Origin of the sequence: Segatella paludivivens DSM 17968 = JCM 13650 (assembly GCF_000373185.1) — a bacterium.
GTDB lineage: Bacteria > Bacteroidota > Bacteroidia > Bacteroidales > Bacteroidaceae > Prevotella > Prevotella paludivivens.
Genome location: NZ_KB890643.1, coordinates 1 through 57,671, shown reverse-complemented (window position 1 = coordinate 57,671; position 57,671 = coordinate 1). Strand labels below are relative to the sequence as shown.

General features: G+C 37.3%; 45 protein-coding genes and 1 tRNA gene (1 of these 46 running past the window's edge). 24 read left to right on the top strand and 22 right to left on the bottom strand.

Going from position 1 to position 57,671, the window contains the following annotated elements:
- On the bottom strand, positions 1 to 30 hold the start of the coding sequence (gene aroQ / locus B045_RS0107340) for a type II 3-dehydroquinate dehydratase (protein ID WP_018463630.1). The gene continues 405 nt to the left of window position 1, outside the view; the window shows 30 of its 435 coding nt (coding positions 1–30); its start codon is at positions 28 to 30; its stop codon lies off the left edge, out of view.
- A 238-nt stretch (positions 31 to 268) separates the two neighbouring features.
- Between aroQ and xerA the strand changes: the two genes are divergently transcribed.
- Complete coding sequence (gene xerA, locus B045_RS0107335) at positions 269 to 1,192, top strand: site-specific tyrosine recombinase/integron integrase (RefSeq protein ID WP_018463629.1); 924 nt, start codon at positions 269 to 271, stop codon at positions 1,190 to 1,192.
- A gap of 17 nt (positions 1,193 to 1,209) precedes the next feature.
- Here xerA and B045_RS14420 read toward each other — a convergent pair whose 3' ends face one another.
- From B045_RS14420 to B045_RS0107280, 11 genes are all read right to left on the bottom strand, one after another.
- Complete coding sequence (locus tag B045_RS14420; RefSeq protein ID WP_018463628.1) at positions 1,210 to 3,072, bottom strand: DUF3857 domain-containing protein; 1,863 nt, start codon at positions 3,070 to 3,072, stop codon at positions 1,210 to 1,212.
- Complete coding sequence (locus B045_RS0107325) at positions 3,072 to 5,072, bottom strand: DUF3857 domain-containing protein (RefSeq protein ID WP_018463627.1); 2,001 nt, start codon at positions 5,070 to 5,072, stop codon at positions 3,072 to 3,074. Before B045_RS0107325 ends, B045_RS14420 begins: the two co-directional genes overlap by 1 nt.
- 87 nt (positions 5,073 to 5,159) lie before the next feature.
- The gene (locus B045_RS0107320) at positions 5,160 to 6,116 is read right to left on the bottom strand and encodes an aldo/keto reductase (RefSeq protein WP_018463626.1); all 957 of its coding nucleotides are present in this window, start codon (positions 6,114 to 6,116) and stop codon (positions 5,160 to 5,162) included.
- Between the two features lie 7 nt (positions 6,117 to 6,123).
- Positions 6,124 to 8,004: a 4-hydroxy-3-methylbut-2-en-1-yl diphosphate synthase gene (locus B045_RS0107315; RefSeq protein ID WP_018463625.1), complete on the bottom strand. Its 1,881-nt coding sequence runs from the start codon at positions 8,002 to 8,004 to the stop codon at positions 6,124 to 6,126.
- 44 nt (positions 8,005 to 8,048) lie between these two features.
- A complete protein-coding gene (gene purE / locus B045_RS0107310; RefSeq protein ID WP_025884056.1) occupies positions 8,049 to 8,558 on the bottom strand; it encodes a 5-(carboxyamino)imidazole ribonucleotide mutase in 510 nt (169 codons plus the stop codon).
- Between the two features lie 38 nt (positions 8,559 to 8,596).
- A complete protein-coding gene (locus tag B045_RS0107305; protein ID WP_018463623.1) occupies positions 8,597 to 9,214 on the bottom strand; it encodes a phosphatase PAP2 family protein in 618 nt (205 codons plus the stop codon).
- A 27-nt stretch (positions 9,215 to 9,241) separates the two neighbouring features.
- Positions 9,242 to 10,762, bottom strand: coding sequence for an RNA polymerase factor sigma-54 (gene rpoN / locus B045_RS0107300; RefSeq protein WP_018463622.1), 1,521 nt, complete (start codon positions 10,760 to 10,762; stop codon positions 9,242 to 9,244).
- 3 nt (positions 10,763 to 10,765) lie between these two features.
- A complete protein-coding gene (locus B045_RS0107295) occupies positions 10,766 to 11,440 on the bottom strand; it encodes a hypothetical protein (RefSeq protein ID WP_018463621.1) in 675 nt (224 codons plus the stop codon).
- Between the two features lie 86 nt (positions 11,441 to 11,526).
- Positions 11,527 to 13,065, bottom strand: coding sequence for a hypothetical protein (locus B045_RS0107290; RefSeq protein ID WP_154650126.1), 1,539 nt, complete (start codon positions 13,063 to 13,065; stop codon positions 11,527 to 11,529).
- Positions 13,066 to 13,087: 22 nt separating this feature from the next.
- Positions 13,088 to 14,167 carry an HlyD family secretion protein gene (locus B045_RS0107285; protein WP_025884054.1) on the bottom strand — a complete coding sequence of 360 codons (1,080 nt, stop codon included), beginning with the start codon at positions 14,165 to 14,167 and terminating at the stop codon, positions 13,088 to 13,090.
- Between the two features lie 26 nt (positions 14,168 to 14,193).
- The gene (locus B045_RS0107280; protein ID WP_018463618.1) at positions 14,194 to 15,504 is read right to left on the bottom strand and encodes a TolC family protein; all 1,311 of its coding nucleotides are present in this window, start codon (positions 15,502 to 15,504) and stop codon (positions 14,194 to 14,196) included.
- Positions 15,505 to 15,732: 228 nt separating this feature from the next.
- Between B045_RS0107280 and B045_RS0107275 the strand changes: the two genes are divergently transcribed.
- Positions 15,733 to 16,548 carry a helix-turn-helix domain-containing protein gene (locus B045_RS0107275; RefSeq protein WP_018463617.1) on the top strand — a complete coding sequence of 272 codons (816 nt, stop codon included), beginning with the start codon at positions 15,733 to 15,735 and terminating at the stop codon, positions 16,546 to 16,548.
- Positions 16,549 to 16,819: 271 nt separating this feature from the next.
- Here the strand turns inward: B045_RS0107275 and B045_RS0107270 are convergent, their stop codons facing one another.
- Entirely contained in the window at positions 16,820 to 17,755 is a 936-nt protein-coding gene (locus tag B045_RS0107270; protein WP_018463616.1) for a PfkB family carbohydrate kinase, read from the bottom strand.
- Positions 17,756 to 17,845: 90 nt separating this feature from the next.
- On the opposite strand from B045_RS0107270, the gene B045_RS0107265 reads away from it, so the two are divergent.
- A complete protein-coding gene (locus B045_RS0107265) occupies positions 17,846 to 19,075 on the top strand; it encodes a M16 family metallopeptidase (RefSeq protein ID WP_018463615.1) in 1,230 nt (409 codons plus the stop codon).
- 43 nt (positions 19,076 to 19,118) lie between these two features.
- Here B045_RS0107265 and B045_RS0107260 read toward each other — a convergent pair whose 3' ends face one another.
- From B045_RS0107260 to dapB, 7 genes are all read right to left on the bottom strand, one after another.
- Positions 19,119 to 20,066 carry a tetratricopeptide repeat protein gene (locus B045_RS0107260; RefSeq protein WP_018463614.1) on the bottom strand — a complete coding sequence of 316 codons (948 nt, stop codon included), beginning with the start codon at positions 20,064 to 20,066 and terminating at the stop codon, positions 19,119 to 19,121.
- Between the two features lie 407 nt (positions 20,067 to 20,473).
- Positions 20,474 to 22,348 (bottom strand): RagB/SusD family nutrient uptake outer membrane protein, encoded by a 1,875-nt coding sequence (locus B045_RS0107255; RefSeq protein WP_018463613.1) that lies wholly within the window; start codon positions 22,346 to 22,348, stop codon positions 20,474 to 20,476.
- A 27-nt stretch (positions 22,349 to 22,375) separates the two neighbouring features.
- A complete protein-coding gene (locus tag B045_RS0107250) occupies positions 22,376 to 25,612 on the bottom strand; it encodes a SusC/RagA family TonB-linked outer membrane protein (protein ID WP_018463612.1) in 3,237 nt (1,078 codons plus the stop codon).
- Positions 25,613 to 25,880: 268 nt separating this feature from the next.
- The gene (locus B045_RS0107245; protein WP_018463611.1) at positions 25,881 to 26,501 is read right to left on the bottom strand and encodes a WbqC family protein; all 621 of its coding nucleotides are present in this window, start codon (positions 26,499 to 26,501) and stop codon (positions 25,881 to 25,883) included.
- The gene (gene lepB / locus B045_RS0107240) at positions 26,498 to 26,914 is read right to left on the bottom strand and encodes a signal peptidase I (RefSeq protein ID WP_044067686.1); all 417 of its coding nucleotides are present in this window, start codon (positions 26,912 to 26,914) and stop codon (positions 26,498 to 26,500) included. The genes B045_RS0107245 and lepB (B045_RS0107240) overlap by 4 nt, the downstream gene beginning before the upstream one ends.
- A 23-nt stretch (positions 26,915 to 26,937) precedes the next feature.
- Positions 26,938 to 28,383, bottom strand: a complete 1,446-nt coding sequence (gene lepB / locus B045_RS0107235) for a signal peptidase I (protein WP_018463609.1) — start codon at positions 28,381 to 28,383, stop codon at positions 26,938 to 26,940.
- A gap of 5 nt (positions 28,384 to 28,388) precedes the next feature.
- The gene (gene dapB, locus B045_RS0107230; protein ID WP_018463608.1) at positions 28,389 to 29,144 is read right to left on the bottom strand and encodes a 4-hydroxy-tetrahydrodipicolinate reductase; all 756 of its coding nucleotides are present in this window, start codon (positions 29,142 to 29,144) and stop codon (positions 28,389 to 28,391) included.
- A 243-nt stretch (positions 29,145 to 29,387) separates the two neighbouring features.
- Here dapB and B045_RS0107225 point away from each other — a divergent pair, with 243 nt between their 5' ends.
- From B045_RS0107225 to B045_RS14415, 11 genes are all read left to right on the top strand, one after another.
- Positions 29,388 to 30,830: a calcineurin-like phosphoesterase C-terminal domain-containing protein gene (locus tag B045_RS0107225; protein ID WP_018463607.1), complete on the top strand. Its 1,443-nt coding sequence runs from the start codon at positions 29,388 to 29,390 to the stop codon at positions 30,828 to 30,830.
- A gap of 1,060 nt (positions 30,831 to 31,890) precedes the next feature.
- A complete protein-coding gene (locus tag B045_RS0107220) occupies positions 31,891 to 32,490 on the top strand; it encodes a porin family protein (protein ID WP_018463606.1) in 600 nt (199 codons plus the stop codon).
- Between the two features lie 174 nt (positions 32,491 to 32,664).
- On the top strand, positions 32,665 to 33,660 hold the full coding sequence (locus B045_RS0107215) for an NAD-dependent epimerase/dehydratase family protein (RefSeq protein ID WP_018463605.1): 996 nt from the start codon (positions 32,665 to 32,667) through the stop codon (positions 33,658 to 33,660).
- Positions 33,657 to 34,619, top strand: a complete 963-nt coding sequence (locus B045_RS0107210) for a phosphatase PAP2 family protein (RefSeq protein WP_018463604.1) — start codon at positions 33,657 to 33,659, stop codon at positions 34,617 to 34,619. The genes B045_RS0107215 and B045_RS0107210 overlap by 4 nt, the downstream gene beginning before the upstream one ends.
- Positions 34,620 to 34,694: 75 nt before the next feature.
- Positions 34,695 to 36,032 carry a tRNA (N6-isopentenyl adenosine(37)-C2)-methylthiotransferase MiaB gene (gene miaB, locus B045_RS0107205; protein WP_018463603.1) on the top strand — a complete coding sequence of 446 codons (1,338 nt, stop codon included), beginning with the start codon at positions 34,695 to 34,697 and terminating at the stop codon, positions 36,030 to 36,032.
- Positions 36,033 to 36,062: 30 nt separating this feature from the next.
- Entirely contained in the window at positions 36,063 to 37,928 is a 1,866-nt protein-coding gene (locus B045_RS0107200) for an ABC transporter ATP-binding protein (protein WP_018463602.1), read from the top strand.
- Entirely contained in the window at positions 37,928 to 38,863 is a 936-nt protein-coding gene (locus tag B045_RS0107195; protein ID WP_025884040.1) for a lysophospholipid acyltransferase family protein, read from the top strand. Before B045_RS0107200 ends, B045_RS0107195 begins: the two co-directional genes overlap by 1 nt.
- Before the next feature lie 43 nt (positions 38,864 to 38,906).
- Positions 38,907 to 39,656 carry a lipopolysaccharide kinase InaA family protein gene (locus tag B045_RS0107190; protein ID WP_018463600.1) on the top strand — a complete coding sequence of 250 codons (750 nt, stop codon included), beginning with the start codon at positions 38,907 to 38,909 and terminating at the stop codon, positions 39,654 to 39,656.
- A gap of 3 nt (positions 39,657 to 39,659) precedes the next feature.
- A complete protein-coding gene (locus B045_RS0107185; protein ID WP_018463599.1) occupies positions 39,660 to 40,697 on the top strand; it encodes a hypothetical protein in 1,038 nt (345 codons plus the stop codon).
- Positions 40,698 to 40,881: 184 nt separating this feature from the next.
- Positions 40,882 to 41,664 carry a glycosyltransferase family 2 protein gene (locus tag B045_RS0107180; protein ID WP_025884037.1) on the top strand — a complete coding sequence of 261 codons (783 nt, stop codon included), beginning with the start codon at positions 40,882 to 40,884 and terminating at the stop codon, positions 41,662 to 41,664.
- A gap of 2 nt (positions 41,665 to 41,666) precedes the next feature.
- Complete coding sequence (locus B045_RS14415) at positions 41,667 to 42,674, top strand: glycosyltransferase family 2 protein (protein ID WP_025884035.1); 1,008 nt, start codon at positions 41,667 to 41,669, stop codon at positions 42,672 to 42,674.
- 71 nt (positions 42,675 to 42,745) lie between these two features.
- Here the strand turns inward: B045_RS14415 and B045_RS0107170 are convergent, their stop codons facing one another.
- Positions 42,746 to 43,795: a CDP-glycerol glycerophosphotransferase family protein gene (locus B045_RS0107170; RefSeq protein ID WP_018463596.1), complete on the bottom strand. Its 1,050-nt coding sequence runs from the start codon at positions 43,793 to 43,795 to the stop codon at positions 42,746 to 42,748.
- 127 nt (positions 43,796 to 43,922) lie between these two features.
- Between B045_RS0107170 and B045_RS0107165 the strand changes: the two genes are divergently transcribed.
- The 9 genes from B045_RS0107165 (at position 43,923) to B045_RS0107125 (ending at position 53,947) form a co-directional block, all read left to right on the top strand.
- Positions 43,923 to 45,005 carry a pyridoxal-phosphate-dependent aminotransferase family protein gene (locus B045_RS0107165; protein WP_018463595.1) on the top strand — a complete coding sequence of 361 codons (1,083 nt, stop codon included), beginning with the start codon at positions 43,923 to 43,925 and terminating at the stop codon, positions 45,003 to 45,005.
- Between the two features lie 12 nt (positions 45,006 to 45,017).
- A complete protein-coding gene (locus tag B045_RS0107160) occupies positions 45,018 to 46,358 on the top strand; it encodes an adenylyltransferase/cytidyltransferase family protein (protein WP_018463594.1) in 1,341 nt (446 codons plus the stop codon).
- Between the two features lie 56 nt (positions 46,359 to 46,414).
- Entirely contained in the window at positions 46,415 to 46,876 is a 462-nt protein-coding gene (locus B045_RS0107155) for a peroxiredoxin (RefSeq protein WP_018463593.1), read from the top strand.
- Between the two features lie 192 nt (positions 46,877 to 47,068).
- Complete coding sequence (locus tag B045_RS0107150; protein ID WP_018463592.1) at positions 47,069 to 49,177, top strand: protein-disulfide reductase DsbD family protein; 2,109 nt, start codon at positions 47,069 to 47,071, stop codon at positions 49,175 to 49,177.
- Positions 49,164 to 50,456, top strand: a complete 1,293-nt coding sequence (locus tag B045_RS0107145) for an L-cysteine desulfidase family protein (RefSeq protein WP_018463591.1) — start codon at positions 49,164 to 49,166, stop codon at positions 50,454 to 50,456. The genes B045_RS0107150 and B045_RS0107145 overlap by 14 nt, the downstream gene beginning before the upstream one ends.
- 162 nt (positions 50,457 to 50,618) lie before the next feature.
- Positions 50,619 to 50,690, top strand: a tRNA-Arg gene (locus B045_RS0107140).
- A gap of 51 nt (positions 50,691 to 50,741) precedes the next feature.
- Positions 50,742 to 51,536 carry an ADP-ribosylglycohydrolase family protein gene (locus B045_RS0107135; RefSeq protein ID WP_018463590.1) on the top strand — a complete coding sequence of 265 codons (795 nt, stop codon included), beginning with the start codon at positions 50,742 to 50,744 and terminating at the stop codon, positions 51,534 to 51,536.
- A 98-nt stretch (positions 51,537 to 51,634) separates the two neighbouring features.
- Complete coding sequence (argS, locus tag B045_RS0107130) at positions 51,635 to 53,452, top strand: arginine--tRNA ligase (protein ID WP_018463589.1); 1,818 nt, start codon at positions 51,635 to 51,637, stop codon at positions 53,450 to 53,452.
- Positions 53,453 to 53,467: 15 nt separating this feature from the next.
- A complete protein-coding gene (locus tag B045_RS0107125) occupies positions 53,468 to 53,947 on the top strand; it encodes an RNase H family protein (protein ID WP_018463588.1) in 480 nt (159 codons plus the stop codon).
- A 43-nt stretch (positions 53,948 to 53,990) separates the two neighbouring features.
- Here the strand turns inward: B045_RS0107125 and ribD are convergent, their stop codons facing one another.
- On the bottom strand, positions 53,991 to 54,917 hold the full coding sequence (ribD, locus tag B045_RS0107120; protein WP_018463587.1) for a bifunctional diaminohydroxyphosphoribosylaminopyrimidine deaminase/5-amino-6-(5-phosphoribosylamino)uracil reductase RibD: 927 nt from the start codon (positions 54,915 to 54,917) through the stop codon (positions 53,991 to 53,993).
- Between the two features lie 248 nt (positions 54,918 to 55,165).
- Here ribD and B045_RS14410 point away from each other — a divergent pair.
- The coding region (locus tag B045_RS14410) for a TonB-dependent receptor (RefSeq protein WP_044067687.1) at positions 55,166 to 57,671 on the top strand (2,506 nt) is incomplete at its 3' end.

Here is a 57,671-nt window from a genome sequence, read left to right as displayed (position 1 = left end):
GTTTGGACCATTAATGATTTGAATCTTCATAATCTTAAGAATATATTGTTATATTTTGTATCTGCGCCAGCTTACACTATTCTACATTCGGTCAAGATAGACGGCGCCTCAACAATAAAAATAAAAATGCTTTTTATTTTGTATTGTGTTCGACTTGCACTACTCTGCCTGCGCCGAAGATAGGCTGCGTCTCAACAATAAAAATAAAAATACTTTTTATTTTGTATTGTGTTCGACTTGCACTATCTTTGCAAAAATAATAAAATAAATGGAAACAGACAAGAATTATTCCACTAATATTCTTAAGGCTTACCAGAGATATCTTAAATTGGAACGTAATTACTCAACTAATACAGTTGACGCTTATATACATGACATAAAAAGTCTGCTTGACTATTGTCTGGAGATAAGTAAAAACGTATTGCAGTTACAACTTGAAGATTTACAGAACTTTGCTGCCACTATTCACGAAAAGGGTATTGGTCCAACATCACAGGCAAGAATACTTAGCGGAGTAAGATCTTTCTATCGTTATCTACTTTTAGACGGATATATAGATACTGACCCATCAGAACTACTAGAGTCACCAAATCTAGGGAAACATCTACCAGAGGTGTTGTCTACTCCTGAAGTTGACAAGCTTGAGAACGTAATAGATCTCACAACTAAAGAAGGACAACGCAACAAAGCTATAATAGAAGTTTTGTTTTCATGTGGATTACGAGTTTCAGAACTTGTAAACTTAAAACTGTCTCAATTATTTCTTGATGAGGGATTCGTTCAGGTAATAGGCAAGGGGCGCAAAGAACGTCTTGTACCAATCTCTCAGCGCGCAATAAAGGAACTAAACCTATGGTTTTATGACCGAAAACAGCTAGATATCAAAACTGGCGAAGAAGATTACGTATTTCTTAATCGTCGAGGCAGTCATCTTACACGTACGATGATACTTATAATGATAAAAAAGGAAGCCGAGAAGGCTGGTATTAAAAAGACAATATCACCACATACCATGCGCCATAGCTTCGCAACTGCATTATTGAAAGGTGGTGCTGATCTTCGTGCCATACAGGCAATGCTAGGGCACGAAGATATAGGTACAACAGAAATATATACTCACATTGATATTACTACACTTAGGCAGGAAATTCTTGAACATCACCCACGAAACATCAGATCAAAGGAGAAATGATTTAGTTAGCAATATTTCTATATTTTCTTCAGCACTATCTTTTGGCTGTATAATGAAGCCAATAATTTCATAAAATCATATAGCTGAGAATATTTATCAGCACTAAACAGACCTTTGTTCATCAATAGTTTATAATTTACTTTTATGTCGTTATCTTTATGAGCAAGGGAGAAAGCTAATTTACCAAAAGGTGATTGGCATATAGTGTCACGTGGACATGCTTCAAGAGTAAAGCCTGCAGGGATATGTATTGTTATATTCTCTTCATCAATATATCCATAACTTTTGTATATATCATGTTTTCTAACATTGTTGGATTCCGGTATAGAAAAGCCTCTATGAGAAGGATTTAAAGGTACGAAGAGCCTGCTACCAGTGAGATTGGCATATCCATGACTTGAAATACATGCATCAATCTGAATTGAAGGAACAGAATAACTCTGCTTATGTAACGTGACATCCATGTTTGATATCTCTGCATCAGGAACTTTCATCGCATCATTAATGTATTCTTTACGTTCTTTGTCACCAGCCGAAACAAGCGCGAGTTTGTCCTCATATTGTCTCATATATGAACACTGAGACATATTAATCAGCGCCATTCTGCCAGGACCAAGAGTTATGTCAATATCACTATGCTGGATATTAGTTGTATCAGCATATTCTGGCAACCTGCATAATTTTCCACCTTCATCTGTCATCACTAAAGCATCGTGCCCGGCTATATCTGAATGAACATATCCAAGGGCTAAATCAGGAGCAGTGCATTCAATCCATATTGTATCTCCTTTTAAAGGAACTTGTAATATAGCATGATCAAATAGGTCTAGACTTGGGAAAGTCGGCAGCTGACGATCATATTTTGTACTTATTATAGCATAATTAGAGCGAATACCTGCTTCATTAAGCATGGCACGCATATAGTTTGACAGTCCTTTGCAATCACCGAAGCCATTATTATAAACATCAGAGGCGGCAATAGGTTGCATTCCACCAATTCCTAGTTGAATACTCACGTATCTAGTAGACTTTTCAAGTAACTGATATAAAAGAGCTATTTTAGACTTAGCATCCCTGCAAGTATCAGTTAGTTCATGTATTCGGGTTTTGGCCGTATTGTTAAAGAAATTCCTATCGGTCAACAATCCATTAAACCACAATCCCAAATCATGCCATGAAGCCATACTTCCCTTTGTACCCTTATATACAAAGTCAGCAGGCGCAAAAAGTATACGTGGCATGATTTGATATATAGGCTTTGAATATGATTCCTTATGTATAGCGTGCAAACTATCCATCGAAACATCAATAACAGTATTATTACCAAGAGTAGTTTTGTTTACTTTCCAATTAGTATTTATGCATTGATATCTACATGGATTGTCATTTGGTGTTATCAATTTATAGGATGCATGGTTTACCTCCACATCATAATCCGTCTGTGGAGCAAAAGAAGGAAGCGACACAAAACCATTTGACATTTCAACAGTCCAATCATAAGTTACTATTATTGGATATACAGGTGGCGTATATTGAAAATGCATCATATAGTCATCTGTTGCCATTTCATGAGAATACTCAGACTTAAGCAGGTCTCCTTTTTTAATCTTACGTAACACACGTCCTGTCTGGTCAGTGATCACTCCTGAAAAGCTTGATATACGCTCATCCTTGGAGCATTGGCAATCAAAGTTAACAGCATCGGCACCTTTTTCATTTATAACCTTGATCATACTATGCATGTTGCATGTTACAGATGACTTGTCATGGACTTGTACCTGAGTATTGTCCTCCAACACAATAACATTTGTCTGTGCATTGCAGAATTGCGAAAACATCAGTAATCCTGCAATTATGTATAATGCTATATTGTTTTTCATTACATTTTCTTTAATACCAACATATTTTTACTATACTCACATATCTTTGCATAAACATCCTTTACCATATTATAGTCTGTTACACCAAAAAAAGTATCGTTTATATCTAGTCTATACTGTACAAAAGAGGTTTTATCATCAACCAAACACTTTATATGGCATGATATCTCTTTATTAGGCGTTTCAATTCTTGCACCATTACACTTTTCTTCAACAACATATCCTTCAGGAATTGTCATGTGTACATTTAACAATATCGTTTGTTTGTATGGAAATTCAATTGGAAGTTTCCGCTCAGTTTCAGTAAATGGATTATCATTTATAGGAATGATTACAAGAGGATTGACATATATATGGTCTGCTGTTGCTTCACAATTCTTTGAAAACGAATAGTCTTCGCAAACAGAAGGCGAGAATGACGTTCTGTCACTAATACTATATTTGGTTATTTCAATACCTTCTTCCCGAGCCTTTTGGCTTACAAAAGTAGCACTGTCTTTTGCATGTTTAAAATCAACTCTTACCCTAGCGGCTAGATTATTAAGACTTGTACATCTAACCATACCCGTCAATACCCCCTGAGGATTAAGCTGCGCACTTATTCTAATATCTCTTTTGGCTTGTGCTATATTCTGCAAGTTAACCCATCTACAATTATTTTTTTCTATTATACGTGCCCTATTCGTTAGCAACTTAGCCGGTAAGACATTCAAGTATCCATCATCTATTGACGAATCAATAAATACCATCGTGGAATCATTGGTGTATGCACCTACAACAAAAGTATTAAGGAATTTCCTCGAAGGATAAGTAAGAGGTAATCTACCATTGTCACGTGTGCTCATAACGACAGGAGCAGCCTTAACACCAGCATCATTAAGCATGTTAATCAATACAAAATTAATATCAGCATTGTCACCACTACCATCTTTAAGAATGTTGCGAGAAGAACGTCCCCAAAAGCCATAATCACCATTCCATTTCAACTTCTTTTTCAATAATTGATATATTGCGACAATCTTTTCTGTATTGTCTTTTAGATTATAGATTTTAGCAGCCGTCATTTCATTCTTAAATGGATTAGATTTTTTCATTCGATGTCCAAAATCATCATCATCAAGCAAAGACTTATCAATATCTTTCCACTCATTGGCATAATTCTGAAAATAATTTCCTGGAAGATGAATACTGTTAAGCTCTGCCGTTACCTTATTACAATAATCCTTAGCATGCCAAACAAAGCCATCTTCTTTAATAGAAGGCATGTTGCATGCAGTGAACTTATATTCACATCCGTTACAGTTCAAACTTTCTCCATTATAATTAAAGGCACATCCAATAGGGTTTAATTTTTGCTCCATTTTATATATACTCGTGTTTTCCATGTTAAACTGAAAATACTCTGGAACAACCAAATGGTAATAGGAATACATTGTTGGGATTGAGGCTTGTGCATACCAATTTCTTATATTATAATAAAGAGGACTCACTATCTTGTATTGATATTCTATGACTGTACCAACCTTAACTTGGGGAACAGTAAACTTTATCAGCATGTCTTCCTTGTCAAGGCGTTCACGAAATACAAGTTTGTCATCCATCTTTGACTTTACTATTTTTCCGTCAGTCATATTAAAAGCCACAGCTTTCAATCCACTTATCTTTTCACTGTTCATAGGATTTTCTTGAAAGTCGACATAATTGATACTGACATTGGCATAGTCCTTTCCTTCTGGTTTCAGTATTTTAATACGCTCTTTTATGTCATAAACAACACAAAAGTCATTATCTCTAATTTCATAGTTTACATTATCTAATTTGCACAACACTACAGCAGGTGCATTAGGTTCAACAGAACAAGAAGTCATTTTCATTTCTTCAGTAGTTGGATTTCCAAAATCCAGATTTGGATTCTGCTGCGTTTGAGCAAGGATGCTTAGATTATTAAACCATAAAACGATTACACACGACGTGGCTATAATTCTAGTTTTAATATTCATGATTATAGATTTTATAAGTATAGATTATCTAAAGTAAACATACACATATACCATATTAAATATGGCATATGTGATATGATGGATTGGCTATTCAGCAGCCTTTAAGTTCTTTTCTAGCTGGCCAACAGAGCTGGCACCAACGATAACGCTTGTTACGCCACGTTGTTCTAAAATCCACGACAAAGCTTTCTCGGCAAGTGTCTTACCTTGTGCCGAAGCCTCAACGTTCCACGCTCTCAACTGAGCAATAAGTTCTGGTGTAAGCATATCACTCTTAAGGAATTTCCCTTGAGCCATTCTGCTATCTTCAGGAATACCATTGATATATCTGTCGGTAAGCAAGCCCTGAGCTAATGGCGAAAAGCCTATAAAGCCAATTCCATTATCATGGCAATAATCAAGAGTTCCACTTTCCTGTGGACCACGATTTAGCAAATTGAGTTTATCTTGAAATATCAGCAAAGGAACATCACGCTCCTTTAGATACTTGTCAGCAAACTTCAATGCTTCTAAAGGCCATCTGCTTATACCAACATACAAAGCCTTACCTTGTTTCACGATGTCAACAAGAGCCTGAAGAGTTTCCTCCAAAGGTGTATTGGGATCGTAACGATGGCTGTAGAACAAGTCTACATAATCAAGGTGCATGCGTTTCAGACTCTGCTCAATGCTAGCAAAAAGATATTTTCTTGATCCCCAGTTTCCGTAAGGACCTTCCCACATGTCATAACCAGCTTTACTGGAAATAAACAGTTCATCACGATAAGGTTTGAAACTGTCGTCCATGAGTCTTCCCATTGTTTCCTCAGCACTTCCGTATGGAGGACCGTAATTGTTTGCCAAATCAAAATGCGTTATTCCATGGTCAAAGGCATAGTGAGTAATGGCACGGCTACGCTCATAAGGGTCCACACCACCGAAATTATGCCAAAAACCGAGTGATATCTTAGGCAACATCACTCCACTTTTACCACAACGGCGATAGAACGTTTCTGAGCAATCATACCGATTTTCATCGGCTAGATATTTTTGTTTTAGTTCCATAGTCTTTCTATTTCTGTTTTTGATCGTTATTGATTAATGCTAAAAGATGTTCCACTGCTACTTCCTGTGGTATATTTTTCTCCACACACACCTGCTTGCGATACAATGAAACCTTATTTACTCCAGCACCGACATATCCGTAATCGGCATCAGCCATCTCACCAGGACCGTTTACGATACACCCCATGATACCTATTTTCAAGCCTTTCATGTGCTTTGTTGCCTCACGAATTTCAGCTATAGTTTCACGAAGATTATATAGAGTGCGACCACATCCTGGACAACTGATATATTCTGTTCTGCTAGTACGAAGGCGTGCTGCCTGAAGTATTCCGAAAGCTGTGTCAGTAATTACATCATTCGCAATATCACCATCATTCATCAGCCAAATACCGTCGGTAAGTCCGTCTATCATCAATGCGCCCATATCTGCAGCAGCCTCTAGTTGGAAATCACTTCTCTCTGCTTTCGTATGTCGATACATCTGTGTGAAGACAACAGGATTGAATGTCCCGTTATTCCACATTTCATGAACAAGAGCACGCTGATCGGCTAATTTGTTCTGATGATTGCTTGTGCATACCACTACTACCTCAGGATGTGTCTTTAAACAAGCAAGATATTCTTCTGTAGGAGAACCAAACTGTAGAACAAGAAACTTCAATTCGGCTTTGATCATACTGATAAATGGCATTGCAGTAATAGGGAATATTGGATATATACCCTTTGCGCAATTCTCGCCAACAGGAAGATTTCCTTTTGCCTGAAGTTCAGCGTATACATTAAAGTCTAATATATAATTCTGGTTATGATCTAATTCTGCTGGAAGTTCAGAGCCTACATATAGATAGTCAGCCTTTTGTCCGTCAGCACTTGAATCAGGATTCCCTTTTCCATTTGCTATCACAACAGGAACATTACTTCCACCAATACCATTTACTGCACGGGTAAAACGACGTTCAGGATGAACCCAATCAAACTCATTTGCCTGAGTCCCAGGAACTATAAGATGACCAGCCTTATTTGATATATAGTCTACAAGATGACGAGCTACAGGTATCTCGGCAGCAGGTTCTTCACTAAGACTTACACGAACAGTATCACCAATACCATCAGATAATAATGCACCTATTCCTACAGCACTCTTTATACGTCCATCTTCTCCCTCTCCAGCCTCGGTAACTCCAAGATGCAAAGGATATTTCATATTCTCTTTCTGCATCTGCTCGACCAAAAGACGTACAGAACAGACCATAACTACAGTGTTTGAAGATTTTATAGATATTACGACATCATTAAAATCCTGTTCCTTACATATACGAAGAAACTCCATACAACTCTCTACAATGCCTTCAGGAGTATCACCGTATCTGTTACGTATGCGGTCGCTTAGACTTCCGTGGTTCACTCCGATACGAATAGCTGTATTATTTTCCTTGCATATATTAAGGAATGGAATGAAACGGTCTTTAATTTTCTTCAGTTCCTGCGAATATTCTTCATCTGTATATTCCTGCTTTATAAACTTACGAGCAGGATCGACATAGTTGCCTGGATTAATTCTTACCTTCTCGGCATATAATGCAGCAACATCAGCAACGTTAGGATTAAAGTGTACATCGGCAACTAGTGGTGTCGTGTAACCATCAGCACGCAACTTGGCATTGATATTCTTTAAATTCTCTGCTTCCTTGCTACCTTGTGTTGTGAGCCTAACGAATTCTCCACCAGCTTTAATAATATCTTCAGCCTGAGCTACACAAGCATCGGTATCATTAGTATTTGTGGTGGTCATGGACTGAATACGTATAGGATTTTCACCGCCCATGTCTATAGCGCCTACATGAACAACAGTTGTGTCACGGCGCTGATAATTAAATATATCCATAAATATTAAACATTCCTATCAATTTCAACAGAACAGAGAATGTCTTAATTGCATTTAAATTTATAATCTTTAATTTCTGCAAGGTCTTTATTAGCCTTTTCTATCTTCGCGCCAAGTCCAGCCTTCCATGCATCAATCTTCTTAGCTACATCTTCGTCGCAAAGTGCAATCATTTCAGCTGCAAGTATAGCAGCATTCTGAGCACCGTTAACTCCAACTGTAGCAACAGGTATGCCTGGAGGCATCTGAATTATAGAAAGCATTGCGTCAAGACCATCAAGCATACCCTTAATTGGCACACCGATAACAGGCAATGTTGTAGATGCAGCAATAACACCTGGTAATGCAGCTGCCATACCAGCTGCCGCAATGATAACCTTTATACCACGTTCTTTAGCTTGCTTTGCAAAAGTCTCAACAGCATCAGGAGTACGATGCGCGGAGAGAGCATTTACTTCGAATGGGATTTCGTTATCATTAAGCCATTTACACGCTTTTTCCATAACAGGCAGATCACTTGTACTGCCCATGATAATGCTTACTACTGGTTTCATATTATTATTTGTTTTAAATTTTGTTGCCATTTATAATTTTACACAATTGCTATAGCCATAAACGCCACGATAACACCCAGTATCCACGCTACTGTTATCTGTGACAGCGAATGTTGACGCAATACCATACGGCTTGTTCCTACAACACCAGATATGACTAATGTCAGGCATAACCACCATATAGGATTAAAATCGAATATCAGTGCAAATGCCAGCAATGCTCCTGCTACGCCACCTATTGCCGCTGCATGTACCGATATTTTCCACCATACGTTTATTATGGCACATATCAACTGTATCAATAGCGCAGCGACTAATATTCCACCCATAAAATGAGGTATATGGAATATACTCATTATGTAATAGCAACTGAAATAGCACAATATTGAAATAACATATGGTACCATTCTTCGCTCTTTTACGCCCAACTCTATAAGCGACCATCCCTGATATGTTCGATACAAATGTATCAGCAGTGTAGGCAACAGTATGGTGAAAGCATACACCAAAGCCAATACTGTGAATTTGTATGACCAAGGCAAAAGCCCCAGATAACTGAAGAGAAACAATGCCAGCAAACCAACTATTGGCAAATAGAATGGAGTAAACACCATACTGGCGATTCTTGCAGTTAATATAATATCCTTTTCTTTCATATTTTTTGTCGTTTCAGAATATAATTGTCAATAGCGTCTCAATCTTGCTACTGGCAAATTCATCTGTTCTCTATATTTTGCTATTGTACGTCGTGCAATAGGATAACCTTTTTCCTTCATTATTTTAGCCAAGGCATCGTCACTGAGGGGTTTTTTCTTGTCTTCCTTATCAATAACTTCTTTCAGTGCCAGTTTTATCTTTCTTGTAGACATCTCTTCCCCATCATCTGTTGTATATGAGTCTGTAAAGAAGAAACGTAATGGAAACGTTCCCCATCTTGTTTGGGCATATTTCACATTACTTACTCTACTTATTGTTGATATATCAAGTCCTGTCTTGTCAGCAATATCTTTAAGAATCATTGGTTTCAAATCGCTTTCATCACCGTCTTGAAAGAATTTTCTCTGCCAATTTATGATAGCCTTCATCGTTACTGTGAGAGTATGGCGACGTTGTTTTATAGCTTCTATGAATCCTTGTGCCTTGTCTACCTTTCCCTTCGCATAGAGCAATGCTTCCTTTGTTTGTCGGTTCATGCCCTCCTTATTGTTCCTGTAGGTGTCAACCATTTCAGAGAACGTTGGAGAAACTTTCAACTCTGGAATATTTCCTTGATTAAGAGTAAAAGAAACAGAACCATCATCAGCTGTATCAACAATGAAATCAGGAGTTATCTGCTGAATATTTATACCTTCAGTTTCGCCTAGTGCTGCCCCTGGTTTAGGATTCAATTTTCTTATTTCGTTTCTCAGAGTGTCAATTTGTGTATCATTGAGCATCATCTGCATCTGGATTTTATCCCAATGCTTCTTAGTAAATTCATCGAAATAATCCTTGAATACAGTTTCCATAGCATCAAGAAGTCGGATATTACCAGAGGTCTTATCATCTTCTCGCATTCTTTGAACCTGCAATAGCAGACATTCCTGAAGTGAGCGCGCGCCAATACCTGCAGGATCCATACTTTGCAGCATCTTAAGTATATCATCTATTTCGTCAGTCGCAACGTCAATATTGTGATATATGGCGAGTTCATCGCTTATTGTATCCAAATCTTTTCTAAGAAGTCCGTCATCATCAAGACTTCCTATCAGATATTCCATAACTTCATGCTGCTCACTATTAAGAGACATCATATCCATCTGTTCCTTCAATCTATCATAGAAAGAAGTGGTGTCCCCATATATTATTTCCTCATAGTCAGCATTATCATTACTGTTTGAGAAGGAAGTCGAAGGCATTACATCGTCACCTCCAATACTTTCCAGTGCAGCATCGAGTGCATCCTGTCGTTCCTCCTTTTCTACCTGCACATCAAAATCAGAAGAGTCATCATCTCCGTCAGCGAAATTATCATCACTATCGGTCAGTCCCATCTCATTATCATCCCTTTCAAGTGCGGGATTGTCATCAAGTTCGGTATTGATATTCTCTTCCAATTCTGTCAAAGGCATTTCCAGCAGGTGTACCTGTAACATCTGCTGTTGTGACAGACGCATCACCTGCGCTAGCTTCTGTTCTTGTGTCTGGACTAATTTCTGAGCCATATCTTACTTTCTAAAATATTCTTTAAGTTGTGACGCTAATGCAGCAAGTTCCTTAGGATTTCCGTTACCATATCTTTGCCATATATCATGACAGCTATCAAATAGCGGACTTACCTCTAATGTAATTCTGTTAAAATATGGATCACACTGCTGAAAAGCATCCATGACATCAACGATCACTCCGGCATCGATGTCTGTAAGTTTTGCCAAATCCTGTATTTCAGATGTCTCCTTAACCATTGTTATAGGGGTAAGGTGGAAATATAGGTCTAAGATTATGATCAGATGCAAAGGCATCAGTATGTTTTTGCTTTCATGCAAATTTGCATAATAATTCTTTAATGGTTTGAAATCATTCTGCCAAGTATCTTTAGTTTCCACTCCACGATAAAATTCATCTGGATGGTTAAAACCTCTCATCAGTCGTAGTTGTTCAACATCGGCGTTAAGTTTCTTCAAATGGTTAGTAAATTTATTCCACAACAAATTCAGACTTGGCGTAGAATGCCGTCTAAGCCAAAACATCTGTTCATAGAGAAATTGTGGCTCTATGTTAAGTTCCAATGCAAGTTCTACCATTGCGCGTGAGTAAATCGCCTTCACGCCCACTGGTTTTTTCAGATACAGTTGCATAAGCGGCAACCAGTATTCTTCTTGCCATAAAGGATGATTTGCCATGATAATCTTTATCTTTCTGCAAAGATAAAGATTATCGCAGACAAAACAAAAGGAATTTATTCTTTTTTGTTACATACAACGAGAAGTTATTCTTCGTGTTTCATTTCTTTCTTCATCTCTCTTCCAATGACATTACAATAAGGAATGTGTTTTAAGGTTGAACGCACTGGTTGAACATGCCACAGCATTAGCAGCAGTAAAAAGAATGTTCCCCCAACACATGTAACCCCATACATTTGCTTTATACCCATAATCAGACTTTGCATATAGTCATAAGGTCTACCTGATACCATATTGTCGGTTACATAATATCTCAACATGTAACTATAAACACCATTGCACATTGTAGCGACAAGACCATTACGAATAAACCCGGCTATAGTCATTCCCAAAAAGAAATTTGGATACGGCATCAAATCCTGAAGATATATGGTAAGCGTTACAAAAAATATTGCATAACCAAAATTCTGTATAAAAGTAGGGAAATATAATCTTTCTATATTAAGATCTGGGGTTATATAAAAATACATCCATACCTGATATACCAATAGGAATATAAATCCGACTGTTAGTAGGGTGGTATATTTCAAACGAAGCATCTTCATCCACCACAAGCTGAATAGACAACCTGTCATTGCTCCAACAATATTTATCAAATCGAATCTAGACGTTGTCATTGTTCCATAATGCAAAACCGCCCCCATAAATACAGTCTGTAATGCTTTCGGTGTGGAGTTCATCAGCTCTGCCACAGCAAACATGCCCAATATAGGTATCAACGTCTTGTGTTTAAAAGCTGTTGGTAATATGTAAGGATGTCGTATATGGCACATGCGCTGAATTGCGAGCCATAATGTTACAGGAATGCTCATTAATACAATGCGCCAAACTGTCCCGTCCCACCAATTATAAAATTCACCGTAGTTGAATATGAATATACCTTCAAGTATAAACAATGACCATAATATACAACCCAACCAGTCTATACTGATAAACGGTATCGGTTTCATGAATCTATAATGTTGAGTACAGAAAAACACAACCAATAAGACGAACGTTAGCAGCAATATAACAAACCATTGCATTGCCATCCATGATCCACAGTAATATGTGAGTTGTATAGCTATCCATGAACTCCAGCTCATATCGCCGAGAACTACGATATACAGTAACGGAAAGAATATTCTGAAATCTCGTCTCGGAGTCATCCATAAACGAATATTAGATGTACATTCGAATGTTGCCATAAGCTTCATATAGCCACAGGCATAAGAGAAAATACAAAGCAATGGAATTGAGCGTACCCACAATGCTAGAAAATTACACAATATCATTCCTGATATTGAGAACATCAGAAGGTTACGATTGGTAAACCTGAACTTTAGTCTGAAAAGTATAGGGAATGGCATTGTTACACCAAGAACACCACACATAACTATCATCGTCACGTCTTCTTTCATCATACCACATTCGCCAACCATCTGTTCTAGTGACCCCAGATACACACAATTTACCATCTGAAATATAACGATAAATGAAAAATATATCCAAGGCTGAAGCTTTTTTGGAACAAAAGGCTTCACAAACGGCATTACAAACGGATGACTTATAAATGTATCTGCCATATATTATCCTTTATTTTTATCATTAATAGTCTACCTCACACTCTACATTCAAACCAGAAAGAAGACGTTTTACATCTGCTATATTATTATCTCGTGTGAGTTCTATACGAACAGGAACTCTCTGTTCTACTTTTACAAAGTTTCCTGTTGCATTATCAATAGGAATATTACTGTATACACTTCCTGTAGCCGAACTAATGCTCTGCACGCGACCTTTGAAAGTAACACCGCTAATAGCATCTGCCTTAAACTCAACAGGCATTCCAACTTTAACATTTTCCATCTGAGTCTCACGATAGTTGGCAATAACCCATATCTCGTCTTGGTCTACCATGTCAACCAGCAACTGTCCAGGTTGTACTAGCTGCCCTTCATGAATATTTTTTCTACCCACATATCCATCACAGGGTGCCGTTATCACAGTATATGATAAATTTAGTCGTGCCAAATTCAGGGTTGCCTGTGCTACGCTCACTCCAGCATTAGACTGTCCAAGTCGTTGAGCCTGTTCATGTTTCACTACAGCAGTCGCGTTTTTGTTTGCACTCGCCTGATTCATTTTTGCCACAGCACCTTGATAGCGACTGAGAGCCTCTTCGTATTGTGTCTTTATATTGTCAAACTGCTGTTGCGTTACAGCATCTTTCTTTAAAAGCATTGTGTAACGGTCATAGTCTCTCTTTGCGTTCTGCATTCCCACACGTGCTTCTGCAACACCTGCTCCAGCAACGTTAATACCAGCACTGGCTACATGAATATTACTTTCCACCGTGTTGATGGTTGCGCTCACTGCATTGCTACCACTCTTGCTTCCCTTCACTCCTGCCTCAGCCTGGGCTAGTGCAAGTCTGTATTCTGCATCTTCTATTATTACAAGAGTATCTCCCTTGTGTACATGTTGAAACTCCTTGAATCTTATTTCCTTTATAAATCCTTGTACACGTGTGTTTATAGGAGTAATATTTCTATTAACCATTGCATTGTCGGTATATTCAACTGTGCCAAGATGCACAAACCTGCTACAAACATATATTACTCCTATGCCCAACAACGCTATCACTATGATATTATAAGCTCTTAATACTTGTTTCCTCTTGTTCATTTTTATTATTATATTTTCTTTTTATATTAAAGTTGTCCTGCTATATATTTCATTTTATAGTATGCATAAGCAATATTAATGCGTGCATCTACCTCGCTAAGTTCGGCGTCCAGTTTCATATTGCAGGCATCAAGCATGTCGGTGATCAAAACAAGTTGATTTATATATCTTTCGTTTATCACTTTATAGTTCTGCTGCGCCAATTCAACGTTTTTTTCTTGTGTTTCTAATTCGGTGTAGCTTTCCAAATACTGTGTATAGGCAGCTTGCACCTGATTGTTCAGCTGTTCGCCCACAACATCCGTCTGTTCTTTTGCATTCTTGAATGCTAGTTTAGCTTTAGAAAGCTTTTTATTGCTTTTGAAAATAGACGACAGGCTGTATTTTATTCCAACTCCGACATACCAAGCGTTAAGATTCTTGTTTATAGACGGAATTTCAAATGTTATAGGTCCGTTTAAATCATTGCATGCCACAAGAGATACCTTTGGCATAAAGTCACTTTTTGCTATTTTTATTTGCTGTTCAGCTATACGCTCATTCACTCTGGAAATTTTAATTTGCTGTGACTGATCAACTGTCTCGGTCTGCCATTTAGTTTCACCATCTTTGCTGAATATGGCAGAAGCAGTATCATCTGTTGGCTGAATAATATCAGAATTTGTGAGTCCTAAAGTATTACATAGTTGATGATTTATTATGCTACGCTGATTGCGTATCTTTGTGAGTGTGAGACGCAATGTCTGCATTTGCAGTTCATATCGTGTTATATCATTTTTCAATGCAACACCCTGGTTATGTTTTTCCTCAATATTAGCTATAAGTTTAGCTGTTAGTTCTATATTATCTTCCATTACTTTTTCACGATTTTGCAGTTTCTGCAAATCCAAATATTCACCTAATACGATAAAACGGATATTCTCGCGACTCATGTCCAGACCTAATCCAGCTTGTTCTTTACCAAGTTGTGCCAATTTTATGTTTGCATTTATTGCTCCACCGGCATAAACCACCTGTTGTGCATCAACAGCAAACTCATTTCCGAAATGAAACGCACTATAACCATGAACATTTGTGAAGTCACGGTCAGTAAGCAGAATGTTACCCATATAGTTGGCATTTAGTTTTACATTGATGTCTGGCAAGCGTTCACTTTTTGCTACTTTTACACCTTCTTTAGCTACTTCAAGTCCTGTCCTCTGTGAATTTAGTTCACGGCTATTGCTTTCCGCCAACTGAAACATATCACTGATGCTCATCTTTCTCACTATTTGCGAATTGGCATTAACAGAAAGAATCACAACCAATGTGATTGTCAAAATAAATCTTTTAGTCATATCTATATTTCAAATAAATCTTTTTACCCTATCGTTAATTGTGGGATTACGACCCTGTCTCTACTATATATATTAATGAGAACATTTATAATTCAGGTGCAAAGTTACTGCTATTTAGACAAATGTTAATAAACTTAAAGTCCACGTCTATGGACGTTTTGGGACATATATTATCCTTTTTAAAGAAAAATAGGCTATATTTGCAGCCTAAACGAGAATAAAAATAAAATGAATCAAGCAAAAATATACAGTACTTCATTGAAAGAATACATCGATTCCCCAACAATAACAAGCGGAGGAGCTATCATTCTTTGTCGTTATGGATATGCACGCATACAAGTGAATTTTAATCACTGGGATTTATCAAAAGGCGAAGTTATGACTATATTTCCAGGTGAGGGCGTACAGCTTCATAATCCAACATCTGATTTTTGTGTTGACGTATTGGAATATAGTAATTCGATGTTACGTGAGGCTAGTTTGCAATTAGAACATGCCGTTTATTCATTTTTACGCACCGACCGTAAGTGTAGCGACCCTGAAGTTGTAAAGAATGTTGTTGAATCAATGTTTACATATATTTCGTTTTATCTATCAAATCCTGTTTATGAAGAGACCGACCATATAGTATTATTGATGTTGAAATCGTTTTTTCTAGGAATCTATGAACATATACGCAACAATCCACAAGAGCAGATAGAGGAAATTGGTAGCCAGCGCACAAACGAACTTTTTAATGCATTCATGGCTATACTTGAAAAAGACTACAAACATTCTAGAGACGTAAATTATTATGCATCAAAACTATGCATAACACGCAAATATCTCGGAATAATAATATCTCGTAAAACAGGTATCACGGCAAAACATGTTATTGATGAATATGTGATAATGCAGTTAAAACTGAACTTACGCACATCGCATTCTTCTATCAAACAGATAGCTGCCGAATACAATTTCTCTGACGCCTCATTCTTCATACGCTACTTTCGTCATGCCACAGGTTCAACTCCTGCAGAATTCCGCAGATTGCATAAAGTTTAGATTATTTACAACAGCATTAATTGCATGGGATAACGCATTTCTTATATTTTTGCCTTAAAGATGAATTTGATTTCATCTTTAAGGTTTTATAAAGACATGACTATGATGTTTTCATTGAACAAAAAGATGCAAAAATATATTTCATTGTCATAAACTTGAATATTACAACTTCATATCCAAAATATCTTATACAATGGAATCCCCACAGTAATTGCGCATAAAGCATATATACGCCTATAACTAGTTACTAAAGAATCAAAAGTTTATATGATTATTTCTTAAGTTTCATTTTTTCACCAAACTCAGGACTTACATAATTATATATATCCTTGCAACATTCTGCTGAGAAAGACAAACCAGACAATATAAGACAATCCCACTGCTTCTCAGTAAGTCCGTTCTCAATATCATAGTGAGTGATATTAGATTTAAGCATACCAAAAATAAAGCCAGCATTGAAATTATCTCCTGCGCCAATAGTACTTACGGCATCGGTCTTCAACACATCATACTCTTTAGCGAAATTATTTTCAGCACGTATAGCAACAGGTTCACTACCACGAGTGCAGATAAACTTTTTGCAATAGAAACTTATCTCAGAGTTATAAACTTTGTCTGCATCTGGCTGCTTATATAGTATTTCGAAATCTTCATGACTACCACGTACTATATCAGCAAACTCAAGATTCTCAATGAGATTTGGAGTAATCTTCATTATTTCGTCCTTATGTTGAGAACGGAAATTAACATCATAATATAATATGGCACCATGGTTATGGGCATATTCCAAAAAGCCAGCAACTTGTGGACGAACAACAGGATTAATGGCGAAAAACGAACCAAAGATAACTATGTCATCAGGATTTACTTCCGGATAGACAAACTCCAATTGGTCATGAGGATGATCCTTATAAAATATATAATCGGCATTATTATTCTCATCAAGGAAAGCGAGAGAGATTGGAGACTTGCTGTCGGGAAAGATATTCACATTATCGGCATTAACACCATTATCCTTTAAAAAATTGATTACACAATCACCAATACGGTCATTACCAGCCTCACTAATAAAAGTTGAATTTACTCCGCAACGACCAAGAGAAATTATGGCGTTAAAAGCAGAACCACCAGGAACAGCACTCACTGGTTGACCTTCCTTAAAAATAATGTCGAGTACTGTCTCGCCAATTCCTATTACCTTACGCATTTATATTTATATTGTATATTTTAGATTTTGGATGCAAATATAATCGAAATCAGCGGCATCTGCAAATTTTTAAGTAACTTTGCACACAATATGACATACAATACTTTTACTCTTGATAACGGGTTACGCATTATTCACAAACCATCAACATCTGATGTGGTATATTGCGGATATGAAATAAATGCAGGGACACGAAACGAACTACCAACAGAAGATGGAATAGCCCATTTCTGCGAACATGTTTCATTCAAAGGAACAGAACGCAGACGCCCTTGGCAAATCATAAACTATTTAGAAAGTGTTGGAGGTGACCTTAACGCATTCACAAATAAAGAAGATACCGTGTACTATTCAGCTATACTGAAAAAGCATACGGCAAAAGCTATTGATATTCTTACAGACATAGTATTCCACAGCACTTATCCACAACAGGAAATAGATAAAGAAGTTGAAGTAATCTGCGACGAGATAGACAGTTATAAGGACTCACCTGGAGACCTTATATATGACGAGTTTGAAAATGTACTCTTCAAAGGGCATCCACTTGGACACAACATATTGGGTACATCAGAACTCGTAAGAGGTTTCAAAACAGCAGATGCTAAAAGATTCACAGACAAATACTATCGTCCTGAAAATAGCATATTCTTCATTTATGGAGATGTAGACTTCAAACGTATTGTTAAACAACTTGCAAAGGCAACTGCCGACTTCGCACCTTGCAAGCCGTTGATTAATCCAGACATAAGTAAAGCTTTACCAGAATACAAGAGTCAGATTATTGAAATTGACAAAGGTACTCACCAAGCCCATGTGATGATAGGAAACCGCAGTTATAATATCCATGATGACAGAAGAATGAGTCTTTACCTGCTTAACAATATTCTTGGCGGACCAGGAATGAGTGCCAGACTTAACATGAGTCTTCGCGAACATCAAGGGTTGGTATATACCGTTGAAAGCAGTATAGTAAGCTATGGTGACACTGGAATATGGGACATTTACTTCGGATGCGATCCGCACGACGTAAACAAATGTATAAAACTTGTGAAGAAAGAATTGCACAAAGTTATTGACAAGCCTTTATCAGAAACTCAGTTGAAAGCCGCAAAGAAACAAATAAAAGGTCAGATAGGAGTGTCATGTGACAATAAGGAAAACTTTGCCCTTGATTTTGGCAAGAGTTATTTGCACTATGGTTGGGAAAAAGACATTACTTCATTATATGCTAACATAGACGCTATTACATCAGAAAGTATTCAGAATGTTGCTGCAGATATTATGAGCGAAGATAAACTGACAATGCTTATATTCAAGTAATTCAGATATTTTTCTACATTTATTACATGATATATTCTAAAGTTTATTTACTGGCGCTTATCTGTTTAATTTTAGAGGTAATGTCATCATCAGGTTCATAAGCGAGGGCTTTCTTCCATGCTTCAAGTGCTTTTGCTTTATTTCCGGATTCAGCTTCCGACTGACCCAAATTTTTATAGATCAGTCTCATCAATGTTGGACTGGGCTGATAGAGTTGAGCTGCTGTTTCTAAATGAGATATTGCTTCTAAGTTCAGATGGAGTTGACTCTCAACCATACCTAGGCGATACATTCCTACTGGGTTTTTTGGAGACAAGTTCACAGCTTTCTGGAGATACACCTTGGCAGAATCGAGGTTATGAAGATACTCATAACATAAACCTGTATAATATAACCCAGAAAATGTGGTATCCTTTTCCTGCAATAGCCTTTGGTACATATTAAGTGATTTATCATATTTCTGAGAAAAGAAATATGCCTGAGCAAGTGCACGATTAACCTCCACGTTATCCGAGTCCTTTTTATAATATTTCTCACCAAATTCTACGGCAAGAAACTGGCGGGTACCATATTTATCATTATCAATTATCAGATGCATAAGGCTAGCTAAGATTCTACTATCCATAGGAAAACGCCTAATAAGAGCATAACCATAAATTTCCTGAGTAGAAGGTTTTTCCATTGCACCATAGGCATAATACAATTCTTTAAAAGCATCATGACTCAAACTATCCTCGCTTATATTCTCAAGTATCTTTGTACATTCCTTTAGTTGGTATCTACAATAGTAGCAGTCTGCGATCTTCATCTGAAGGTCTTTTGTATCACGTATTTTCTGTGCTTTTTGGAAATAGTCTAAAGCATGAAAATAGTCATTCTCGGTAACGCAACTATCTCCTTTGCCAACCAGTCCGTTGCGATTATTGTTCGACGCAAATCCTAGGTTGCTAACCAAAAGCATCGCAATTGTAATTAATGTTTTTCTAATCATAATTATATTCTGAAATTATTTACTACAATTAGCAAGAAATATTTCTTGCTTTGTTCCCATTACTTTTATTCTTTCAGCATGACAAAATTACTATTTATAGAATATAAATCAAAATAATAATCAGACAAATATTACACAAAACTACACATTGAATAATATATGTTAATACAGCTTATACACTGTCCTTGTTTTATATACATTATTTCATACAAATCATAGTATGATTGCTTAATATCATAATCTTTGCAGCAATGTATGTTCGTTGTACATACAATTTATTAAGCATTGAAAAAGACTATTTATTTTCGATGCGCTTCGGCTATAAATAAAAAGGAGGGCATGTCATAACAACATGCCCTCTTCCTATAAAACTTAACTTAATTACCAAACAACTAAGTGTAAAAACATTAGTAACCAGGATTTTGCTTAATCAATTTATTTCTCAATATTTCGTTTTGTGGGATTGGCATTACAAGACGCTGCTTGTCAAAGTCCCAATTACGATAATAATGCCAATTGTTCTTCTTTCCTTGGTCTGTATTTGGTACGCCAACCCCCTTAGGATAGTTATATTCTATAGACTTCTCTAAGAAATCACTACGCTGAAGATCTGCCTTAAGATTCCATTCAGAACTAAATTCTTTACGGCGTTCCTGGCCAAGAGCAACTTCCCATGGTTCACAGTCTGCGAATGGTTTACTTACAACGCCAACACCATCAATAGTAAGTCCCTCATTCTTAATCTTTGTATAGTAATCCTTAGCTGATTCAACAGGAACCGTTGCTGAATTGAAAGGGATTGGATAATTGTCTTTTGCTACATAATCAGAATATCCACCTAGACCAGCAAGACTCTTGTAATATTTATTAAACTTGCTATTTAGTACAGCACCTTGACCAACTTCAGTATTACCAAATGCACGCTGACGAATCTGATCTATAATACCCCAAGCTTCAGCATCGTCACCACCATTCAAACGGAATAAGCACTCTGCATAGTCAAATAGAACTCCAGAATAACGTTTGTAGTAGAAGTGACATGGAGAATGAGGATTTGACCACTGAGCACGCTGACATCTCCATAATTTCATCGTCCAAATTGCAGGAGCATACTCACCACCATTTGCAAACATGTAACCATTATTATCCTTTGAGCCAAGTGTCTGCTGCATGAATGGATTTTGACCATAAGAAGTAGCAGAACGATATTGTATAGGAAGTTCAGCAACAGGGCTTGTACACATTGAAGCATCACGACGCTTGTCACCTAACTCATAAGAGAAGTAGAGTTCCCAAGAAAGGTACTCTGATCCCCAACCCCCACCACCATTGGTAGAAGCTGCAAAGAAGTTGTTAAAGATGTGCGCATCAGAATCATATTTACCATAATTGCCGACACCCATATCATTTACAACCTGCCATACACATTCCTTTGGCCAGGCTTCATCTACATCCCAAAGAGTAGAATAAGAAGGAGCCAAGTCGTATGTGCCACTATGTACGACCTGAGACAGAGCTGCTTTAGCAAGTTCCAAATTTGGCTTACTTTCGTCAGCCTTACCATTAAAACGAGCCTTATATGCTTTCCACATATAAGCATCACCTAGATAAGATAAAGCCATACCTTTTGTGCAACGTCCATACTCTTTGTTATAAGGTATCCAATCAAGCTCGTCTGCAGCTTGCTTAAGGTCGGCTATGATAAAGTCCCACATCTCATCATCAGTTTCGGCAGAAGCCTTATCTGGTGTATTAATGAAGGTTTCTCCACTGGCAAGCATAGGAACGCGCCCCCAGTTTTCTGCAAGGAACATATAGAAATATGCACGAAGTGCATGAGCTTCACCATCAAGATATTTATAGGATTTAAAACTCTTTGTACTATCTGAACTCTCAAGTCCGCTTAGGAAATTGTTTGCACGACCAATAGCACGATAAGAATAATTAAAACTCTTTCCAAGATCCGCATCATCAGCTGTCCAGCCCTGCTTACACCAGTTAACATCATAACCAGTAGCCTGTGTATCCAAAGTTGGGTGACAACCAAAGAACAACTGCGGTTTATAGTTCCAAGCATCAGCATATTTACTATCTGCAAACAAACAGTCATAAATACCATTAAGTCCACTTGCAGCATCTTTTTCAGTTTTGAACATCTGATCTGCGGGGAGAATATCATAATGATCTACTGATAAGAAATCATCATTGTTACACGACGTATTTAGTGCCATCGTAGCAACACCCATCGCAGCAATTATGATAGATTTATTTATATATTTCATCGTATTTTTATTTGTAAGATTATTAATTTAGAATTGCACACTTAATCCCAATGAATAAGTACGAGGTGTTGGGTAACGACCAGTATCAAGACCTGTGTAAATAACAGATCCCTGACCACATTCTGGATCACCATATTTATTGTAACCTGATATACACGCAAGATTACTAATAGACATGAAAGCGCGAGCAGAAGTTATCTTCAATGGAGTAAGCCACTCTCTTGGGAATGTATAGCCAATCTGTATATTATTAATCTTCAAGAAATCACCATTCTTTACCCAGAAGTCAGATACACGGCAGTTTGAACTCTTATCATCAAGAATACTCAAACGAGGAAGACTTCCATTAGGATTTACAGAGAAAGACTCGTTGTAAGCACTTTTAAGAATGTTAGGAACAGAAGGATCATCGACAGCCTTCATTGTAGAAAGACGCATTGCTGAGTAAGACAGGATCTTCTGACCTAGTACACCATAAGTGTAAACAGAGACATCCCAATTCTTATAAGTTGCGTTCAAGTTAAGACCAAAGTTTAATTTCGGGAAACCATTACCAATTACATCAACATCATTTGCGTCAACTTTCTTATCACCATTAAGGTCCTTATAATAAAGGTCACCCACGTGAAGTCCATCCTGATAAGTACCACCAGCAGACTTATTTAGTTCATCAAGCTGAGCCTGAGTGCGTACAATACCTGCGGCTTTGTATCCATAGAATGAACCTACGGCATAACCCTCACGGCAAATAGAGTGGTTAGTCCACTTTAAGCCATCACCATTAACAGCCTGAACATTAGAACCATCAATATTAGTACCATCATTACCACCAGAACATGTATTGTAAATATCGAGACCACTCTGAATAATCTTATTCTTCAAAGTTGAACCAGTGATAGTTGCACCAATAGAAAAGTCCTTATTAAAGTTATGGTTGTATCTTGCACTGAATTCAAAACCAGTATTGCGGATTTCACCATAGTTGCTATAATATGTCTGGTAGCCAGAAGATAGTCGTACAGAAACATCAAGAAGCAAATCCTTAGAATTACGAACAAAGTAATCAAATGACATATTCAAATCACCCTTAAGAAGGGAGAAATCAAGACCGAGATTAGTCTGTTCATTAGTTTCCCATTTCAAATTAGGATTTGCAATAATCAACTGAGCTATACCATTAGCGGTAGTAAAATTCTGGGTTGTAGCACCGTCAGAATAGAAATGATATTGAGTTGAAGCAGAACCCAACTGTGAAATAGCATTACTTGTGGCACTACCGGCATTACCTGTTCTACCCCAGCCAAGACGAAGTTTAACGTTACTTATAGCGCTAATGTTTTTCATCCAAGGCTCTTCAGATATACGCCAAGATGCAGCAGCAGAAGGGAATGTTCCCCAACGGTTTCCTTCACCAAAGTTTGAACTTCCATCACGGCGAACAGTTGCAGTTAAGTTATAACGATTCATCAAACTATACATCAAACGACCATAGTATGAGATGAAACGAGTTTGAAGGTTAAAACCACCACCACAATCCTTAGTTGTAAGGTCGTTGGTAAGTGAAATTAAGCGTATCGTTTCAGCAGGGAAATCTTTAGCACTTGCATTTACCCAATAACCTTTACTCTCACTAACAGAGTTACCTGCCATAGCAGTAATATCATGAATATCGTTAGCCCAATGATAAGTAAGATAAGTTTCAATACTCTTATCATAGCTTGAATTCTGAGACAAACTAAAACTTTCTCTTGTGTCGATATTATTCATTTTAACCTTTTGGTCACCATTATAACGAACAACAGGAGTCTGCCAGTTATAGTTATCTTGTGCATTATGATTGTAAGAGTATATAGATTTTAGGTGAAGTCCCTTAACAGGGTTCAAATCAATATAAACGTTAGCTAAGACGCGATTATTACGTGTAGGACTATCAAGTTCCATCTGCTTCGCATAAAAGTTATCAGCACTTCCTGAAATTTCATTACCTGTTGCAGAGTTCTGCCAGAATGTACCATAAGTACCATCAGCATTAACAACATTTGGTGATACAATCTTACCATTTGCATCCGTATAGTCCATTGTTGGAGCTAATGTTGCATAGTCACGAATAGAAGAAAGGTTGGTATTATTACCAAAACCATTATTACTTCCTCTATTAACATCGTGTGTAAAGTTCAAGTCACCACCAACCTCAAGATAATCGTTTACCTGAGCTTTCATAGTTCCACGAAGATTCATACGACGATAGTTTGTGTTTACAACTACACCTTCGTTATCCAAATAGCCTGCAGAGAAAGAACTTTGGAATTTCTCTGTACCACCGCTTATGTTAACAGAATAGTTCTGACGAAGAGCGGAACGAGTCATTTCTTTCTGCCAATCAATCGTCTTGCGCTGACCATCATATTGGGTAGAAAATATTGGCATAGCAACGTTTGTACCATCACCTTGACGAGCTAAACGAATAGCGCTTGCATAAGTGTCAGCATCTAGGGTGTTAAGTGTGTTTGCAAGAGTTTGAACACTCCAACCTGCGTTTACGTCTACATGAAGAGCACCCTTTGAACCATGCTTCGTGGTGATCATGATGACACCATTCGCACCACGAGAACCGTAGATAGCTGTTGCAGAAGCATCCTTCAAGACTTCAATGCTTTCTATATCTTGTGGATTCAAGAAGTTAGCATTCGTACCAACCTGCACTCCATCAACAACATATAGAGGTTCAGAGTTTCCATTAATAGTCCCGACACCACGAATACGTACCTGTGCCATTGCACTAGGAGCACCATCCTGAGATGTAACGATTACACCTGGAGCAGCACCTTTCAGTCCGTCGGCAAGGTTTATTGGAGATTTCTTCATCATGGACTTTGCATCAACAGAAGCAACAGAACCAGATATATCACTACGTTTTGCGGTACCATAACCAATTACTACGACATCATTAAGAGTACTGGCGTCTTCTTTCAATGTTATAGTAATATTTTTACGTCCGCTAATATTCACTGTTTGGGGTACAAAGCCCACATAAGTGATATTTAACTTAGCATTTGGTGCAGCTGAAATTTGGAAACTTCCATTAAAATCAGTAATTGCTCCTTCCTTAGTACCCAGGACTCGAATCGTAGCCCCAATAACAGGCTCTCCAGATTCATCATTAACTATTCCTTTGACTATGCTTTGAGCCGATATTCCCAATGGGAATAAACAAAGCAAGAATAGCAACACTAACGGCTTTTCAATAGATTTTAAATAATCCATGTTTGACTTTGTTAGATAATTATTAGGTTGTTATATTAGATATTTGACTTACTACTTTTATCAGCAAGTGTATGTTTACAAATGTTGCATAGTATTAGCATCAATTATGATGACGGCGACAAATTTATATATTATTGACGATTATGACACCAAAAAATAGCTCATTTATATTTCATAATGTTTCATTAATAACTTTTGTTTCCCATATAATAAAAAGCTACAGGTATTTAACATATCTGCCACTATATATTTTTAGGGTAAAATAAGCTTAAAGATAGAATACAGACTCGTTTCCTTCATTAAACAACAAGTCTAGAATGCTCATGTTTGGCTGAAAATCAAATTTTTGTTGATACACCTGATAGTATCTTATAGGATTAAAGTCAGCATCATTACCAGGATGCTTGGGGCGTATTACATCACGAAAATCAACCACATCATTTACAGATGAGACAAATTCATTTGTGAGACTAATCGTTGGGCGAATGTCCAAAAGTTCATTCATCTTTTGCGTTATTTCCATATTGAAATCAATAAGGAATTCCCACTTTCTTTCGAAGAAAGGACGAATGTCATCCTGATAATATTCAAAGAAAGGACTTTCACCGTAAGCTGAAGTTAAAGCATTCCAATGAATATGACGCCAATTTCCATGATCAGAAATGCGAATATCCTTCATTGGTGTCTTTGATATTGGTGAGTCTGCAACGGTGGTCACCGGAATGCTAAGTGACTGGAGTCCATTAGTAGTAGGTATGACACATCGGTTGCGATAAGTCTGCTTGATAAAATTATCATGCTGCTCAATCATACAACGGTCATATCTGTTTAGTTTCTGATACCATTGTATAGGACCAAAATATGTAGAAGAAAGTAATGCTATTGTCAAAACGGAAGATTGTATAATCGGTATGCCTTGCCATTTATGCTATGATAAGGTACAAGTAATTTGCCACGCCCTATATTAATAAGGTATTCATGACAATATTTACACCTGCACTTTCGGCAACATACCGTAGGTATAACAAATTTGTCTTTGCCAACAGTTATCGTATCTCCTGGCAGAGCTTCTATTCTGCCAAGCAACTTAACACTGTCACCAAAGACAATTAAATCATTTTTTTTAAAATCAGCACGTGCCAATCTATTCACTATCACTCTGTCACCATTCTTCAACAAAGAATTTTCTGGTACTTTATAGACAGCGAAAGCAAAGGCGCGCACCACTAATACGATTAAAAACGCAGCCAATATTGATATCATCCATTTCAGGAATTGCCGCATATCAATCAGCCTTCCCATTAGAGGGAAGGCTTTAATAATTTTTATTTGATGTTATCGACAAAATTAAACAGACGATTCCATCTTATACCACTGAGACCTGGGTGATCTGGATTATGGCTCCACCATATAAATATAGGCTTTCCAACAATATGGCTCTCTGGCACAAATCCCCAATAACGAGAATCGGCACTGTTATGACGATTATCACCCATCATCCAATAATAGTCCATCTTGAACTTGTAGCTATGTGCCACCTTGCCATTTATATATATATTTCCGTTTACAATCTTTAGATTGTTACCTTCATATACATGTATAGGACGCTCATAGATAGCAATATTGTTCATATCAAGTTTTACAGTTGCACCCTTCTTTGGTATCCAGATAGGACCGTAATTATCACGAGTCCAACCAGTATATCCGTTTAAAGGATATAAATCTCCTGTCTGGGCATCTGTATTAAGACGAATACTCTGAACAATATCCTTGCGTTTAGATAAAGCCGTAACAGCTTTCTTTGTGAGAGGAATAAAACCGTATTGGGTAAGACCTGTTATATCTTCTGTTGATATGCCCAGTTGATCCATTAGTTCCTGCGGCATAGGGCATCTGAGTTTCACATAATAAGAATACTGAACATTATCAGGTTCTTTATTAGCCTTTCCGTTAAGATATACGATTCTGTTCTTTATCTGCAAAGTCTGTCCAGGAAGTCCTACACAACGTTTTACATAGTTCTCACGACGATCTGCAGGACGTGTAATTATCTCACCATATACCTGCTGATTACTCAATATATAGTTTCTACCAAGTGCATAAATCATATCAAAATACTTACGTTGCTGAATTCTGTTAAGTGACTTCAGTTGTGGCATTTTATGATTCTGCTGATAAAGTTGTTCACCTATGCCATAAGACATTGCATAATAGTCTTGCTGTTGCCATTGATCAGAAGAGCAAATTGTATCGCCTGCAGGATAATTGAAAACGACAATATCATTAAGCTTTACATTACCCAAACCTTTAACACGACGATAGTCCCAATGAGGCCATTCAATATAACTCTTGGCATTTACTACTGGAAGCGTGTGCTGAGTAAGTGGCATTGTTAGCGGAGTCTCTGGAATACGCGGACCGTAACTAACCTTGCTTACAAACAAATAGTCACCCGTGAGCAGACTCTTCTCTAAAGAAGATGAAGGAATAACAAAGTTCTGAAAGAAGAACAAATTAATGAAATATACAGCTACAAGAGCAAATACAAGTGCATCAACCCAACTCATAAGGAAACGAGTAGGTCCCTCAGCATCCTTCCACCATTGCCATCTTATTTTTTTTGTAATATATACGTCATATATAAACGGCACAACTATCAGTCCCCACCAACTCTTAACCCATAGCAGGAAAAGCAAGTAACAAACTAGAACTACTGCAAACTTAGTCCATTGAACCTTAGAATTAATCTTGGTTTTGCTTTTATCAATCATCGTTATTAGAATTTAAAAAGATCACTTGTGGTAAGCAATCCAGTATGTTCTTTTGTATATTCAGCCGCAAGAACAGCACCGAGTGCAAATCCTTTTCTGCTATGAGCATTATGAGTTATTGTGATTTTATCAGCTTCGCTATCATAGTTGATTGAGTGAATACCAGGTACTTCGTCACGACGTATGCTAGCAATAGCCAACTGACTATCAGCAACTTCATTACTACCTTCTTCTGTTCCGTCAGCATTATGCTGGAATCCTTTAACCCATTCAGTTTTTCTATCAATATTTTCTATCACTTCCTCTGCGAGAGTGATTGCTGTTCCTGATGGAGCATCCAACTTATGAACGTGATGAGTTTCCTCCATTTCAACATCATACTGTGGAAAATTATTCATTATCTTTGCAAGATAACGATTTACAGCTGAGAAAATAGCTACACCAATTGAAAAGTTTGATGCCCAGAACAATGTCTGTTTACCGTCTTTAGTAAGACCCTCAACTTCTGATTTATGGTCTTTCATCCAACCAGTACTACCACTCACAATCTTAACATTGTGTTTGAAAGCCTTTAAATAGTTGCCATAAGCAGCTGTAGGATTAGTAAACTCTATCGCAACATCTGCACTAGCAAACTCTGGAGAATCAAAATCCTGAGGATTATTGACATCAATCTTGCAAACAATTTCATGACCACGCTGAAGGGCTATTTCCTCTATCATGCGTCCCATCTTTCCGTAGCCTATCAAAGCTATTTTCATAATCTATATAAATTAAGAATATTCTAACATGCAAAAATAATTCTTTAAAGCCAAACTACAAAATATAAATTCCTATTTTAACGTTTATTCCAAAGATATAAACCGTCAAACACTGATTATCAAGAGATTTGGCACTGATAGCAATATGTTTACTACGCATTTAAATTATTTATCTTTTAAAGTATATATGCTATAAAAAATATTAGTAATTTTGCAGCGTTATTGATATTCATAATATTATAGATGAAAAGATTTTATTTATGGCTTATTCTTGGCTTGATGTCATCAACAAGCATGGTAGCACAAAACTACAAGATTACCGTTATAGGTAAAGTGTACAATCAGTTAGGACACGGTATTCCTGATGTAGTTGTAAATGACGGAGAAAACTTCGTTAAAACGGACATGAAAGGCAAATATCGCATTGTGGCAGATACGACTAAAAGCAAGTTCATTGCCATTTCAACTCCAGCTGAATACATACTCCCACACAAGGATGGTATAGCATTTGGATTTTATGCCCCAATAAACAAGTTAAAAGGTAAGTCTGTCAGAACACACAACTTTATATTAAACAAACGTGAGAACAAATCCGACAAGTTTTATTACATCGCTATTTCCGATCCACAAATAAACGACGAACATGATTATAAGCGCTGGTGCAATGAGACTGTAAAGGATATGAAATCCGAAATTTCTCGTATGGATAAAGAACATGAAGTCATAGGGATAACGCTTGGCGACATGGTTTTCAGTAAGAGAAATATTTGGGAACCTTTTAAAAAGTCTATCGAAAACACAGGAATGACAACATTCATGTGTATAGGTAATCACGATATGATTAAGAGCGTACCTAGTCTGGAGAATTCGCCAAAGGGCGCAAAGATATATTCAGAAATGGATTTCATGAACTATTTCGGACCTACAGATTATTCATTCAACATCGGAAAGATTCATGTTGTTACAATAAACAACATCAACAACATGCAACACAATAAATATGTTGAAATGCTGACACCGTCTAAATTAGAATGGTTGCGAAAAGACCTTAGCTATATTCCTAAAGGATCTATGATATTCCTAAATATGCATGCCGCAGGATGGAACAAATGGTATCCTTATGCAAATATGCACAATACTCCTATGCTCGACAAACTTCTCGAAGGATATGATGTTCACGTATTCTGCGGACACTCACACTTTTTTCAAGATGTAGACGTAAACGAACATCTTTACCAACACAACATTGGTGCTGCTTGTGGTGCGTGGTGGTGGGGAAACGTAAACAGATGCGGTGCACCAAACGGATATATGATTGTTGATGTTGACGGAACAAAAGTCAGATGTATTTACAAAGCAACGGGGAAATCCATAGAGTATCAAATTCACGTATATAAAAAAGGAGAGTTTAGTACACAAAAAGACTTTATAGTTGCAAACGTATGGGACTATGACGACAAGTGCAGCGTAGAATGGATACAAGACGGAGTGAACAAGGGAAAAATGGAGCAATTTAAAGATAAGGATGAGGAGTATTCTAGAATTAAAAACGAGCATCATGTAAATCTGCCTGAGTGCTATACAACCCACTTGTTTCGCCTAAGACCAGAACAAGGCGCAAAGAAAATAGAAATTATTTTCACTAATCATTATGGAGAAAAATACAAAGAAAACATTGTATTATGATAAGATAGAGGCTCTTCGTCAATTTAGTTGAAGAGCTTTCTACACAAATAGGCTTAGAGCACTCTACCAGAAAAAGTTTTTTAATGTCACTAATGTCATAATGTCACAAACCCTTTGTTTATAAGGCTTCAGCCAGTGACATTAAGTGACATTATCGGGGGAAAAGTGGCATTATGCCCTAAAGTACACCTGTTTTTTGCGTTTTTTTTGCAATTATGCTATTTGCATAATACATATTTGTGCTTATGGAGTTTTATTAAGCATAAAAGCAAGCTTCTTGAACTGCATGAATAATTCAAAAAATCTACTCATGCCTAGATATAAAATGAGAGAATGAATTTGAAGGATGTAAATATATTTAGAGACTGATTGCACAAACTATCACCCAAATTTTCACAACTTCTGTGTAATTCGATTACATCAACATGTGTGCAATCAGATTACCTCGGCACGTGTGTAATCCGATTACACAACGTGAGTAATCGGGTTACACAACGTGGGCAACTCAATTACCCACGTTAGGTAATTGAATTGCCTAACGTGAAAAAGGGTATTGCCTGGAGTAGATAAACGAATGATTATCAATAAAACTACAAGAATAGGATTGATGATAATTACCACTATTTTGTAGTTAGGTTTTGAGATAAAAACTAAACATACTGCGAAATATATCGCACATAATGACAAGTACAGACCATCATAAACGAAAAAATGTTTATACATCTACTGCATATTTGGCAAAAATCGCCAAATGTAGGTGTGATTTGAAGGTTAATGCCACTTTTATCCCGATAATATCACTTAATGTCACTGGCTGAATCCTTATAAACATAGGGTTTGTGACATTATGACATTAGTGACATTAAAAAAACTTTTTCTGGTAGAGAGTGAATATATAGCCCACTGTTTATTCTAAAAATATAATCACCATATTTGTTTTAGACTTTTAAATACAGCAACTTTGTTAATGGACAACAAAAGGATGGATTCATTTTACTTTTTAAAAAAATTGCATTACCTTTGCAAAAATATTAACAATTAATATAAACATAACAAGAAAATGAAAAAGCTAATCGTTTTAATTAGTTTGTTAGTGGTAACAGTAGCAGGCTATTCACAGCAGTTGCGCTCAGGTTCAATAACATTAACCCCAAAGATAGGTATTAATGCATCTGGCTATTATGGTGATGATGATAATAGTAGTTTTGACTACAAGCCAGGACTGGTAGTCGGAGCCGAAGGTGAATACTACATTAAGGACTGGTTGGGAATATCGGCAGGTCTTTTTTACTCTCAGCAAGGAGCAAGTCTGAATGAAGACAAAATCAAAACAGAATATATTAATGTACCTATTTTATGTAATTTCCATTTTGGCAATTGCTTTACTCTTAAAGCTGGTTTGCAGGAAGGTTTAAATATAAGTTCTAGCACTGACGCCGTACCTGACTACATGTCACGCGGACTTGAAGCAAGAGATATTGATATATCAATGCCTATAGGCATGAGTTTCGCATTCGACAAATTTGTAGTAGATGCACGTTATTCTCTCAGCTTAAATAAAGCTTTAAGAGGAGAAAACCACTACTACAATCTTGATAATGCCGATTTACATAACAGCGTATTCGCATTAACTTTAGGTTATAGATTTAGACTGAAATAACGAACATATAGTCAAGTTATTTTACTTAAAATGTATGAGCCTCTGCTCATGCAGAATTGATCATTATAATTTTGATTACTTCTGCATGGGCAGGGGCAAAATGATTAATAATTAATAAAATACTTTGCGCTTAATGAAATTTGCATTACTTTTGTTTCCCAAATAGCTATTTTGATGAAGATATTAGTAACTGGTGCCAGTGGTTTCATTGGCAGCTTTATTGTGGAGGAAGCACTCAGAAGGGATATGGAAGTATGGGCTGCCGTGAGGAAAAGCAGTTCAAGGAAGTATCTTACTGATGAGCGTATAAATTTCATAGAACTTAATCTATCCTCGGAAGATGATTTAAGGCAACAACTAGCCGGACATGAGTTCGACTATGTCGTGCATGCAGCAGGTGCTACCAAGTGCCTACATAAATCTGATTTCTTCAAGACCAATACCGACGGAACAAAAAATCTTGTTCATGCACTGATTACATTGAAGATGCCTATCAAGCGATTTGTATACCTCAGCAGCCTAAGCATTTTCGGTGCCATTAGGGAGAATTCTCCATATATGGAAATTGAAGAAAACGACATTCCACGTCCTAATACTGCCTACGGAAAAAGCAAACTAATGGCAGAAAAGTTTCTTGACACTATTGGAAATGATTTCCCTTATGTCATATTACGTCCTACTGGAGTTTATGGACCTAGAGAGAAAGACTATTTCATGATGGCAAAGACTATTAAAGGACATATAGATTTTTCTGTTGGTTTCAAGCATCAAGATATCACTTTCATATACGTTCAGGATCTTGTGCAAGCAGTATTCCTGACATTTAATCGTGGCAAAAACGGAAGAAAATATTTCTTGAGTGACGGCAATATTTATAATTCTACTGAATTCAGTAATTATATTCATGAAAATCTTGGACGCCCATGGTGGATAAGAATAAAAGCACCTATATTCATACTGCGACTTGCAACATTGATTGGAGAATATGCAGGAAAAATCACAGGTAAGATATCGGCACTTAACAACGATAAGTATAACATTTTAAAACAACGCAATTGGCGCTGTAATATAGAGCCTGCCGTGGACGAATTGGGCTTTCATCCACAATATGACCTAAAACGCGGTACGGAACTCGCCATTAAATGGTATAAGGAGAATAAGTGGTTATGATTAATATAAATAAATGGTTTGCCATTGAAAAGAAGCCTACAAAGGGGCTTCTGCCACTTGAATGGGCGGTATTGGCATATATGGCATTTACGTTGCTCATAGTTCTATTTACTTATACAAAACTAGTAAATCCAGACTCTATGATATGGGGGCGTATACGTATAGGTGCCATAACGATAGCAATGTGGATTGTTTACAAAATGCTACCCTGCCGTGTAACCCTTTTTACCCGCATATCAGTACAGATGGCATTATTGGCCTGGTGGTACCCTGACACATACGAGATAAATCGTATGTTTCCAAACCTTGACCATCTATTTGCCACTTGGGAACAAAGTATGTTTGGCTTCCAACCAGCATTAGATTTCTCTGCCAGATTTTCTTCTCACATCATAAGCGAACTGATGGATTGTGGCTATGCAGCCTATTATCCAATGATCGCAGTGACCGTGTTGTTTTATTTTATATACAGATATAATGAGTATCACAAAGTGGCATTTGTGATAATGGCATCATTCCTTACTTATTATGTTTTATACGACATTGTACCAGTTGTGGGACCAACATTCTACTATAAGGCAGTAGGAATAAGTAATATTACGCACGGTATATTCCCAGATGTTCAATACTATTTCTGTAATCATCATGATTGTCTGCCTAGCCCTGGATATACCGACGGTATCTTCTACGACTTGGTTGAAGACGCAAAAGCTGCTGGAGAAAGACCTACCGCTGCATTTCCAAGCAGTCATGTAGGAATATCGACAATATGCATGTTGCTTGCATGGCATAGCAGAAACAAAAAACTACTGTTCATTATGCTACCTTTCTATGTGTTCCTATGTCTGGCGACAGTATATATACAGGCACATTATGCAATAGATGCAATTGCAGGATTTATAACAGCTCTGATATTTTATTTCGGTTTTTCTCATCTTGCCGACAAATTGCATAAATAGTTGAAAACCAACAAATATCATTAGATTATCAATTATAATTAGTAACTTTGCACACTAATATTTATCATATAAAAAATGGATAAGAAACTATATATCGAGACATACGGCTGTCAAATGAATGTAGCCGACAGCGAAGTAGTTGCCTCAGTAATGAAGATGGCGGGATATGACGTTTGTGAGAACGAAGATGATGCCGATGCTATCTTTCTGAATACATGCAGTATTCGTGAGAATGCCGAAAATAAGATTTACAACAGACTTGACACTTTACATGCCGAACAGAAAAAAGGACGTAAACTAATACTCGGTGTCCTTGGATGTATGGCTGAACGTGTGAAAGACGACCTCATACAAAATCATTATGTAAACTTGGTATGCGGACCAGACTCATATCTCGACCTACCAAGCATGATCGCGGAATGCGAAATGGGCAACAACGCAATGAACACAGATTTATCTACGACAGAAACTTATCGCAATATATTACCACAACGCATTGGCGGAAATCATGTAAGCGGTTTTGTTAGTATCATGCGCGGATGCAACAATTTCTGTCATTACTGCATTGTACCTTATACTCGCGGCCGTGAACGCAGCCGTGACGTAGAGAGTATACTTACAGAGGTAAAAGACCTTCATGAAAAGGGCTTTAAGGAGGTGACTCTTCTTGGTCAAAATGTAAATTCTTATGGTTTGTTGCCAAACGGTAAGCGTCCTGAAAATGGAGTTTCTTTTGCTGAACTATTACACAAGGTCGCGCAAAGCGTACCAGACATGCGTGTAAGGTTTACCACTTCAAATCCAGAAGATATGACTGAGGATATTCTTCATGCTATCGCAGAGGAACCAAACCTATGCAAACACATCCACTTCCCTGCACAGAGCGGAAGCAACAAGATATTAAAACTTATGAACCGCAAATATACCCGTGAAGATTATTTATCAAAAATCAACGCGATTAAAACAATCATTCCTGGATGCGGCATCACAACAGATATCTTCGTAGGCTATCACGATGAGACAGAAGAAGATCATGAACAGACACTTTCCCTCGTAAAAGAGGTAGGCTTTGATTCTGCATTCATGTTCAAATATAGTGAACGTCCTGGAACTTATGCTGCGAAGCATTTGCCAGACAATGTTGCAGAGGACCTGAAGATATCACGTCTTAACCAACTCATACAGTTGCAGACCGAGATTAGTGCGCAACAGAACAAGAAAGACGAAGGAAAGGAATTTGAAATTCTTATAGAACGTTTCAGCAAGCGAGATCGTAATCATCTTATGGGACGTACACAGCAAAACAAGGCTGTAGTTTTAGAGAAGGGCAATCATCATATCGGAGAATTCGTAAACGTAAGAATTACCGGTTCCACTAGTGCCACTCTACTAGGTGAAGAAATAAAAGCCTGACAATAGGCACCACATTATATATAATTATATATGAAAGAATTTTTCCAGGTACTAAAAAGATTTGTGCCGCCATACAAGAAATATCTGACATTGAGCGTAATATTCAATATCCTGTCTGCAATATTGAATATATTCTCATTTGCCACTCTTATCCCTATTTTACAGATACTGTTCAAAACAAGTGATGCAAAAGTGGTGAAAGCCCTTATCAGCTGGGATAACGTACATTCATTCAATGACATAACAAATTGGTTTACAAATAATGCCAACTACTTCATACAGCATTTTATTGTTGAGGTTGGTGCTGCTAACACCCTTCTCGTTATAGGATTGCTGCTTGCATTCATGACTTTATTAAAAACCGTTTCCTATTTTCTTTCATCAGCGACCATCATTCCTATACGTACAGGTGTAGTACGCGACATCCGCAACCAACTATATCAGAAAATCAATGCTTTATCAATAGGCTTCTTTAGTGAGGAACGCAAAGGCGATATTATTGCAAGAATGAGTGGTGATGTCCAGGAAATAGAAGGTTCCATCATGTCAAGCCTTGATATGCTGTTTAAAAATCCAATACTAATAATAAGCTATTTCATAGCACTGATGGTGATATCTTGGCAGCTAACATTATTTACAATCATCTTCGTACCTATATTCGGGTGGTTTATGGGATTTGTCGGGCGAAAACTCAAAGCTCGTAGTATTGAGGCACAAAGTCTTTGGAGTGACACGATGAGTCAAGTAGAAGAAACCTTGGGAGGTCTACGAATAATAAAGGCCTTCTGTGCTGAAGGCAAGATGAACAAACGTTTTGATAAGATAAACAGCGAGTATCGAGATAACATCATGCGTGTAAATACTCGTCAGCAACTAGCCCACCCTATGAGTGAATTTTTGGGTACAATGATGATTATCATTGTTTTGTGGGTTGGAGGAATACTTGTTCTCAACAACCACACACTCACAGGTCCTAAATTCATATACTATCTTGTAATGCTATATTCTATCATAAACCCATTAAAAGAGTTTTCAAAAGCAGGATATAATATTCCAAAGGGACTTGCGAGCATGGAGCGTGTAGACAAGATTCTGAAAGCAGAAATAGATATTAAGGAAAAAGAAAATCCAACTCATATAAAGAGTTTTGAGCATCAGATAGAATTCAAGAATGTTTCGTTTTCTTACAACTCACCAACAAAAGACGGTAGAAGCGAGACTATATGGGTACTCAAAAATATAAATCTTATTATTCCAAAGGGTAAAACTATTGCCCTCGTAGGACAAAGCGGTGGTGGAAAGAGCACTTTGGTAGATCTCATTCCACGCTATTATGATGTACAGGAAGGCGAAGTTTCAATAGACGGCATCAACGTTAAAGACCTTGGAATTCATGATTTGCGCCAACTTATTGGTAACGTGAATCAAGAAGCAATACTTTTCAACGATACATTCCGCAATAACATCTCTTTTGGTGTTGAAGGTGCAACTGATAAGCAGATAGAGGATGCCGCAAAAATTGCCAATGCCTACGATTTCATATCTCAAAGCGAAAACGGATTCGACACAAACATTGGTGACCGTGGAAACAGATTAAGCGGAGGACAACGTCAAAGAGTAAGCATTGCTAGAGCTATACTGAAAAATCCTCCTATATTGATTCTTGACGAAGCTACATCTGCACTCGATACAGAAAGTGAACGTCTTGTTCAGGATGCCCTAGAACGACTTATGAAAACTCGTACTACAGTAGCTATCGCCCACCGTCTGAGTACAATTAAGAATGCTGACGAGATTTGCGTGCTACATGAGGGACAGATAGTCGAACGAGGTACACATCAAGAATTATTGGATAAAGACGGGTATTACAAGAAACTGCACGATATGCAAAGCTAATGACAAAAATAGTATATTACTTTTTTTATATATTGTCGCTATTGCCCCTAAAAATACTCTACGGCATGGCAGACTTTGAATATTTGATAGTATATTACATTATCAAATACAGAAGAAAAGTAGTATGCGAAAATATATCAACGGCTTTTCCTGACAAGAGTAAGAAAGAGATAAAAGATATCGAAAAAGGTTTCTATCACTGGTTTGCAGATTACTTCTTTGAGGCTGTGAAACTGCTGAGCATCAGTGATAGTGAACTTAGAAGAAGATTCAAAACTGTTAATTCTGAAGAAGTTGAGAAATGTTTTCAGGAAGGACAGGATGTGGCTACAATACTAGGACATTATTGCAACTGGGAATGGCTTTCTTGCGTAGGTATAAACCTACCGAAAAGTCGCATCATGGGACTTGTATATCATCCATTGCGGAACTCAGCTTTCGATAATCTTTTCAAACAGATACGTTCATCGCAAACAAATGGCGTAACCGTACCTAAAAAGGATATACTGAGATTTCTTATAAACTATCGCCGCAATGGGACGAGAAGTATTTTCGGATATATATCAGACCAGGGACCAAAATGGGAAAACATACATCTATGGCTACCTTTTCTCAACCACCCAGAGACCCCAGTTTTCACGGGTGCGGAGCGTATAATGAAAAAGATGAATGACGCAGTGTTTTATGTTGAGATGTCACGTCCTAAACGGGGTTACTATACAGCGACATATAAACTCATAACAAAAGATCCAAATTCACTACCGGAACATGAGATAACAAGGCGATTCTTCAGGATGCTTGAAGAAACAATAAATAAGGAACCACGTTACTATCTATGGACTCACAAACGTTGGAAACGTACTCGAGAGGAATTCAACAGAAGATTCCAAGTTGTAAACGGAAAGGTTATTGCTAAAAAAGACCAGGAAAATTAATGATGTTGCATCATTAAAAAAATGGAAGATAAAGATCAGATAGATGATAAAAATAAATCCTAAATACGAATATATGCGCCGATGGATTGAAAATATACCTGATATTTTCGAAAAAGAAGGCACTACAATATATAAGGGAAGAAACAAAATAAAGGTGTTTACTACCTCTGACGGACAAGTGGCGAACGTGAAGAGATATCATATTCCATCTGGTCCAAACAAATTCGTATATTCATGGGGTATCCGTAAGCCTAAGGGGCAACGAGCTTTTGAATACCCAGATATAATGCTCAAAAAAGGCATCTCTACACCAGAACCAATAGCACTGATTGAACAAAGAGGATTTCTTAATCTTCTAGGTTTTTCATATTTCATCAGCATACAGTGCGATTATGGTCACACTCTCTATGAAATGGGTGACGCTACGCCTGAAGAGTATGAAGGAATGGCTATCGCTCTTGGAAAGTTTGCAGCCAATATGCACGAGAAAAACATCATGCACAAAGATTTTACCCCAGGAAACATTTTGTGGGAAAAAGACAACCAAGGTTACCATTTCACGATAGTAGACATAAACAGGATGTATTTTGGAAACGTAGAATTGAAAAAAGGAGTAATAAACCTTACCAGATTATGGGGTCCAAAAAGATTTATCGAACTTCTGGTTACTGAATACGCTAATGCACGTCACTTTAACGTAGATGCGGCTTTAAACATAGCTATGCCTGCAAGAGCTAGGTTTTGGCGAAGATTTCAGAAAAAACACAAATTAAAATTCACGTTAGAACTTTAGAACATGACAAAACGCCTTTGCTATATATCACGCAACTATCAAACGATAGAGAACTCTGGCAACAAAGCCAAGACTGACAACGAGCGCACTTTAAAAGAACTCAATGCCCACAATCTTGGTTTGCCAACAACATATTATGACAGTAAGATAATAACATTCTTTTTTGATTTGGCAGGCATCATTAAAATGATGTTTACTATAAAGAAAGGTGATATCATTGTGTTGCAATATCCAGTAAAGAAATATTTTTCTTTTATATGCAATTACGCACATCTGCACAAAGCAAAGGTTGTTGCACTTATTCATGACCTAGGTTCCATGAGACGCAAAAAGCTCACAATAAAAAAAGAGATTTTAAGACTAATGCATGCCGACCATGTAATTGCGTCAAACGAAACAATGGCTACATGGCTGAAGAATAACGGATATAACAAATCTCTGAATTCACTTGGTCTATTTGATTATAGATCTATATCAACATCCAAAGAACACATATGTGATAACAACCGTTATTCTCTTGTATATGCCGGAGCGCTTGCAATAAGAAAAAATGCTTTTCTATTGAAAATGCAAGATATAATTAAAGGTTATAAACTGAACATATACGGCAATAGAAACGGACTTCCGGGATTAGAGGATTCTGATAACATACAGGTCCACGATTTCATGAAATCAGAAGATTTCATTGCCAGTGTGGACGGAGATTTCGGATTTGTATGGGACGGGGACTCATTAGACACATGCTCTGGTTCATTCGGAGAATATTTGCGCTGGAATAGTCCTCATAAAGTATCGTTCTATCTTCGTGCTGGATTGCCAATCATCGTATGGAAAGAGGCTGCCATAGCACCTATCATCAAGAGCGAAGGCATTGGTATATGTATATCTAACATTGCCGAACTTAACGACATTCTCCAATCTATAACATTAGAAGAAATGCAAAAAATGCGTGAAAATGTAAGTCGTGTAAGCAAGAATTTGAGTAATGGTGCATTTTTAAGTAAAGCAGTTATTGACGGAATGGAAAAGCTAATGAAATAATAGCTTAAAATTAAGGAAAAAGCAAAAAGTAAACAAAAAAATATACTTTTCACATACAAAATCGGTAAAATATGCATATCTTTGCAAAAGATAGGTCACAAAAATCAAAAGTAGAAAAAGACATCACATTGTTTATTTTTGCATTATCTATGCACAATATTGGAATATAATTAATAAAATAGGTATGAGAATCAGTCTAATTGTATCGACGTATAACTGGCCAGAGGCATTGCACCTTTGCCTCAAAAGCATCATGATACAAACACGTATGCCAGACGAGGTAATTATTGCTGACGACGGGTCTAAAGACGAAACAAAAACTCTTATTGAGAACATGCAGAAAGACTTCCCATGTAAGTTAGTTCATGCATGGATTCCTGATGAGGGATTCAGACTGGCATTATCAAGAAACAATGCCATAAGAACATACTGTACTGGTGATTATGTTATTTTTATAGATCAAGATATCATCCTTGACAATAAGTTTATTGAAGATCACGAGCGACTCGCTACTAAAGGATGTTTTGTTATAGGTGGTCGCACTAAGCTATCAGCTTTGTTGTCAAAAAAGCTACTCTCAAGCAAAAATGTTAAGTTAGGACTTTTCACAAAGGGAATCATACGCAAAGTGAATATGGTACATATCAGATGTTTGTTCCCTGTAACATCTAAGATGTATAGCTGGAATAAATTATATGGACGCGGTGCAAATATGGCTATGTTTAAAAGTGATCTTGAAAGAGTAAACGGATTTGATGAGGATATCGTTGGCTATGGTGTCGAAGATATTGACCTATTTAATAGGCTGATGAATAACGGCATTAATAAGAAATATGCTCAATTTTGTGCAATAGAACATCATCTTTATCACAAAAGAGGTAAGGTGGTCGAGAATAATTTTAAGATTGCTTTTACTAACAAGAATAGAAAAAGATGCAAAAATGGTTTAACTCACGACAATAAATAAACATGCAAAAACTTTTAACTATAATAATCCCTACATACAACATGGAAAACTATCTGGAGGCGTGCCTTGATTCGCTGCTCACAGATAACATGTCGCTTATTGAAGTTTTGGTAATCAACGACGGAAGCCAAGACGCTTCTTATGACATTGCCAAAAGATATGGAAACAAATATCCTGATACGTTTGTCGTCATTGACAAAGGGAACGGAAATTATGGTTCTTGCGTAAATGTTGGACTTAGAAGAGCTACTGGAAAATACATAAAAGTACTTGATGCCGACGATTGTTTCAACACTAGAGTCTTTGAAGCTTACCTTAATTATATTAAGGAATGTGACACCGATATGGTGATTAGTGATTACGTTAAGGTGTATCCAGAGCTTGAGACCATCGTTAGCTGCGATATCCCAGAAAACAAGATTGTTGACTTTAGGGAGTTATGCAAAGACAATAACATTTGGAATCTTTGGATGCATAACGTCGCTTATAAAAGAGAACTTCTGCTTAATATTGATTACAAACAAACAGAAGGCATATCTTACACCGATCAGGAATGGATATTCAGTCCATTTACTGAAGTTAAAACTGCCATATACTTTAAATTACCACTCTATAGATACACTCTTGGGCGCGAGGGACAAACCATGAGTTCTGCGTTTTCAGACAAGCATTTTAGAGACAATATTGTATGCACATGCAATATGATAGAACAAGCCTGTCATTTCAACAATGTACCTGATGACATAATGAAAATGCTTAACTATAAACTACTAAAGAGATGCAGGTTTATATTTCGCACATACATACTGAAAAAACAAGTAATCAACGACAAAGACCTAGACATGCTTGACAATAAAATCAAGTCGTTAAACTTTAATTTATATAAGGCTACAGGCAACTTGCCAATGAGTACACCTCTATTCCCTATAAAATATATTTCTGTTTGGCGCAAGAATCATAATAGCAAATGGCTCAAATTAAATATCAGAATGTATAGGTTCCTGCATTAAAACACATTAAAAAAGGTAGTAGTACAGTGGGAGCTAACCTAAGTGAAAACGTAGACAATAAAGGTAAGACGTTAACGTCTTACCTTTCCAAATGTTTTTATACTTGTATATTTTCTCCACAAATTAAGCTTTCTCTTTTTAGGGACACCATGACGACGTATATAATCGCGTGCGCCCTCAAGCATTCTCTGTGCCACTCCTCCAGCACTATATGGATCGTAATTTTGTATCACCCAGTGACGCAATGAGATTATTTCTTTGTCATGCTGAACTTGTTCGAAAGCATCACAAAGTTCTTCTGGATCATCAATATTCTTCCAATAAATGTCCTTTGATATTGCACGCAAAGTGATAACGGGTTTATTGAGCAAAAGAAATTCATAAATTGTAGATGAGGTGTCACTAATCATTACATCCGCCATCAACAAATATTTTGTAACACTGAAATCTTCAACGAATATCATGTTGTCATGTTCATTTGCCAGCTGACGATATTCGTCAATCCATTCTTGACTTGTAAGCGGATGGAACTTCATCATCAATAAAACATCTTTCTCTTTGGTTAACTTGATTAAAGCATCCTTTATCAATGGCAGTGAAGTAAGTTTGGGAGAGAACGTTGGAGCATATAAAACTATCTGTTTCTTTCCATATTTTTGCAGCAGTTCATTCTTTTCAATATCAAATGATGAACGATGGTCACTTATCCAATCCTGTCGCGTCCATCCTGTCTCTAGAACTTCAAAGTCTTTATATTTATAAGACAGTTGCTTAAACTTTCGCGTGAAATAAGGACCTTGTGTGAAATAAGTATCAAAATATCTTCTTATGATCCAATGGTCTTTTTTCTCTGCCGCATAACCGTGAAATATCTGTATTTTTACTCCCCTAAGATAGTATGGTACAATATTTCCCGGAACAAACACTACGTCAGGAAAGAAATCATAAACCTCCTGAATACTATTAGTCCAATTCACACTATCTTTCAAAGGAAAATCTGGAATACGTTTTTTATGAACATACCATAAAATATCATTTACGCCCTCATCTTCGGCCTCGTCCTGCAATGGCTTAAGTATATCTATTGCATATTTATTTTCACAAAATAAAACTATCCTCATATTAAATTACTTTATTTTAAATGTAAAGGTAGCTATTTATTGTAGAACAACCTAACATTATCTAAATATTTTTTATTATTTTTGTGCACGATTGTGTATTATATGAATGCAATCATAACATAAAAAGATGAAGAATATGCTAAATTTCACTGTAGGACCGGTTATGTCCTCTGATGCCGTAAGAGAAATAGGAGGCGAACAAGTACCATATTTCAGAACACCTGAGTTTTCTGAAATAATGCTTGAAAACGAACGACTGATAAAAAAATTCTCCAAGGCTGAAGAACAGGCTAAAGTATTATTCATAACAGGTTCAGGCACCGCATCAATGGAAGCAACAGTGATGAATGTCTTTACTGCTAATGACAAAGTTCTCATCATTAACGGTGGCAGCTTCGGTCACAGATTTGTGGAACTATGCAAAATCCACGAAATACCCTACGATGAGATAAATCCAGCTTTCGGTGAAGACATTTCCGAAGAACTCCTTTCACCATTTGACGGCAAGGGATATACTGGATTCCTAGTAAACGTTCATGAGACTTCCACAGGAGTACACTACAACATAAAGCTTATTAGCGAATTCTGCAAAAGAAATAATCTGTTCCTTGTCGTAGATGCAATAAGTTCTTTTCTTGCAGATCCATTCAACATGTGCGAGTTGCATGCAGAAGTCATGATCACCGGATCACAGAAAGCTCTGGCATGTCCTCCGGGAGTATCTGTTATTGTTCTTTCAGAAAAAGCTGTTGAAAGGGTTAACAAGAATAACGTAAGAAGTATGTATTTTGATCTAAAAGATGCATTAAAAAATGCTCAACGAGGTCAGACGCCATTTACTCCGGCTGTTGGAATCCTTAGACAGATAAATATGAGGCTAAGAGAGATTGACGCAGCAGGTGGTGCACAGACAGAAATTGATAAGATTCATGGTATTGCGACTGATTTCAGAAACAGAATCAAAGATTTACCATTTGAGATTGTATCAAAATCTCTTTCCAATGCCGTAACGCCTATACATCCCCTAAATGTTTCGGCTTATGATATTTTCACTACGTTGAAAGATGAATATGGAATATGGATATGTCCCAACGGAGGCGACATGAAGGATCAAGTATTCCGTGTTGGACATATCGGAGCATTGACAAAAGACGATAACTCCAAGCTCATTGCTGCCTTCGCAGACCTTAACAAAAAAGGACTTCTTTAATCTACACAAAGTATGATAAAAGTTATAACCTACGGTACATACGACCTAATTCATAAGGGCCACATCCGGTTGCTAGAAAGGGCAAAAGCCCTTGGCGACTATCTAATTGTTGGAGTCACAGCAGATTCTTTTGATCGTGAACGTGGCAAGATCAATGTCCAGCAATCGCTCATTGAAAGAGTAGAAGCTGTCAGAGCTACCGGACTTGCCGATGAAATTATCGTTGAAGAATATGAAGGACAAAAGATTGACGATATCAAGAGACTTGGCATTGATATATTTACCGTAGGTTCTGACTGGGAAGGACATTTCGACTATCTGAAAGAGTTTTGCAAAGTAGTTTATCTTGAAAGAACACAAGGGATATCCAGCTCTGAGATTCGTGCCGAGAAACGCGATATGAAGATTGGACTTGTAGGAGAATCACCGATACTAAATAAGATCGAACGAGAGAGCCAATATGTAAATGGGTTATCTATAAGTGGTGTATATTCAAGAGACACAAAGTATTTCTCATCTGAACTGAAAAAGCTTACGACTTATTACAGTATAGATGATTTGCTGGAAAATTCAGACGGAGTATATATTATATCAAGCCCTAAGCATCATTACGATGATATCAAAAAGGCATTAAGCAAAGGTAAGCATGTGCTGTGTGAATCACCAATAACAATATGTGAAGACAAACTCACTGAATTATACGCTATTGCCGAAAGCAACAAATGTATATTGATGGATTCTATCAAGACTGCTTATAGTTTGGCTTATTACAGACTATGCCTATTAGCAAAAAGCGGAATAATAGGCAAGATTGTATCTGTTGATGCCACATGCACTAGTCTTTACAATGTTGAGATTGATAATGACGGAATGATGTCAAGTATATGGAATAGTATATGTGCATGGGGACCTACAGCCTTGTTACCTGTATTTCAACTACTTGGTACTGATTATTCATCAAAGACAATTGCCACACATTTACTGCGTGAAGACTTAGACTATGACACGTTTACAAAGATATCATTAATTTATCCTCATGCTGTAGCCTCAATAAAGGTTGGACAAGGTGTAAAATCAGAGGGTGAACTAATCATCTCCGGCACAAAGGGTTACATATATGTACCAGCTCCATGGTGGAAGACTGATTATTTTGAAGTAAGATATGAGAATCCTGTTGATAACAAGCGGCATTTCTATCCACTTGAGGGTGAAGGTCTCAGATACGAATTAGTGTCTTTTCTTAAGTCGATAAGCAGCGGAAACAAATATTCTTATATTGATAAGAACATTTCAAAAGCCATAGTAAATATCATTCAGAATTTCTATGAGCGAAAAGATACAGTATTATTATAATAAGCAAAGACGGGCTACGCATAAAGCGTAGCTCAAACTTGATAAATTTAAATGATATGGAAGTAGGACAGAAATTACCAGAAGTTCTCGGAAGAGATCAAGATGGAAAAGAAGTGAAGCTAAGTGACTTCAATGGTAAAAAACTTGTATTGTACGTATATCCAAAAGATAGCACACCAGGATGTACTAGTGAGGCTTGCGATCTGCGCGACAACTATCATTCATTCCTTGAAAAGGGATATGCTGTAATTGGCGCAAGCATCCAAGATGAGAAATCCCATAAAAAGTTCATTGAGAAATATGACTTACCATTCCCTATTATTGCAGACACAGAAAAGAAACTTGTAGAGGAACTGGGAGTGTATGGTGAGAAAAAAATGTATGGTAAGGTTACGATGGGAACATTCAGAACAACATTTATTACTGATGAAGCTGGAGTTATAACACGCATTATTGGTCCAAAAGAGATAAAAGTAAAAATACATTCCAGCCAGATTCTTGATAATATCCAAGAGTAGTTTAAAGGCAATAATTTGGATTGATAAATAATAATAACTAAAAACACTCACAAAATATAAGCATTTCGTATTATTTTTTGTAATTTTGCATCAGAATGATAGGTTATATGTCATTTTTTGAATATAACCTATCATATATTATTATCATTTTGATGCATAAAATTATTGTATAATAGAAGACGAGAAAGAAATATGAAAAAGATTGTATCACTAGCCATAATGATGTTGATTGCTGTTATGGCACAGGCTCAAATGTTAAACCCGGTGAAGTTTTCTTCTCAACTGAAAACCAACGGAACGGCAGAGGCTGAAATTATTTTTAGTGGAAATATAAGTTCGGGATGGCATGTTTATTCCACTGGTTTGGGAGCTGATGGACCTATTTCTGCAACGTTTAACGTCAACAAACTTGACGGAGTTGAACTTGTAGGCAAATTAACTCCCCGTGGAAGTGAAATATCTAACTATGACAAACTGTTTGAAATGAAGCTCAGATATTTTGAGCATAGTGTCCAGTTTGTACAGAAAGTAAAGTTCACAAAGCCTAATTATAATATAAGTGCATATCTAGAATATGGTGCATGTAATGACAAAAATTGCCTACCACCAACATCGGTAGACTTTAATAAAAATGGAAAAAGTCCGGCTACAGCTGCATCAACAAGTAAAACAAATACAGCATCTTCTTCCGACAACAAAGCTTTGTTGCTTGCTGCCGCAAGTGGATCTCCTGAAGCAAAGGCTGCGCTTGCCAAACTAAAGGCTGACAGTTTAGCTAATCTAAAAGCTGACAGCATTTCAAAAGCTGATTCAATTACTAGTTCGAATCTGTCTTCAACCGACAAAACGTCATTGTGGAAACCCGTAATAGGAAAATTAAGCCAACAGAATGGAAATAGCGACAGTGGTAACCAATCATGGGCTTACATATTCTTCATGGGCTTCCTTGGAGGATTGCTTGCATTGTTTACACCATGTGTATGGCCTATAATACCAATGACCGTTAGTTTCTTCCTAAAACGAGCAAAAGACAACAAGAAAAAAGGAATACGAGACGCTATAACTTACGGTATATCTATCGTGGTTATATACTTAGCTTTAGGACTTGCTGTTACAGGATTATTCGGTGCGTCGGCATTAAATGCTTTAGCCACTAATGCTGTATTCAACATACTTTTCTGTCTGCTGCTTATTTTGTTTGCAGTCAGTTTCTTTGGTTGGTTTGAAATACGCTTACCAGAGAAATGGGGAAATGCAGTAGACACTAAGGCAACATCAACAACAGGATTGCTTTCTATTTTCCTTATGGCCTTCACACTTACTCTTGTAAGTTTCTCATGCACAGGTCCTATAATAGGATTCCTACTTGTGGATTTCGCAACATCAGGTTCTATACTTGGTCCTGCAATAGGCATGTTTGGATTTGCACTTGCTTTGGCATTGCCATTCACGTTATTTGCCATGTTCCCAAGCTGGCTGAAGAGCGCACCAAGATCAGGTTCATGGATGAACACAATAAAGGTAGTGTTGGGATTCATCGAATTAGCATTCTCACTGAAATTCTTTAGCGTTGCTGACCTTGCTTATGGCTGGCATATATTAGACAGAGAAGTTTTCTTGTCATTGTGGATTGTTATATTCGGTGCACTCGGACTATATCTTATCGGAAAACTTAAATTTCAAAGTGATGAGGTTGGTGGCGATATAAACAAGCCAATGCCTGTACCTTGCATTATGCTTGGATTATGCTCATTGGCATTCGCGACATATATGGTGCCAGGATTATGGGGTGCACCATGTAAAGCGGTAAGCGCATTCGCTCCACCAATGAATACTCAGGACTTTAACCTTGACACTAAAGAGATAAAAGCTCAATATACAGACTATGAAGCCGGAATGGCTGCAGCAAAAGCTGCTGGTAAGCCAGCTCTTCTTGATTTTACAGGATTTGGATGTGTCAACTGCCGCAAAATGGAAGCTGCTGTATGGACAGATCCACAAGTAGAAGAGAAAATCAGCAAAGAATATATATTGATATCACTCTTTGTTGATGATAAGACCCCATTGGAGAAGCCTATGGTAATAACTGAAAACGGCCAAAAGCGTACGCTGCGTACTGTTGGTGACAAATGGAGTTATCTACAACGTAGCAAGTTTGGTGCTAATGCCCAACCATTCTATGTTCCTGTTGACAATGAGGGTAATCCACTAAACGGTAGTTATTCATACAAGGAGGATATTCCTGAATACACGGCTTTCCTTCAAAAAGGATTAGATAAATATCACAATGCTAGACAATAATATTCGTAAACAGATTATCTCGCTGATAAACAAAGAGGTGGTTCCTGCCGTAGGATGTACAGAACCTATGGCAGTATCACTTTGTACAGCACGTGCGAAAGAGATTTTGAATGTAATCCCTGAAAAGATAACCGTTTTGCTTAGTGCTAACATTCTAAAGAATGCAATGGGAGTAGGTATTCCTGGTACTGATATGATAGGACTACCTATAGCAATAGCACTTGGGGCTATCATTGGCAAAAGTAAATATAGCCTTGAAGTTATAAAAGACTTATCACCAGAGAGTCTTGAAATGGGAAAGAAATATGTATGTGAAAAGCATATAGCAATATGTCTGAAACCGAATATAACAGAGAAACTTTATATAGAAGTGATTTGCCAGTCGGGCAAAAACAAGTCTACGGCCATAATATCAGGAGCTCATACTAACTTTATTTATGAGGAGCTTAATGGTGATATTCTTCTTGATAAGCATAAAGGTACTGACTGCGACAACGAAGAAACAGAGATTAGCCTCAACATGCAAATGGTGTGGGACTTCGCAATAACAAGTCCTATTGAAGAGCTCAAATTCATCCTGAAGACAAAGGAATACAACTTAAAGGCTGCAAAGGAAAGTTTAAAAGGAAATTACGGTCATTGTCTAGGCAAAACTATGGACCGTCCGCTGAGTCGTGGAATTTTCGGTAACAGTATCTTCTCTCATATTATTGCAAAGACAGCCTCTGCATGTGATGCACGTATGGGTGGCGCTATGATTCCTGTAATGAGTAATTCAGGATCAGGCAACCAAGGTATATGCGCTACAAATCCTGTAGCTGTTTATGCAGAGGAAAACGAAAATACAGAGGAAGAACTTATCCGTGGACTGACGCTTAGTCATCTTTCTGCTATATATATCAAGCAGAGTCTTGGTAAACTAAGCGCACTTTGCGGATGTGTTGTAGCAAGTATAGGTTCTAGTTGCGGAATTACATACCTCATGGGGGGCGACTACAAAGACGTTTGTCATGCTGTAAAAAACATGATAGCTAATCTTACTGGAATGATATGTGACGGTGCTAAACCAAGTTGTTCACTTAAGATATGCTCTGGTGTTAGTACAGCTCTACTCAGTGCATTGTTGGCTCGCGAAGGGAAATATGTAACTTCTGCAGAAGGAATCATTGACCACGATGTAGACCAAAGCATACATAACCTTACAAGTATCGGGAAAGAAGCAATGTGCTCAACAGATGATATGGTACTTGATATTATGACACATAAGACTCCATGCTAGTTTTTACTACTGACTCTTATTTTATTTACAAAGGTAATATTGTTGCAATAAACCATTTTTAGAACAAAAATAAATGAATTTATTTTGTTCTTATGGCAACAAGCATTACCTTTGCAAATGAGATTGGCTTTTTCTGCAATTAGAAAAGTCACTAATTAAGGGGGTCCTATAGTTCAATGGATAGAACAAATCTCTCCTAAAGATTAGATCCGAGTTCGATTCTCGGTGGGACCACAATGAGCCTTTTTGACTCATCAAATATTATTAACCTTTTAGCCTTATACTATGCTCGGAGCGATAATTGGAGACATCGTAGGCTCACGCTTTGAATTTGCAAAGCAGACTACACCGAATTTTATACTATTCGATAAAGATTGCAACTATACCGACGACACAATATGTAGCGTCGCGATAGCTGATGCGATCCTTAATAAAAGGACATACAAAGATTCACTTCTTGATTGGTGCAGAAGATATCCGAATCCAATGGGAGGATATAGCACTACTTTCAGTAAGTGGATAGAACAGGATAATCCACAACCCAGCAACAGCTGTGGTAATGATGCTGCTATGAGGGTAAGTCCGGTAGGTTGGCTTTTTGATGATTACCATGAGATACTTGAAGAGGCGAAAAGGAGTGCGGAGGTGAGCCATAATCATCCAAACGGAATTATGGGTGCGCAATGTGTTGCTACTATAATTTATTGGCTTCGTACATGCAGAATAACTAAGGAAGAACTTGAAAGTGCCGTAAAACGCAATTTCAGATATTCAATTCCAACGATTAAAGACATATACAAAATTGGTAGTGAGGGGCATTTCGATGGATTATGCGAAGAGACTGTTCCTTACGCTATAAGCTGTTTTCTTGAAAGTGATAACTTCGAGGATGCTATACGCATTGCTGTTGCTGCAGGTGGTGATACTGACACCAAAGCTGCTATATGTGGAGCCATCGCCGAGGCTTATTATGAAGTTCCGGATAGCATGATAGAAAAAGCTTACGAGTATCTTCCTGATGACATGTTGGATATTGTTACTCAGTTCTGTCAAAGAATACAGAATGAATTGAGAGATTAGCAAATAAACGCGCAAATATCTTTTTGACTGTTTTATTTTGTTCTTTTTCCTTTTTATTGTAAATTTGCACATGAATTCGAATTTTATTATTTACCGGTATGAATATTGAGAATGAAATATGCAGTTCTGTCATCAGCGTGGTGAAAGAACTTTATGGTCAGGATGTGCACGAAAATATGGTGCAACTGCAAAAGACACGTAGTAACTTTGAGGGTAATCTTACTCTTGTAGTTTTCCCTTTTCTTAAGATATCAAAGAAAAAGCCAGAAGATACTGCCAATGAAATTGGTGAAGCTTTGGTTAAGAACTGTAGCGCGATAGCTGGTTTCAATGTCGTTAAGGGATTTCTTAATCTTGTCATCGCCAAAGAGGCTTGGATTGCTCTATTAAATGATATCAATACCAATGAAAAATTTGGTGAGAAGCAAGTTACAGAGAATTCTCCACTGGTAATGATTGAGTATAGTTCTCCAAATACCAACAAACCACTTCATCTTGGACATGTTCGTAACAACCTGCTCGGTTGGTCGCTTGCCCAGATTATGGAAGCTAATGGTAACAAGGTCGTAAAGACAAACATTGTCAACGATCGTGGTATCCATATTTGCAAGAGTATGCTTGCTTGGCAAAAATGGGGTGAAGGAATAACTCCAGAGAAAGCTGGGAAAAAGGGTGACCACCTTATTGGTGACTTTTATGTTGCTTTTGACAAGCATTATAAGGCAGAATGCGAAGAGTTGAAAGCCCAATATACAAAGGATGGCATGACCGAGGAAGCTGCTACCGAAAAGGCAAAAAATGAAGCTCCACTTATAAAAGAAGCTCATGAGATGCTTGTAAAATGGGAACACAACGATCCTGAGGTGCGTGCTCTCTGGGAAAAGATGAACGCATGGGTTTATGCAGGATTTGACGAGACATACAAAGCCCTAGGAGTAGGCTTTGATAAGATATATTATGAATCAAATACATACCTCGAGGGCAAAAAGAAGGTAGAGGAAGGTCTTGAAAAGGGACTTTTCTTCCGCAAGGATGACAACAGTGTATGGGCTGACCTGACACAAGATGGTCTTGACCAAAAACTGTTGCTCCGAAGCGACGGTACTTCTGTGTATATGACACAGGATATCGGTACTGCTGATATGCGTTTCAAAGACTTCCCTATTGACAAGATGATTTATGTTGTAGGTAATGAGCAGAACTATCATTTCCAGGTTCTGTCACTATTACTTGATCGTCTTGGTTTCAAATGGGGAAAGGAACTTGTCCACTTCTCATACGGTATGGTAGAACTTCCTAACGGAAAAATGAAAAGCCGTGAGGGTACTGTTGTTGATGCTGATGAACTTGTATCTACGATGGTTGAAGATGCAAGAAAAACAAGTGATGAACTTGGGAAGTTCAAGGATATGACGGATGACGAGAAGCAGGAAGTGGCACGCATTGTCGGTCTTGGTGCGCTTAAATACTTTATCCTAAAAGTAGATGCACGCAAGAACATGTTGTTCAACCCAGCAGAGAGTATTGACTTCAACGGCAATACAGGTCCTTTCATTCAATATACATACGCACGTATCCGTTCTATACTCCGTAAGGCTCATGCTGAGAACATTAATTTTCCGGAATCGTTGAATGCAGATGCACCACTTAACGAAAAGGAAATAGAACTTATTCAGAAAATGAATGAGTTTGGTGCTGCTCTAGAACAAGCAGGAAAAGATTACAGTCCTAGCGGAATAGCAAACTATTGCTATGAACTAACAAAAGACTTCAACCAGTTCTATCATGATTACAGCATATTAAATGCTGAAAATGAAGCAGAAAAGATTACGCGTCTTGTATTGGCACAGAATGTTGCCAAAGTTATCAAGAACGGTATGGCTCTACTTGGTATTGAAGTTCCTGAAAGAATGTAATACATTAAACTGATTATGACAAATTCCAATCTGACAAATCCACCCGACTGGCGCAATGACACCGTACTGCCGTTGCCTTTAGAAGTAAAGGCTAATGCTTGGGCTGTTGACGCTGCATGTTCGGGTAATCCCGGTCCGATGGAATATCAGTGTATAGACCTTGCCAATGGTTCTCAGGTCTTCCATTTCGGTCCTGTGCATGGGACAAACAACATTGGTGAATTTCTTGCTATTGTTCATGCCTTGGCACTTATGGAAAAACAAGGAATTAAAGACAAGGTGATATATTCTGACAGTTATAATGCCATACTTTGGGTAAACAAGAAAGCATGTAAGACAAAGTTGGAACGTAATCCACGCACAGAAGAGTTATATCAAATTGTAGCGCGCGCTGAGCAATGGCTACGAACCCACAGTATAAACGTTCCTATCATAAAATGGGAAACTAAAAAGTGGGGAGAGGTTCCAGCCGACTTCGGTAGAAAAAACAAATAATAAAAAATCATCTTTACGATATCGTAAAGATGATTTTTTATTTCTACTCTGTGTATTTTAAAAAAGTCTTTATACTATTCCCGTCAATATCAAGACTGTTTATAAGTCGTATATTGTAAGGAAGCGTTGGGGCATTAGTACCATTATTTACATATTTTAGAGATGTCTCTACGCGTATTTCATCCCACAGACCCGAATCCAGAAATGAATTTAGAGTTTTCGCTCCCCCCTCAACAATTATTGACTGCATTTTTTTTGAGTACAGTTCTTTCAACATTTCATCAATATCTGTATCATGAGTTAATACGATGCGCGTAGGATCATTACCGTACCACTCACGCACGTTCAGCATCGGATGTTCTCGTTCGTCTGTAACGCGTCCCACAAGTATTGCATCGTTCTCTGCTCTTAGTTTATGAGATAACATCTTTGTGAATGGCGTCGAAAAAGTAAAAGCTTTAAAATCGTTATCAATAAAGCCATTTACTGACTGTGCCCATTTCAATATTATATAAGGTCGGCTATGGGTATTGAATGTAATGAAACGTCTATTAAGTTCAAGACATTCTTTTTCCATCACACCCACTATCACCTCTATTCCCGCTTCACGCAATTTGCGTATTCCTCGCCCTTGTACTTTCGCAAAAGGGTCTATACATCCGCATACACATCTTTTTACACCTTTACTTATTATGAGGTCAGCACAGGGTGGAGTCTTTCCGTAATGCGAACATGGTTCAAGACTTACGTATATTGTAGCTTCTTTAAGCAAGTGTTCATCTTCTGGTTTCACGCTTGCAAACGCATTTACTTCAGCATGTCCTTCTCCACAACGTACATGATAACCTTCACCTATTATCCTGTCATCGGCAGAAACAATAACAGCTCCTACCATAGGATTAGGTTTAGCGTTAAGCATACCATTACGAGCTAATTGAAGACAACGTCGCATGTAATATTCAAGTTCCATATCTATTAAAAAAATAACATTGTGTGTTTACAAATGTAGCTATTAAATATATCATTACCAAATAATTACAACAGTTTTGTTTATCATAAATAGATAAAAAAACATGATGTTTATATATTTTGTAATCAAAATAAAGACTAATATATACATTAATTGTAAAAAAAATAGTACTTTTGCCATAGAATTAATGGCTAAAAAACAATGAATATAATATATTCATCTAATAACCACATACGAATCAACACATAATGGAAAAAAGAAGAACATTACTTATTGTACTAATACTACTAGCAGCAATGCCAATGCTGTCAAATAACAGAATAATACTACTTTGTGGACATGTAAAAGATGCATTCACAAATGGAGGAATTAAGAACGTGAAAATCACTCTTCTTGACGAAAACAAAGTGCCTATTGATAGCCAGAAAGTTCAATACTATAATGAAGACAAAAGCTACATGGACTCTTATTATAAGTTTAGCATACCTGCCGAACCCCAAAAATATATCATCAAGGCTGAACATCCCGATTATGAAACATGTTATATTAAGTATGACGTGAAATATTTGGGACGAAATGAATCTTTTGATGCACCCTTTCATTATATGAAGCGTAAGATCAAGACTTTGCAGGGCAAGGACTTGAAAGACGTTGTGGTGAAGGCTACAAGGGTTAAGATTGTATTCAAGAATGATACTGTTGTGTATAATGCCGATGCATTCAATCTTCCAAATGGTTCAATGCTTGATGAACTCATTCGACAACTGCCAGGAGTTAAACTGACTGATAGCGGAGAGATATTTCTTAATGGCAAGAAGGTGGATAATCTGTTATTGCAAGGTGAAAAATTTTTAAAAAAAGACAGACAATTGGCCCTGAAGAATTTTCCAGCATACACCGTTAAGAATGTGAGCTTTTATGATAAGACGACTGATCGCAGTAAATATCTTGGATATAATAATGAGCGTAAAGAGTTTGTGATGGATGTCAAACTTAAAAAGGAATATTCTAAGGGCTATATTGCTAATGCTGAGGGAGGATGCGGAACACATAATAGATATACAGGTAGATTCTTTGGGCTGAGATACACGCCACATTCACGCTTTACTTTATTTGGCAATTTGAACAACATGAATCAATATTACTACCCCGGGTCTGATGGCGAACAGGATCCCCGTACTGCGGATAATGGTGTGTTTTCTAGAAAGGTTCTTGGGATGGACGTCTTTTCTGCAAATAAAGATGAAACTGTTAAGAATCATTTCTCCGGAGAAGTAATATGGAGTAATAATGATGATAAAACAAGAACTGTAGCCTCTACATTTCTGCCAACAAAGGAAAACTATGTGGCTTCATTTAATAATTCTAATGGGTATGGAATATATTCTACCATAAATAATGAACTTACTATATCGAAACCTTTTTATATATCTTCAAGTACAGGGTGGGAATATAGTAATGGTAGTTCAAAATCTACACAACGTTCGGTTACTTATAATAAGAGTCCGTTTCATGACAATGAAGGCGCAGAGAGTTTGATAGACAGAATATTTAAAGCGGAGTTGCAACCCATTGATACCACAATGGTAAATAGTATGCAGAAAGATATGCATGGAAATGGATATTATTCCTCACTATGGGAAGTACTCGGTATGTCCAAAAAGCTACCTTGGGGAGACAATTTTGATGTGAATATGGATGCCACATATACGAAAGAGAAAAGTACTGGATTCAATGACTATCAGATTAGATATATGGATCAAAACCATGATGATCTGCAGAATCAGTATAGTAAGGAACCTACGACTCATTTTAGATACAAAGTATGGGGGAATTACAATATTCATCTGCTAAATAAATGGAACATTGCTATGGGATATGAGTATAAGCAGCGGTACAGGCATGAGATACATGATAAATACAGACTCGACTGGTTGGATGGCTGGTCAAAGAGTCACCATATAGGTGATATTCCTTCTACAAGAGATTCGCTTTTGGCAGCTCTAGACTATGGAAATAGTAACTACACGTGGTATCATTCACGTGAACATTCAGGTCTCTTTCATGTATTCTATGACAAGGATGACAAGGACGGCAAGATGAGGTTTGATTTAAATATCAACATCATTAATAAGTATGAAAAGCTGCGCTACCAGAAAGCTAGTCTAGACACAATGGCGTTTAATCGCAATTGGCTGTTTACTCCGTCGGTATCATTCAACTATTCAACACCTAAGGGAATGGGACTTGATATGAGTTATGGTACAGAAATAAATACACCAGAATTGATAAAGAAAATAAATGTTACCGATACAACTGATCCACTCGCAAGGTATCGCGGAAACAATGACTTGAAAAATTCATTAAGTCATGTATTTCATTTGGGATTCCGCAACAGAATTGCAAGTATGCAGGCTCAATATAATGTAGCAGCTGATTTTAGGATTGACAGAAATCTTATTGGAAATGCCGTCACATACAATCAGTCAAGTGGTGTATATACTTATCAGCCACGTAATATAAATGGCAACTGGACCGGTTCTGTAAGTAATGGATTCTCAATGGCACTTGATAAGGATAGACTATGGAACTTGGAGAATAATGCCAGTTTCAACTTCAATCGCAATGTAGACTTTGTAACGCTTGCAGGAAGTGCTGATTACCAGATTAGCAAGGTGAACAATATTTATGTTACTGATGGGCTGAAGCTTACGATGCAGAAGAATAATTTTCGTGCTGCGTTGCTTGGCAATA

What these genes read in the sequence shown, in the direction of transcription:
- B045_RS0107200 (WP_018463602.1), top strand. Translation starts at nt 36,063, where the DNA reads ATGAAAGAATTTTTCCAGGTACTAAAAAGATTTGTGCCGCCATACAAG.
- B045_RS0107220 (WP_018463606.1), top strand. Translation starts at nt 31,891, where the DNA reads ATGAAAAAGCTAATCGTTTTAATTAGTTTGTTAGTGGTAACAGTAGCA.
- purE (WP_025884056.1), bottom strand. Translation starts at nt 8,558, where the DNA reads ATGAAACCAGTAGTAAGCATTATCATGGGCAGTACAAGTGATCTGCCT.
- B045_RS0107290 (WP_154650126.1), bottom strand. Translation starts at nt 13,065, where the DNA reads ATGGCAGATACATTTATAAGTCATCCGTTTGTAATGCCGTTTGTGAAG.
- B045_RS0107225 (WP_018463607.1), top strand. Translation starts at nt 29,388, where the DNA reads ATGAAAAGATTTTATTTATGGCTTATTCTTGGCTTGATGTCATCAACA.
- B045_RS0107325 (WP_018463627.1), bottom strand. Translation starts at nt 5,072, where the DNA reads ATGAATATTAAAACTAGAATTATAGCCACGTCGTGTGTAATCGTTTTA.
- B045_RS0107295 (WP_018463621.1), bottom strand. Translation starts at nt 11,440, where the DNA reads ATGGCAAATCATCCTTTATGGCAAGAAGAATACTGGTTGCCGCTTATG.
- B045_RS0107265 (WP_018463615.1), top strand. Translation starts at nt 17,846, where the DNA reads ATGACATACAATACTTTTACTCTTGATAACGGGTTACGCATTATTCAC.
- B045_RS0107135 (WP_018463590.1), top strand. Translation starts at nt 50,742, where the DNA reads ATGCTCGGAGCGATAATTGGAGACATCGTAGGCTCACGCTTTGAATTT.
- B045_RS0107270 (WP_018463616.1), bottom strand. Translation starts at nt 17,755, where the DNA reads ATGCGTAAGGTAATAGGAATTGGCGAGACAGTACTCGACATTATTTTT.
- B045_RS0107260 (WP_018463614.1), bottom strand. Translation starts at nt 20,066, where the DNA reads ATGATTAGAAAAACATTAATTACAATTGCGATGCTTTTGGTTAGCAAC.
- miaB (WP_018463603.1), top strand. Translation starts at nt 34,695, where the DNA reads ATGGATAAGAAACTATATATCGAGACATACGGCTGTCAAATGAATGTA.
- B045_RS0107195 (WP_025884040.1), top strand. Translation starts at nt 37,928, where the DNA reads ATGACAAAAATAGTATATTACTTTTTTTATATATTGTCGCTATTGCCC.
- ribD (WP_018463587.1), bottom strand. Translation starts at nt 54,917, where the DNA reads ATGGAACTTGAATATTACATGCGACGTTGTCTTCAATTAGCTCGTAAT.
- B045_RS0107315 (WP_018463625.1), bottom strand. Translation starts at nt 8,004, where the DNA reads ATGGATATATTTAATTATCAGCGCCGTGACACAACTGTTGTTCATGTA.
- B045_RS0107165 (WP_018463595.1), top strand. Translation starts at nt 43,923, where the DNA reads ATGAAGAATATGCTAAATTTCACTGTAGGACCGGTTATGTCCTCTGAT.
- B045_RS0107305 (WP_018463623.1), bottom strand. Translation starts at nt 9,214, where the DNA reads ATGAAAGAAAAGGATATTATATTAACTGCAAGAATCGCCAGTATGGTG.
- B045_RS0107185 (WP_018463599.1), top strand. Translation starts at nt 39,660, where the DNA reads ATGACAAAACGCCTTTGCTATATATCACGCAACTATCAAACGATAGAG.
- B045_RS0107215 (WP_018463605.1), top strand. Translation starts at nt 32,665, where the DNA reads ATGAAGATATTAGTAACTGGTGCCAGTGGTTTCATTGGCAGCTTTATT.
- B045_RS0107190 (WP_018463600.1), top strand. Translation starts at nt 38,907, where the DNA reads ATGATAAAAATAAATCCTAAATACGAATATATGCGCCGATGGATTGAA.
- B045_RS0107320 (WP_018463626.1), bottom strand. Translation starts at nt 6,116, where the DNA reads ATGGAACTAAAACAAAAATATCTAGCCGATGAAAATCGGTATGATTGC.
- B045_RS0107125 (WP_018463588.1), top strand. Translation starts at nt 53,468, where the DNA reads ATGACAAATTCCAATCTGACAAATCCACCCGACTGGCGCAATGACACC.
- lepB (WP_044067686.1), bottom strand. Translation starts at nt 26,914, where the DNA reads ATGGGAAGGCTGATTGATATGCGGCAATTCCTGAAATGGATGATATCA.
- B045_RS0107170 (WP_018463596.1), bottom strand. Translation starts at nt 43,795, where the DNA reads ATGAGGATAGTTTTATTTTGTGAAAATAAATATGCAATAGATATACTT.
- B045_RS0107180 (WP_025884037.1), top strand. Translation starts at nt 40,882, where the DNA reads ATGAGAATCAGTCTAATTGTATCGACGTATAACTGGCCAGAGGCATTG.
- B045_RS0107275 (WP_018463617.1), top strand. Translation starts at nt 15,733, where the DNA reads ATGAATCAAGCAAAAATATACAGTACTTCATTGAAAGAATACATCGAT.
- B045_RS0107280 (WP_018463618.1), bottom strand. Translation starts at nt 15,504, where the DNA reads ATGACTAAAAGATTTATTTTGACAATCACATTGGTTGTGATTCTTTCT.
- rpoN (WP_018463622.1), bottom strand. Translation starts at nt 10,762, where the DNA reads ATGGCTCAGAAATTAGTCCAGACACAAGAACAGAAGCTAGCGCAGGTG.
- B045_RS14420 (WP_018463628.1), bottom strand. Translation starts at nt 3,072, where the DNA reads ATGAAAAACAATATAGCATTATACATAATTGCAGGATTACTGATGTTT.
- B045_RS0107145 (WP_018463591.1), top strand. Translation starts at nt 49,164, where the DNA reads ATGCTAGACAATAATATTCGTAAACAGATTATCTCGCTGATAAACAAA.
- dapB (WP_018463608.1), bottom strand. Translation starts at nt 29,144, where the DNA reads ATGAAAATAGCTTTGATAGGCTACGGAAAGATGGGACGCATGATAGAG.
- B045_RS0107150 (WP_018463592.1), top strand. Translation starts at nt 47,069, where the DNA reads ATGAAAAAGATTGTATCACTAGCCATAATGATGTTGATTGCTGTTATG.
- B045_RS0107250 (WP_018463612.1), bottom strand. Translation starts at nt 25,612, where the DNA reads ATGGATTATTTAAAATCTATTGAAAAGCCGTTAGTGTTGCTATTCTTG.
- B045_RS0107160 (WP_018463594.1), top strand. Translation starts at nt 45,018, where the DNA reads ATGATAAAAGTTATAACCTACGGTACATACGACCTAATTCATAAGGGC.
- B045_RS0107255 (WP_018463613.1), bottom strand. Translation starts at nt 22,348, where the DNA reads ATGAAATATATAAATAAATCTATCATAATTGCTGCGATGGGTGTTGCT.
- B045_RS0107155 (WP_018463593.1), top strand. Translation starts at nt 46,415, where the DNA reads ATGGAAGTAGGACAGAAATTACCAGAAGTTCTCGGAAGAGATCAAGAT.
- B045_RS0107210 (WP_018463604.1), top strand. Translation starts at nt 33,657, where the DNA reads ATGATTAATATAAATAAATGGTTTGCCATTGAAAAGAAGCCTACAAAG.
- B045_RS0107285 (WP_025884054.1), bottom strand. Translation starts at nt 14,167, where the DNA reads ATGAACAAGAGGAAACAAGTATTAAGAGCTTATAATATCATAGTGATA.
- argS (WP_018463589.1), top strand. Translation starts at nt 51,635, where the DNA reads ATGAATATTGAGAATGAAATATGCAGTTCTGTCATCAGCGTGGTGAAA.
- xerA (WP_018463629.1), top strand. Translation starts at nt 269, where the DNA reads ATGGAAACAGACAAGAATTATTCCACTAATATTCTTAAGGCTTACCAG.
- lepB (WP_018463609.1), bottom strand. Translation starts at nt 28,383, where the DNA reads ATGATTGATAAAAGCAAAACCAAGATTAATTCTAAGGTTCAATGGACT.
- B045_RS14415 (WP_025884035.1), top strand. Translation starts at nt 41,667, where the DNA reads ATGCAAAAACTTTTAACTATAATAATCCCTACATACAACATGGAAAAC.